The 57,671-nt window shown below is 70.5% G+C and carries 49 protein-coding genes (1 of these 49 cut by a window edge); 18 read left to right on the plus strand and 31 right to left on the minus strand.

What is annotated here, in order from left to right; all coding sequences use genetic code 11:
* The coding region (locus AB0J58_RS17155; RefSeq protein ID WP_364216397.1) for a hypothetical protein at window positions 1-282 on the minus strand (282 nt) is incomplete at its 3' end.
* Window positions 283-363: 81 nt separating this feature from the next.
* Here AB0J58_RS17155 and AB0J58_RS17160 point away from each other — a divergent pair.
* The gene (locus AB0J58_RS17160) at window positions 364-4,770 is read left to right on the plus strand and encodes an HAD-IC family P-type ATPase (protein WP_364216400.1); all 4,407 of its coding nucleotides are present in this window, start codon (window positions 364-366) and stop codon (window positions 4,768-4,770) included.
* A 102-nt stretch (window positions 4,771-4,872) separates the two neighbouring features.
* Window positions 4,873-4,998 (plus strand): hypothetical protein, encoded by a 126-nt coding sequence (locus AB0J58_RS17165; RefSeq protein WP_364216403.1) that lies wholly within the window; start codon window positions 4,873-4,875, stop codon window positions 4,996-4,998.
* Window positions 4,999-5,101: 103 nt separating this feature from the next.
* Here AB0J58_RS17165 and AB0J58_RS17170 read toward each other — a convergent pair whose 3' ends face one another.
* From AB0J58_RS17170 to AB0J58_RS17190, 5 genes are all read right to left on the minus strand, one after another.
* Window positions 5,102-6,445, minus strand: a complete 1,344-nt coding sequence (locus AB0J58_RS17170) for a glycoside hydrolase family 3 protein (protein ID WP_364216406.1) — start codon at window positions 6,443-6,445, stop codon at window positions 5,102-5,104.
* 74 nt (window positions 6,446-6,519) lie between these two features.
* On the minus strand, window positions 6,520-6,777 hold the full coding sequence (locus tag AB0J58_RS17175; RefSeq protein WP_343978993.1) for an HPr family phosphocarrier protein: 258 nt from the start codon (window positions 6,775-6,777) through the stop codon (window positions 6,520-6,522).
* 120 nt (window positions 6,778-6,897) lie between these two features.
* Window positions 6,898-7,353, minus strand: coding sequence for a PTS glucose transporter subunit IIA (locus tag AB0J58_RS17180; RefSeq protein WP_364216409.1), 456 nt, complete (start codon window positions 7,351-7,353; stop codon window positions 6,898-6,900).
* Between the two features lie 42 nt (window positions 7,354-7,395).
* Entirely contained in the window at window positions 7,396-7,632 is a 237-nt protein-coding gene (locus AB0J58_RS17185) for a glucose PTS transporter subunit EIIB (RefSeq protein WP_343978987.1), read from the minus strand.
* 64 nt (window positions 7,633-7,696) lie between these two features.
* A complete protein-coding gene (locus AB0J58_RS17190) occupies window positions 7,697-8,731 on the minus strand; it encodes an SIS domain-containing protein (protein ID WP_364216412.1) in 1,035 nt (344 codons plus the stop codon).
* A gap of 159 nt (window positions 8,732-8,890) precedes the next feature.
* Here AB0J58_RS17190 and AB0J58_RS17195 point away from each other — a divergent pair, with 159 nt between their 5' ends.
* The 3 genes from AB0J58_RS17195 to AB0J58_RS17205 all read left to right on the plus strand — a co-directional run bounded on the left by AB0J58_RS17195 (window position 8,891) and on the right by AB0J58_RS17205 (window position 11,774).
* Window positions 8,891-9,631 carry a GntR family transcriptional regulator gene (locus tag AB0J58_RS17195; RefSeq protein WP_350920864.1) on the plus strand — a complete coding sequence of 247 codons (741 nt, stop codon included), beginning with the start codon at window positions 8,891-8,893 and terminating at the stop codon, window positions 9,629-9,631.
* Between the two features lie 49 nt (window positions 9,632-9,680).
* A complete protein-coding gene (locus AB0J58_RS17200; protein WP_364216415.1) occupies window positions 9,681-11,048 on the plus strand; it encodes a PTS transporter subunit EIIC in 1,368 nt (455 codons plus the stop codon).
* Between the two features lie 216 nt (window positions 11,049-11,264).
* Window positions 11,265-11,774 carry an Rv3235 family protein gene (locus AB0J58_RS17205; protein WP_364216418.1) on the plus strand — a complete coding sequence of 170 codons (510 nt, stop codon included), beginning with the start codon at window positions 11,265-11,267 and terminating at the stop codon, window positions 11,772-11,774.
* Between the two features lie 47 nt (window positions 11,775-11,821).
* On the opposite strand, the gene secA is transcribed toward AB0J58_RS17205, so the two are convergent.
* Window positions 11,822-14,635 (minus strand): preprotein translocase subunit SecA, encoded by a 2,814-nt coding sequence (gene secA, locus AB0J58_RS17210; protein WP_364216421.1) that lies wholly within the window; start codon window positions 14,633-14,635, stop codon window positions 11,822-11,824.
* Between the two features lie 253 nt (window positions 14,636-14,888).
* On the opposite strand from secA, the gene AB0J58_RS17215 reads away from it, so the two are divergent.
* Together AB0J58_RS17215 and AB0J58_RS17220 are read left to right on the plus strand one after the other, a co-directional pair.
* Window positions 14,889-15,134, plus strand: coding sequence for an HGxxPAAW family protein (locus AB0J58_RS17215; RefSeq protein WP_364216424.1), 246 nt, complete (start codon window positions 14,889-14,891; stop codon window positions 15,132-15,134).
* Window positions 15,135-15,264: 130 nt separating this feature from the next.
* Window positions 15,265-16,452 carry a crosslink repair DNA glycosylase YcaQ family protein gene (locus AB0J58_RS17220; RefSeq protein WP_364216427.1) on the plus strand — a complete coding sequence of 396 codons (1,188 nt, stop codon included), beginning with the start codon at window positions 15,265-15,267 and terminating at the stop codon, window positions 16,450-16,452.
* Window positions 16,453-16,605: 153 nt separating this feature from the next.
* On the opposite strand, the gene AB0J58_RS17225 is transcribed toward AB0J58_RS17220, so the two are convergent.
* From AB0J58_RS17225 to mtrA, 6 genes are all read right to left on the minus strand, one after another.
* Window positions 16,606-17,310 carry a response regulator transcription factor gene (locus tag AB0J58_RS17225; RefSeq protein ID WP_343978966.1) on the minus strand — a complete coding sequence of 235 codons (705 nt, stop codon included), beginning with the start codon at window positions 17,308-17,310 and terminating at the stop codon, window positions 16,606-16,608.
* Between the two features lie 94 nt (window positions 17,311-17,404).
* Window positions 17,405-18,046 carry a ribosome-associated translation inhibitor RaiA gene (gene raiA / locus AB0J58_RS17230; RefSeq protein ID WP_364216431.1) on the minus strand — a complete coding sequence of 214 codons (642 nt, stop codon included), beginning with the start codon at window positions 18,044-18,046 and terminating at the stop codon, window positions 17,405-17,407.
* Between the two features lie 615 nt (window positions 18,047-18,661).
* A complete protein-coding gene (locus tag AB0J58_RS17235) occupies window positions 18,662-19,366 on the minus strand; it encodes a phosphoribosyltransferase family protein (RefSeq protein ID WP_364216434.1) in 705 nt (234 codons plus the stop codon).
* A gap of 127 nt (window positions 19,367-19,493) precedes the next feature.
* A complete protein-coding gene (locus tag AB0J58_RS17240; RefSeq protein WP_364216437.1) occupies window positions 19,494-21,281 on the minus strand; it encodes an LpqB family beta-propeller domain-containing protein in 1,788 nt (595 codons plus the stop codon).
* The gene (gene mtrB, locus AB0J58_RS17245; RefSeq protein ID WP_343974448.1) at window positions 21,271-23,010 is read right to left on the minus strand and encodes an MtrAB system histidine kinase MtrB; all 1,740 of its coding nucleotides are present in this window, start codon (window positions 23,008-23,010) and stop codon (window positions 21,271-21,273) included. The genes AB0J58_RS17240 and mtrB overlap by 11 nt, the downstream gene beginning before the upstream one ends.
* A gap of 24 nt (window positions 23,011-23,034) precedes the next feature.
* A complete protein-coding gene (mtrA, locus tag AB0J58_RS17250; protein ID WP_030907316.1) occupies window positions 23,035-23,712 on the minus strand; it encodes an MtrAB system response regulator MtrA in 678 nt (225 codons plus the stop codon).
* A 580-nt stretch (window positions 23,713-24,292) separates the two neighbouring features.
* Here mtrA and AB0J58_RS17255 point away from each other — a divergent pair.
* The 5 genes from AB0J58_RS17255 (at window position 24,293) to AB0J58_RS17275 (ending at window position 29,554) form a co-directional block, all read left to right on the plus strand.
* The gene (locus tag AB0J58_RS17255; RefSeq protein WP_364216440.1) at window positions 24,293-25,345 is read left to right on the plus strand and encodes a hypothetical protein; all 1,053 of its coding nucleotides are present in this window, start codon (window positions 24,293-24,295) and stop codon (window positions 25,343-25,345) included.
* A complete protein-coding gene (locus AB0J58_RS17260; RefSeq protein WP_364216443.1) occupies window positions 25,330-25,989 on the plus strand; it encodes a DUF4129 domain-containing protein in 660 nt (219 codons plus the stop codon). Before AB0J58_RS17255 ends, AB0J58_RS17260 begins: the two co-directional genes overlap by 16 nt.
* Entirely contained in the window at window positions 25,986-27,161 is a 1,176-nt protein-coding gene (locus tag AB0J58_RS17265) for a DUF4350 domain-containing protein (protein WP_364216446.1), read from the plus strand. The genes AB0J58_RS17260 and AB0J58_RS17265 overlap by 4 nt, the downstream gene beginning before the upstream one ends.
* 101 nt (window positions 27,162-27,262) lie before the next feature.
* The gene (locus tag AB0J58_RS17270) at window positions 27,263-28,186 is read left to right on the plus strand and encodes a MoxR family ATPase (RefSeq protein ID WP_364216555.1); all 924 of its coding nucleotides are present in this window, start codon (window positions 27,263-27,265) and stop codon (window positions 28,184-28,186) included.
* A gap of 3 nt (window positions 28,187-28,189) precedes the next feature.
* Entirely contained in the window at window positions 28,190-29,554 is a 1,365-nt protein-coding gene (locus AB0J58_RS17275; protein WP_364216449.1) for a DUF58 domain-containing protein, read from the plus strand.
* 96 nt (window positions 29,555-29,650) lie between these two features.
* Here AB0J58_RS17275 and AB0J58_RS17280 read toward each other — a convergent pair whose 3' ends face one another.
* On the minus strand, window positions 29,651-30,646 hold the full coding sequence (locus AB0J58_RS17280; protein WP_364216452.1) for a stage II sporulation protein M: 996 nt from the start codon (window positions 30,644-30,646) through the stop codon (window positions 29,651-29,653).
* A 37-nt stretch (window positions 30,647-30,683) separates the two neighbouring features.
* Here AB0J58_RS17280 and AB0J58_RS17285 point away from each other — a divergent pair, with 37 nt between their 5' ends.
* Entirely contained in the window at window positions 30,684-31,691 is a 1,008-nt protein-coding gene (locus AB0J58_RS17285) for an RDD family protein (RefSeq protein ID WP_364216455.1), read from the plus strand.
* A 190-nt stretch (window positions 31,692-31,881) separates the two neighbouring features.
* On the opposite strand, the gene AB0J58_RS17290 is transcribed toward AB0J58_RS17285, so the two are convergent.
* Both AB0J58_RS17290 and AB0J58_RS17295 read right to left on the minus strand, forming a co-directional pair.
* Window positions 31,882-33,264, minus strand: coding sequence for a hypothetical protein (locus AB0J58_RS17290; RefSeq protein WP_364216458.1), 1,383 nt, complete (start codon window positions 33,262-33,264; stop codon window positions 31,882-31,884).
* Between the two features lie 236 nt (window positions 33,265-33,500).
* On the minus strand, window positions 33,501-34,916 hold the full coding sequence (locus tag AB0J58_RS17295) for a hypothetical protein (protein ID WP_364216461.1): 1,416 nt from the start codon (window positions 34,914-34,916) through the stop codon (window positions 33,501-33,503).
* A 385-nt stretch (window positions 34,917-35,301) separates the two neighbouring features.
* Here AB0J58_RS17295 and AB0J58_RS17300 point away from each other — a divergent pair, with 385 nt between their 5' ends.
* Window positions 35,302-35,955 carry a DUF305 domain-containing protein gene (locus AB0J58_RS17300; RefSeq protein ID WP_364216464.1) on the plus strand — a complete coding sequence of 218 codons (654 nt, stop codon included), beginning with the start codon at window positions 35,302-35,304 and terminating at the stop codon, window positions 35,953-35,955.
* A 105-nt stretch (window positions 35,956-36,060) separates the two neighbouring features.
* Here AB0J58_RS17300 and AB0J58_RS17305 read toward each other — a convergent pair whose 3' ends face one another.
* Both AB0J58_RS17305 and ahcY read right to left on the minus strand, forming a co-directional pair.
* Entirely contained in the window at window positions 36,061-37,302 is a 1,242-nt protein-coding gene (locus AB0J58_RS17305; RefSeq protein WP_343980285.1) for an adenosylhomocysteinase, read from the minus strand.
* Between the two features lie 80 nt (window positions 37,303-37,382).
* Window positions 37,383-38,810 (minus strand): adenosylhomocysteinase, encoded by a 1,428-nt coding sequence (ahcY, locus tag AB0J58_RS17310; protein ID WP_364216467.1) that lies wholly within the window; start codon window positions 38,808-38,810, stop codon window positions 37,383-37,385.
* 221 nt (window positions 38,811-39,031) lie between these two features.
* On the opposite strand from ahcY, the gene AB0J58_RS17315 reads away from it, so the two are divergent.
* Entirely contained in the window at window positions 39,032-39,388 is a 357-nt protein-coding gene (locus tag AB0J58_RS17315; protein ID WP_037969490.1) for a MerR family DNA-binding transcriptional regulator, read from the plus strand.
* On the opposite strand, the gene AB0J58_RS17320 is transcribed toward AB0J58_RS17315, so the two are convergent.
* From AB0J58_RS17320 to AB0J58_RS17340, 5 genes are all read right to left on the minus strand, one after another.
* Window positions 39,380-40,309 carry a cation diffusion facilitator family transporter gene (locus AB0J58_RS17320; RefSeq protein WP_364216469.1) on the minus strand — a complete coding sequence of 310 codons (930 nt, stop codon included), beginning with the start codon at window positions 40,307-40,309 and terminating at the stop codon, window positions 39,380-39,382. The genes AB0J58_RS17315 and AB0J58_RS17320 overlap by 9 nt on opposite strands.
* Window positions 40,310-40,357: 48 nt before the next feature.
* Window positions 40,358-41,464 carry an SIS domain-containing protein gene (locus tag AB0J58_RS17325; protein ID WP_364216471.1) on the minus strand — a complete coding sequence of 369 codons (1,107 nt, stop codon included), beginning with the start codon at window positions 41,462-41,464 and terminating at the stop codon, window positions 40,358-40,360.
* On the minus strand, window positions 41,461-41,634 hold the full coding sequence (locus AB0J58_RS17330; protein WP_012888128.1) for a Trm112 family protein: 174 nt from the start codon (window positions 41,632-41,634) through the stop codon (window positions 41,461-41,463). Before AB0J58_RS17330 ends, AB0J58_RS17325 begins: the two co-directional genes overlap by 4 nt.
* Before the next feature lie 4 nt (window positions 41,635-41,638).
* Window positions 41,639-42,994, minus strand: coding sequence for a phosphomannomutase/phosphoglucomutase (locus AB0J58_RS17335; protein WP_364216474.1), 1,356 nt, complete (start codon window positions 42,992-42,994; stop codon window positions 41,639-41,641).
* Between the two features lie 356 nt (window positions 42,995-43,350).
* Window positions 43,351-43,719: a DUF3499 domain-containing protein gene (locus AB0J58_RS17340; RefSeq protein WP_364216477.1), complete on the minus strand. Its 369-nt coding sequence runs from the start codon at window positions 43,717-43,719 to the stop codon at window positions 43,351-43,353.
* Window positions 43,720-43,935: 216 nt separating this feature from the next.
* On the opposite strand from AB0J58_RS17340, the gene AB0J58_RS17345 reads away from it, so the two are divergent.
* Window positions 43,936-44,391: a metallopeptidase family protein gene (locus AB0J58_RS17345; RefSeq protein ID WP_343980311.1), complete on the plus strand. Its 456-nt coding sequence runs from the start codon at window positions 43,936-43,938 to the stop codon at window positions 44,389-44,391.
* 17 nt (window positions 44,392-44,408) lie between these two features.
* Here the strand turns inward: AB0J58_RS17345 and AB0J58_RS17350 are convergent, their stop codons facing one another.
* The 4 genes from AB0J58_RS17350 to AB0J58_RS17365 form a co-directional block, all read right to left on the minus strand.
* Complete coding sequence (locus tag AB0J58_RS17350) at window positions 44,409-45,824, minus strand: DUF5719 family protein (protein ID WP_364216480.1); 1,416 nt, start codon at window positions 45,822-45,824, stop codon at window positions 44,409-44,411.
* Window positions 45,821-48,706 carry a glycosyltransferase family 2 protein gene (locus AB0J58_RS17355; protein ID WP_364216483.1) on the minus strand — a complete coding sequence of 962 codons (2,886 nt, stop codon included), beginning with the start codon at window positions 48,704-48,706 and terminating at the stop codon, window positions 45,821-45,823. Before AB0J58_RS17355 ends, AB0J58_RS17350 begins: the two co-directional genes overlap by 4 nt.
* A 254-nt stretch (window positions 48,707-48,960) precedes the next feature.
* On the minus strand, window positions 48,961-49,221 hold the full coding sequence (locus AB0J58_RS17360; RefSeq protein ID WP_037969494.1) for a WhiB family transcriptional regulator: 261 nt from the start codon (window positions 49,219-49,221) through the stop codon (window positions 48,961-48,963).
* Window positions 49,222-49,528: 307 nt separating this feature from the next.
* On the minus strand, window positions 49,529-51,637 hold the full coding sequence (locus AB0J58_RS17365) for a hypothetical protein (RefSeq protein ID WP_364216486.1): 2,109 nt from the start codon (window positions 51,635-51,637) through the stop codon (window positions 49,529-49,531).
* A gap of 238 nt (window positions 51,638-51,875) precedes the next feature.
* On the opposite strand from AB0J58_RS17365, the gene cofD reads away from it, so the two are divergent.
* Both cofD and AB0J58_RS17375 read left to right on the plus strand, forming a co-directional pair.
* Window positions 51,876-52,841, plus strand: coding sequence for a 2-phospho-L-lactate transferase (gene cofD, locus AB0J58_RS17370; protein WP_364216489.1), 966 nt, complete (start codon window positions 51,876-51,878; stop codon window positions 52,839-52,841).
* Window positions 52,838-54,157 carry a coenzyme F420-0:L-glutamate ligase gene (locus AB0J58_RS17375; RefSeq protein WP_364216492.1) on the plus strand — a complete coding sequence of 440 codons (1,320 nt, stop codon included), beginning with the start codon at window positions 52,838-52,840 and terminating at the stop codon, window positions 54,155-54,157. The genes cofD and AB0J58_RS17375 overlap by 4 nt, the downstream gene beginning before the upstream one ends.
* Before the next feature lie 114 nt (window positions 54,158-54,271).
* Here AB0J58_RS17375 and AB0J58_RS17380 read toward each other — a convergent pair whose 3' ends face one another.
* The 4 genes from AB0J58_RS17380 to AB0J58_RS17395 form a co-directional block, all read right to left on the minus strand.
* Window positions 54,272-55,195: a tetratricopeptide repeat protein gene (locus tag AB0J58_RS17380; RefSeq protein ID WP_364216495.1), complete on the minus strand. Its 924-nt coding sequence runs from the start codon at window positions 55,193-55,195 to the stop codon at window positions 54,272-54,274.
* A 24-nt stretch (window positions 55,196-55,219) separates the two neighbouring features.
* Window positions 55,220-56,032, minus strand: coding sequence for a hypothetical protein (locus tag AB0J58_RS17385; protein ID WP_364216498.1), 813 nt, complete (start codon window positions 56,030-56,032; stop codon window positions 55,220-55,222).
* 274 nt (window positions 56,033-56,306) lie between these two features.
* Window positions 56,307-56,561 carry a hypothetical protein gene (locus AB0J58_RS17390; protein WP_364216501.1) on the minus strand — a complete coding sequence of 85 codons (255 nt, stop codon included), beginning with the start codon at window positions 56,559-56,561 and terminating at the stop codon, window positions 56,307-56,309.
* Window positions 56,562-56,841: 280 nt separating this feature from the next.
* Window positions 56,842-57,671, minus strand: partial view of a substrate-binding and VWA domain-containing protein gene (locus AB0J58_RS17395; RefSeq protein ID WP_364216504.1) — the 3' portion only. It continues 901 nt past the right edge of the window; the window shows 830 of its 1,731 coding nt (coding positions 902-1,731); its start codon lies beyond the right edge, outside the window — the gene reads right to left on this strand; its stop codon occupies window positions 56,842-56,844.

Consider the following 57,671-nt stretch of genomic DNA (forward strand, 5'->3'; position numbering starts at 1 on the left):
ACGCGCCACCAGGCCCACGTCACGCGCCGCAGGCACCACCTCGCGGGCGACGACATCCCGGACCACGAAACCCACCTCGCGGACCACCAAGACCACATCGCGCGCCACCAGATCCACGTCACGCGCCGCAGGCACCACCTCGCGGACCGCCAGGTCCGCGGCGCGCGCCACCGGATCCGCGTCGCGGACCTCGGCGCCCGTTTCCCGTGCCGCGAGCTCCACCTCCAGGTCCACCAGGTCGGCCACCCGCCAGAAGACCTCGACCCGTGGGAGCGGCTCCAAGTGATCACAGTGATGGGGCCGATCGGGCCACGTGTAACCACGGCCTGATCGGCCTCGTCATCTCGTCTACTGGAGACCCGGATGTTCGTACCCCGTCTGCTCTCGCTTCCCGCGGAAACTCTCTGGGGTGCCATGCCCGAGGTGATCCGCAACGCCCTGAGGCATTCCCGAGGGAGGCGAATCTGTCCCGGCGGGCTCCGTATCGACCTGTACGCGATCGGCGGTCCTGGCAGCGGGCGGGCGGCGCGACGGCTGGAGAGCTCGCTGCTGAAGGTGGAGGGGATCGAGCGGGCGGAGGTCAACGGCGCCCTCGGGACCGTGTTCGTGGGGTGCGACCCCGGCTCGGTCGACCTGGAGGAACTGGTGGCGGTCGTCGATTCGTTCGACAACGCTGACGACGGCGACGGCGACGAGCCGGAGGTGGACGAGGACGCCGAGTTCGACGACTCGCTGCCGGGCCCGGTGTCCCTCGCCTCCGAATACGCGGAGCACCGCATCGCCAACCCGGTGCGGAGCCACACGCGCATGAGCATCCGGCTCGGCGGGAGCCTGGTCGGAACGGGAATGGCGCTCGCCGGGCGTGTGATGCACGTGCTGCCGCTCACTCCGATCGTTCCCGCCCTGCTGAGCCTGGCCGAGTCCACCCCGAAGGTCCGCACCGAACTGGACCGACACCTCGGCGTCCCGACCGCCGCCGCCCTGCTCGAAACGGCGGACATCGTCGCCTACACGCTGGCGCTGCGTCCGCTGGGAATGCTCGTCCAGTCGGCCACCGCCGTCGGCCGCTACCTCGAGACGCGCGACACGCGACGGGCCTGGGAGAGGCACGAGCACGAACTGGGTTCGTGGGAGGGCTCCTACCACCACATCCGGGTGGCCAGGAAACCACGCCCGGCCCCCATGACCACCAGCCCCGTACGACGGTTCGAGCACGTCGCGAGCCAGGTGACGGTGGGCGCCACCGGGCTGACGTACCTCCTCGGCAAGAACCGGGAACGGACCATCGCCATGCTCACCGCGGCGACCCCCAACGCCGCGAAGCTGGGCCGCGAATCCTTCGCCTCCGCGATCGGGCGCGCCCTGGCGCGGCGCGGGGCGGTCGTCCTCAACAGCCGCGCCCTACGCCACATGGACGGCATCGACACGGTCATCCTCGACGCCGACGTGCTCGACACGGGTTCCTGGGAGATCGACCGCATCGTGTCCCTCGGCGACGCCGACACCGACGGGCTGCACGCGCGGCTCTACGCCCTGCTCGACCTCACCGACCCCGGCGCGCGGCGGGAGCACGAGGAGTGGACCGCCGAGCCGGTGCCGGGCCCGGCCGGGCTCACCGCGGCGGACACCGAGGAATGGGCGGCTCGGGGACTCCGGGCCGTCCGCGTGGCGAGGCGGGGCGAGCCCGTCGCCCTGGTCGGCATGGCACCGCAGGTGGACCCGCTGGCCGACGCGATCGTCACCGCGGCCAAGGCCGCGGGCACCGTGCTGCTGACGGGAGGCGATCCGGGGCTCGGTCGGCGGCTCGGCGTCGACGAGTTCGTACCGGACGCCTCCCGGCTGACCCGGTCGGTCCGCGCGCTCCAGGCGGACGGCCGCGGGGTCGCCGTGGTGTCGGGACGCCACATGACCGCGCTGGCCCACGCCGACCTGGGCATCGGCGTGCTGTCCCGCTCGGCCCGGGTGCCCTGGGACGCGGACGTGATCGGCGAACTCGAGGAGATCCACCTACTGCTGAGCTGCCTGGCACCGGCGAGGAGGACAAGCGAACGGTGCGCCTGGCTCGACGCCACGGGAGCGACCGCCGGAGGCGTGCTGACCGCCCTCGGGCCGCCGTCGCGGTCACTGGGCAGGGCGCAGCTCTCGAGTGACTGCACGGCGATGGCCGCCATCGTCACGGGTGTGTGGGCAGGCTGGCACGCCGGTCAGGAGACGCCGCCGGTCCGGGTGGACCAGACCCCCTGGCACGCGATGTCGACCAAGGACGTCCTGTCCCTGCTGGGCTCCTCGCCCAGCGGGATCACCGAGGCCGAGGCCGTCCGGCGCAGGACCTCGGCGGGAGCCGCGGAGTCCGAGCGTCCCGCCTCGCTGCTCCGCGCGTCCGCCGAGGAACTGGCCAACCCGCTGACCCCGGTCCTGGCCGCCGGAGCGGGCCTGTCGGCCCTGGTCGGCTCGGTCTCCGACTCGGTGATGATAGCCACCGTGGTGTTCGCCAACGCGCTCATCGGAGGGGGCCAGCGGTTCAGCGCCGAACGGGCGTTGCATCGCCTGACCGAGTCGGTCGCGATCCGGGTCCGGCTGCGCCGCCCCAACGAGGGCGTGAGCGTGACAGCCGAGGACCTGGTACCGGGCGATGTGCTCGAATTGCGCGCGGGCGACACCGTGCCGGCCGACTGCCGGGTGCTCAGGGCGACGGGCCTGGAGATCGACGAGGCCGCGCTGACCGGCGAGTCCCAGCTCGTCACCAAGTCACCGGCGCCCGTCGACGCGCCCGCCGTCGCCGACCGGAGCTCGATGGTCTACGAGGGTACGACCGTCGCGGCCGGTAGCGGGCTGGCCGTGGTGGTCGCTGCGGGCGAGGCGACCGAGGCCGCCAGGACCGCCAGGCTCGCCAAGGAGCGGCCACCCGTCTCGGGCGTGCAGCTGCGACTGCGGAAGCTGAGCCGCCGGATCCTTCCGGTCGCGATCGGCTCCGGCTTCGTCCTGCTCGCCGCCGACCTGCTGCGCGGCAGGTCGATGATCGAGGCGCTCGCGCCCGCGGTGAGCCTCGCCGTCGCGGCCGTGCCCGAGGGGCTGCCTTTCGTCGCCTCGGTCGCGGAACTCGCCGCCGCCCGGCGGCTGTCGACCCGCGACACCCTGGTGCCCAACCCCTCCACGATCGAGGCCCTCGGCCGGGTGAACGTGCTCTGTTTCGACAAGACCGGGACGCTCACCGAGGGGCGCATCAGCCTGCGGTGCGTCTCGGACGGGCAGGACGAACGTCTCGTCGAGGCGTTGACACCCGAGATGAGGCACATCGTGGCCGCGGGGCTGCGCGCGTGCCCGCGGCACGATGAGGGGCGTCCCATCGCGCACCCCACCGATCGCGCCGTGGTGAAAGGGGCCGAGCGGCTGGGCGTGGTGCCCAGGGAGGGCACGGGAAGCTGGGAAAGGGTCGACGAGCTTCCCTTCGAGCCCGGACGCGGCTACCACGCGGTACTCGGCACGAACGACTCGGGGCCGCTGCTGAGCGTCAAGGGCGCTCCGGAGGTCGTGGTCACCCGCTGCACGTCCGTACTCCGCGACGGCGAGGTGGTCCCTATCACGGATTCCCTCGAGGCGGAGCTGGAGAAGGAGCTCGACCAGCTCGCCCGGCAGGGCTACCGGGTGCTCGCGGTCGCGGAGCGCGCCGCCTCCGACCGTCGCGACCTCGACGAGTCCCGTATCCAGAGCCTGTGCTTCCTGGGCTTCCTCGGCCTGGCCGACCCGGTGAGGCCCACGGCGGCCGAAAGCGTCGGCCGGCTGACCCGGGCGGGCGTACGCATCGTCATGATCACGGGCGACCATCCGAGCACGGCGGAGGCGATCGGCGTCGAGCTGAACGTGCTGAACGGCGGGCAGATCATGACGGGGCCCGAGCTGGACGGGATGGACGACGACACCCTGCTGGAGGCGCTGCCGGACGTGACGGTCTTCGCCAGGACCACCCCGGCCCACAAGGCCAGGATCGTCGGCTGTCTGCGCCGGGCCGGCAAGGTCGTGGCGGTCACCGGGGACGGCGCCAACGACGCCCCCGCGATCCGGCTCGCGGACGTGGGGATCGCCCTCGGCTCCCGCGCGACCCCGGCGGCCAGGGCCGCGGCCGACATCGTGGTGACCGACGACCGCATCGAGACGATCGTCGACGCGATCATCGAGGGCAGGGCCATGTGGGGGTCGGTCCGCGACGCCCTGAGCATCCTGCTGGGCGGCAACATCGGTGAGATCGTCTTCGCGGTCGGATCCAGTCTGATCAGCGGCCGGAACGTGCTGAACGCCCGGCAGCTGCTGCTGGTCAACCTGCTCACCGACATGCTGCCCGCGATGGCGGTGGCCTCCCGGCCGCCGACCGCGGCCAGTCCGGAGAAACTGCTGGAGGAGGGCCCGGAGGCCTCGCTGGGGGCCTCCCTGACCCGGGACATCTACCTGCGGGCCGCCACCACGGCGAGTGCGGCGGGCGCGGCCTGGGCGATCGGCCGGATGACCGGCACGCGTGGGCGGGCGGACACGATGGGACTGGTCGCGCTGGTGTCGGCGCAGTTGCTGCAGACCCTGGCCCTGGGCAGCCGGGACCGCACCGTGGTGCTGGCCTCGCTCCTGTCCCTCGGCGTTCTGGGCATGAGCGTCTCGGTTCCCGGGTTCTGCCACTTCTTCGGCTGCCGTCCCCTCGGGCCGGTGGGGTGGTTCATCGCCCTGAGCAGTGCCGCCGCCACCACGGCCGCCGGAGTCGTCTTCCAGACACCCAACCGATAGGTGTCACCCAACGTTCACCAAACGGTAATCTGCTAGTGGGTGACTTAGTCCTGTTTGGTATGGATTATCGCATTAAGCGATCCTTCTCCCTATGAGGTTGTTATGTACGGATTCTTCTCCACGGTGCTCGCCAAGGCGGCGGTCATGCTGATCGAGGCCCTTCTCACGCGCGTCATCCAGTCGCTCGTCGTCTCGCTGGCCAGGACCGGCAGCCTCCAGGCCGCCTGATCCGGTCCTGCGGCACGGACCCGGCCGTGCCGTGAGCGGATCATGACCGGGAGCACGACCACGGTGACCGGGGCTCAGGCCGCGGTCACGACCGGAGGCCCGCTCAGCGGGCCCGCGAGTTGATGAGCCGGGCGACCTTGAGGTGCCCGGCCGAACGCAGTACCCGCTCGGCCTTGGCCGGGTCGGCGACCGGCGCCCTCTCCAGCAGGCCACGGGCGGCCTTCAGCTTCAGCAGGCGCCGGACGGACTGGTCGATCCGCGCCTCCGAGATCTTCCCGGACTTCACGGCGGCCAGCAGCGCCCCACGGGCCTCTCGGTAGTCCGGCGGCATGAGCAGCAGGTCGACCCCGGCCTGGATCGCCCGTACCGCCACCTCACCGTCGTCATACCTCTTGCGCACCCCCGCCATGTCCAGCGCGTCCGTCGAGACGACCCCGTCGAAGCCGAGCCTCTCCCTGAGCAGCCCGGTCAGGATCGGCCTGGAGAGGGTGGCCGGGTCGCCGGAGGGGTCGAGCTTCGGCATGACGACGTGCGCACTCATGATCGCGTCGACGTCCCTGCCGATGGCGGCGGCGAAAGGCGGGGCGTCCAGCCTTTTCCACTGGGACAGGGAGTGCCTGATCACCGGCAGACCGGTGTGGCTGTCGACGTTGGTGTCGCCGTGGCCGGGAAAGTGCTTGGCGGTGGCCGCGATCCCCGCGTCATGGAAGCCGCGGACCGCGGCGGCGACCATCGGCGCGACCTTGTTCGGATCGGAGCCGTAGGCACGCGGGCCGATCACCGGGTTGCGCGGGTTGATGTTGACGTCGGCGACGGGGGCGAAGTCGAGGTTGATGCCCAGGACGCGCAGCTCGCTACCGGTCACCTCCGCGGCCCGGCGGGCCAGCGAGGGATCGCCGGTCGAGCCGATGACCGAGGCTCCCGGCAGGTTGGTGACCAGCGGGGCGAGCCGGGAGACCTGGCCGTTCTCCTGGTCCGCGCCGATCAGCAGCGGGATCTCCGGCGACGCCTTCTGCAGCCCGTTGGTCAGCGCCACGACCTGCCTGACGTTCTTGACGTTGCCCGCCCAGGGGAACAGGATCACCCCACCGGGGCGGTAGCGGGCGACCACCTTCGCCGGGGTGTCCACGCCGAACCGCGCCTGGTTCTCCCCCGACACCGTGTCGGCCGCCTGGCCGTAGAGCACCGGCATGAAGAGCTGGCCGACCTTCTCCTCCAGGCTCATCGAGGCGAGCACGGCCTCCACACCGGCCGGCTTCGCCGTTCCGGGTCTCGCCGTCCCGGGCGTGGCCGTCTCGGCGCGCGTGGCCGCCGGGCTCGCGCTCGCGGAGGACTCCCCGCCCCCGACCGCGCCGGACGCCGGCGGAGCGGCCCTTCCGGTGCCGGCACACCCGGCCGCCATCGTCGCGATCACTGCGATCCCCGTCACACACATCCACCGAGCCATGCCCCTTACGCTATCCGGGCGGACGCCCCGGTGCCCGCGCGGTGAACCGGCCGGTGAATCAGAGGCACCTCGGCTCACGGCGCCGACGCGATGCCCGCCAGCTGGTCGAGAAGCTCCTCGGCGCCCTCACCCTCGGCCCTGATCACCACCACGTCCCCTCTCCTGACGTCGAGTGCGAGGACCGACAGGATGCTCTTGGCGTTCACCGGCGAGCCGGCCCCCTTGGCGATGGTGACATCCAGGGACGCCTTGGTCGCCGCCTGCACGAACGTCGCGGCGGGCCGGGCGTGCAGGCCGACCTCCGCCGTGACGGTGACATGGCGCTCGGCCACGTGCTCCTCCTTGAGAATCGACGCCGTGGTCTAGACCACACGGCGTGTTTGCCGGCCTTTGGCCATCCGATGGCTCAACACCATTTCACATTCTTCGCCATCTCCCGGCTCCGCGGGCCGTCAGACCGGATCGCTCCACTCGAAAAGCCGGTCACCGGCGTCCACGGCCCCCTCGGCGAGGCCGGTCACGGCGCCCGCGGTGGCGTCCAGCGCCACGACCGGGCAGATCGGGCGGCGTCCGCCCGCTTCGATCCCGGCCGGGTCCCACGCCACCACCGGCTGCCCGGCGCTCACCCGATCGCCCTCCGCGACCAGCAGCTCGAAACCCTCGCCCCTGAGCTGAACCGTGTCGATGCCCAGGTGGACGAGGACTCCCCTGCCGTCGTCGCCGACGACCACGAACGCGTGCGGGTGCAGCTTGACGATGGTGCCCGCGATGGGAGAGAAGGCCCGGCCGGGTGCCCGGTCCGGCTCGATCGCCATGCCGGGCCCGACCAGGCCCTCGGAGAAGACCGGGTCGGGTACCGAGTCGAGTCTCACCGCCACCCCCGCGACCGGTGCCAGAACCGTGGTCACCGCACTCCCCTCGGCATGCCCCCGTCCGCGAGAGCACCTCCCTCAGCCGATGATGTCCTCGATGTCGCCGGCGATCATGTCGGCCTCGGGGCCCACCACCACCTGCACGACACCGCCGGCCACCATCACGCCGTGCGCGCCGGCCGCGCGCAGGGCCACCTGGTCGACCTTGGAGGCGTCACGCACCTCGGTGCGGAGCCGGGTGATGCACGGTTCGATCTCGATGATGTTGTCCGCACCACCGAGTCCAGCGATGATCGCGTCGGCGTCGGCCGCCATGTCGCCCTCCAGTTGTGATCACCCTGTCCCCAGGGCTATGGGCAGGCTAGAGGAGGTGTCGCGATCATTCGGTCTGGGTCACCTTGTTGAGACCACGCGGAGCGTCCGGGTCGATCCCCAGCCTGCGCGCGAGCGCCTCGGTGAGCAGCTGACCGGGGACGATCAGGCCCAGCGGCGCGACCCACTCGGGCAGGTCGGGGCCGTTCAGCTCGGCGGTGGAGACCGAGGAGAGCGCGGTACCGCCGCCGACCGTGTAGGCCGAGGCTCCCGCACCGGTCACCCGCTCGGCGAGCGCCACGGTGCCCGCCAGGGTCGGGCCCTCGCCCGCCGCGACCAGGATCGCCGGGGTGTCCGCGTCGACCACGGCGATCGGGCCGTGCAGCAGGTCCGCGTACGACAGGCCCATGGCGTGCAGGTAGCACGCCTCCTTGAGCTTGAGCGCCAGCTCCAGCGCGGTGGAGAAGGCCAGCCCCCGGCCGGAGACCACGACACCGGGCTTGTCCGCCAGCCCCTCGACGATCGCCTCCAGGTCGCCCGGGTCACCCACCAGCTTTTCCACCGCATCCGGAACCCGCCGCAGGTCGCCGGGGTCGACGTCCGCGCCGAGACCGAGGGCGAGCACGGCGAGGGCGGCGAGCTGGGTGGTGTAGGTCTTGGTGGCGGGGACGGCCTTCTCCTCGCCCGCCACCGTGCACAGGGCGAGGTCCGCTGCCTGCGCCAGCGGGCTCCGCTCTCCGCCGTTGGTGATGGCCACGGTCCGGGCGCCACAGTCCTTCGCCCAGGCGAGGGTCTCGACGATCTCCTCGGTCCTGCCCGACTGGGAGAGGGCGACGGCCAGCACGCCGTCGAGGTCCAGCCTGCGCCGGTAGGTGGTGGCGATCGAGGGGGCGGCGAGCGTGGAGAGCCTGCCCGTGTGCGCCTCGGCCAGGTAACGGCCGTAGACTGCGGCGTTGTCGGAGGTGCCACGGGCGATGAACAGCAGCTGGCGGGTCTGCCCCGCGAGCCGCTCCACCTCCCCGGTTCTGGGGAGAAGGGCGTCGAGCGTGGCTCGCAACGCGGCGGGCTGCTCGGCTATCTCGCTGCGCATCTTGGTCGTCATCTCGCGCTCATCCTTCAGCTCGGACGGACGAGATCGGGCCGTTATCGATCCGTCTCCGGTCCGTACGTTGACACCCTTTTCCGGCCTGTGGTCTAGTCCGGACTAGACCAGTACGAACCATAACTCATCAGACACCTCAGATCGAGGGGGGAGGATCCCGTGGCCCAGATCGACCCGGACAGCCCGGTGCCCAAGTACTTCCAGCTGCGGGAGATCCTGCTCGACCTCATCGAGAACAACGAGCTGGCGATCGGCACCGCGATCCCGTCCGAGCGCGAACTCTGCCAGCGCTTCGGCCTGTCCCGCATGACCGTCCGGCAGGCCGTCGACCACCTGGTCTCCGAGGGCAGGCTCCAGCGGGTCGCCGGCAAGGGCACCTTCGTGGCCCGCCCCAAGATCGAGATGGCCCTGCGGCTGACCTCCTTCAGCGAGGAGATGCGCACCAGGGGCATGGAGCCCGGCTCCCGCGACCTGGACCGCCGGGTGGTCAGGGCCAGCGCGCACCTGGCCAGGGAACTCGGCATCCAGCCGGGCGACGAGGTCCACTTCATCGAACGGCTGCGGACCGCGGCGGGCGAGCCCATGTGCATCGAGCGGGCGCACATTCCCGTCTCCATCGCACCCGACCTCGACACCCACGACCTGACAGGCCGCTCCCTCTACGCCCTGCTGGAGACCCGCTACGGCCTGGTGCTCGACGCCGGTGAGCTCACCATCGACGGCGGCATCGCCGATCCCGGCGACGCCGATCTGCTGAAGCTGCCCCGCGGCGGGGCCGTGCTGCTGCTGCAGCGGCGCTCCTACGCGGGAGGCGTCTGCGCCGAACTCGGGGTCTCCACCTATCGCGCCGACCGCTACCAGCTCCGTACGATCCTGGAGCTACCGACCCGCCGCGCCTGACCCCGCCCTTCGCCGCACTCCTCCCCCTCACCCCCTGGAGGAAAGCCCGATGAGTCCCCCCTCGGCGGACGCGGGCCTGTCCGCCGTCCACCGGCCCGGATCCACCGCGATGAGCGTGCTCCAGCGCCTGGGACGTTCTCTGATGCTGCCGATCGCGGTCCTGCCCGCCGCGGGCCTGCTGTTCAGGCTCGGACGGGACGACCTTCTCGGCCGGACCGACAGCGCCCTGCTCGACGATGTGGCCCGCGTCGTCGGCACCGCGGGCGGCGCGCTCTTCGACAACCTGCCCATCCTGTTCGCGATCGGTGTCGCCATCGGGTTCGCCCGCAAGGCCGACGGCTCCACCGCCCTGGCGGCGCTCGTCGGCTATCTGGTCTTCCACGCCGTCAGCATGAACATGTTCTTCATCCTGTTCGACGCCGACCTGAGGGAGTCCATCACCACCGAGGTGTTCGAGCGGGCCACCCCCGGCGTTCCCAGCGTGGTACTCGACCTCGGCGCGCAGAACCCGACCAGGGTGCTCGGCGGCATCATCATGGGCCTGGTCTCGGCGCTGCTCTGGCAGCGCTACCACCGCACCAGGCTGCCGACCTGGCTGGCCTTCTTCGGCGGGCGCCGTCTGGTGCCGATCCTCACCGCCTTCGCCGGGCTCGTGATCGGGGTGTTCCTCGGCTTCGTCTGGCCGGTGCTCGGCGGCTGGGTCCGTGCCTCCGGAACCTGGCTCGCCTCCAACAGCGAACTCGGCGCCGGGATCTACGGCATGGTCAACCGCGCCCTGCTCCCCCTCGGCATGCACCACATCGTCAACAACGTGATCTGGACCCAGGTCCCCGAGTGCGTGGTCGACGGCAAGAAACTCGCCGGGGACATGATCTGCTTCAACAGCGGCGCCGCCGGCTACGGCGGCTTCGAGGCCGGCTTCTACCCGGTCCTCATGTTCGGCCTGCCGGCCGCCGCGATCGCCATCTGGCGGGCCGCACCGCCGCACCGGCGCACCGCGGTCGGCTCGATCATGATCTCCGCGGCGCTCACCGCCTTCCTCACCGGGATCACCGAGCCGATCGAGTTCGCCTTCATCTTCGTGGCTCCGGTGCTGTTCGTGATCCACATCGTGCTGACCGGCATCTCCATGGCCCTCGCCTCCGCCCTGGGTGCCAAGCTCGCCTTCAGCTTCTCCTCAGGGCTGATCGACCTGGGCCTGTACGGGACCGCGCCCAACGCCCGGGGGATACCGATCGTCATCGTGATGGGGCTGGTCTACGCGGTGATCTACTACTCCGTGTTCAGCTTCCTGATCAGGAAGCTGAACATCATGACCCCCGGCCGCGAGCCCGAACCCGACATCGACTCCGGCGAGCCGGCCGCGCCCCCCGGTGCGGCACCTGGCGGCCCTGACGCCGGACCACCCGGCTCCTGAAGTGGTTTCGGCCGTCCAGCGAAGATCACAGCTCGGGCCGGAACCCGCTCCCCTCGGGGATGGACCACTCCAGCTCAAGGTCACCTTCTCCGCCCGAAGGGACGAACCGACCGGGATTTTCAGAAAGTTGGCGGACCGCGTATCTGGGCAGTGGGCCGGAAACTCCTTCATGTGTCAGTCTCTCCGCCCGCAAGCCGAGCCCCATCGGAGTCACCCATGTCGCCCCCACGACGTCCGGCGCCGCTCCCCCGGATCGCGCCGTCCCCCGCCGCCGAGCCCCCCTACGACGAGGACCGCCCCGCGGCGGACATCCCGGCCATGCCTCCGTACGTGCAGGGAACCCTCGCCCTCTCCCTCGAACCCGAGACTCCGGCACCTCCGACCGGGAGGCCACTGATCTGGGGCCCGCCGGGGGCGATCCCCGACGAGCGGCGGCTGCGCGCCCTCGCGCAGGCCGTCGCCGAGATCCTGTCCGGCAGGCGGCCGCCGGCGAGCGTCTCCTGTCACCTGACCGGCAGGGCCCAGGCCGAGCTGACCAGGAGCGGGAAGATCATCAACAGCGCGCGCCCGCCCCGGGCGGGCAGGGCCCACATATCCCAGCCCGAGGACGGGGTGGTGGAGATGTGCGCCGTGGTCGACTGCGGCGACCGTTCGCGCGTCCTGGCACTCAGGCTGGAGCGCAGGGGCGTGCGGTGGCTCTGCACCGAGTTCGAGACGACCCCCTGACACGCCGGAGGGCCCGCACCCATGGGTGCGGGCCCTCCGATCAGCGATCAGACCTCGACGTTCTTGGGGTCGCCGTGGCAGCGCTTGTACTTCTTGCCGGAACCGCAGGGGCACGGCGCGTTGCGCTCGACGTTGCCGTACGCGTCACGCTCGGCCTTGGTCCTGATCCGGGTGTGCTCCACCTCACCGCTCTCCCCCGGAGCCGTGTACTCCAGCTCGGCGGGGCGCTGCGGGCCACGCAGGCCACGGGCGATGATCGAGCGGGTCTCCGCGATCGCCACGTCCTCGGAAGGCTCGGCCTCCTCGACGATCGGGTTGCTCTGCACCTCGACCTCGAGGTTGAACAGGTAGCCGACCGACTCCTCCTTGATGCCCTCGAGCATCTGGGAGAACATCTCGAAGCCCTCGCGCTGGTATTCGATCAGCGGGTCGCGCTGGGCCATCGCGCGCAGGCCGATGCCCTCCTGGAGGTAGTCCATCTCATACAGGTGCTCGCGCCACTTGCGGTCGAGAACCGACAGGATGACGCGGCGCTCCAGAACCCGCATGCCCTCCGGGTTCATGGCCTGCGCGTTGATCTCCTCCTCGCGACGGTCGTAGGCGGCCATCGCGTCGGCCTTCACCCGCTCGTTGAGGAACTGGGCGGTGAGCTCCTCGCGGCCCCCGGCCTCCTCGATGAGCTCGTCGGCGGTGATGCTGATCGGGTAGAGCTGGCCGAGCGCCTTCCACAGCTTGTCGAGGTCCCACTCCTCGGCGAAGCCCTCGGCGGTGGCACCCGCGATGTACTCGTCGATCACGTCGTTGACGAAGCCGCGGATCTGCTCGTGCAGGTCCGCGCCCTCCAGCACCCGGTGACGCTCGGCGTAGATCACCTTGCGCTGCCGGTTCATGACCTCGTCGTACTTCAGAACGTTCTTGCGGATCTCGAAGTTCTGCTGCTCGACCTGGTGCTGCGCGGAGGCGATGGCCTTGGAGACGATGCCCGACTCGATCGGCACGTCGTCCGGGATGTTGAGGCGCGTCATGATCATCTCGACCCTGGCCGAGTTGAACAGGCGCATGAGGTCGTCCTCGAGCGAGAGGTAGAAGCGCGACTCGCCCGGGTCTCCCTGACGGCCGGAACGGCCGCGGAGCTGGTTGTCGATGCGCCGCGACTCGTGCCGCTCGGTGCCCAGGACGTAGAGGCCGCCGAGTTCGGTGACCTCGTCGTGCTCGGCCTTCACGGCCTCCTTGGCCTTCTCCAGCGCCTCGCCCCAGGCCTTCTCGTACTCCTCCGGGGTCTCGACCGGGTCGAGGCCGCGGCTGCGCAGCTCCAGGTCGGCACGGAAGTCGGGGTTGCCGCCGAGCATGATGTCGGTGCCTCGACCGGCCATGTTGGTGGCCACGGTGACGGCGTGCTTGCGGCCCGCCTCGGCGATGATCGCGGCCTCACGGGCGTGGTTCTTCGCGTTGAGGACCTCGTGCTTGATGCCCTTGCGCTTGAGCTCCTTGGCCAGGCGCTCGGACTTGGCGACGCTCGTGGTGCCGACCAGGACCGGCTGGCCCTTCTCGTAGCGCTCCTTGATGTCCTCGACGCTGGCCAGGAACTTGGCGTCCTCGGTCTTGTAGACCACGTCGGCCTGGTCCTTGCGGATCATCGGCCGGTTCGTCGGGATCGGGACGACGCCGAGCTTGTAGGTCTGGTGGAACTCGTTGGCCTCGGTCGCCGCGGTGCCGGTCATGCCGGAGAGCGTCTCGTAGAGGCGGAAGTAGTTCTGCAGCGTGATCGTGGCGAGAGTCTGGTTCTCGTCCTTGATCTTGACGCCTTCCTTCGCCTCGATGGCCTGGTGCATGCCCTCGTTGTAGCGGCGGCCGTGCAGGACGCGACCGGTGAACTCGTCGACGATCAGGACCTCACCGTCGACGACGATGTAGTCCTTGTCCTTCTTGTAGAGCTCCTTGGCCTTCAGCGCGTTGTTGAGGAAGCCGACCAGGTGGGTGTGCTCGGGCTTGTAGAGGTTCTCGATGCCGAGCCAGTCCTCGACCTTCTCCACGCCGGACTCGAAGATGCCGACCGTGCGCTTCTTCTCGTCGACGGCGTAGTCGCCGGTGTTCTCCTCGCCGTCCTTGCCCTCGGTGCCCCTGCGGAGCCGAGGAACGATCTTGGCGAACTCGGAGTACCACTTGCCGGACTGCTCACCGGGCCCTGAGATGATCAGCGGCGTCCTGGCCTCGTCGATGAGGATCGAGTCGACCTCGTCAACGACGGCGAAGTGGTGACCGCGCTGGACGCACTCCTCCAGCGACCATGCCATGTTGTCGCGCAGGTAGTCGAAGCCGAACTCGTTGTTCGTGCCGTACGTGATGTCGGCGTTGTACTGCTTGCGGCGCTCGTCGGAGGGCATGTTGGCCAGGATCACGCCGACCTCGAGACCGAGGAAGCGGTGGATGCGGCCCATCTCGTCGCCGTCGCGCTTGGCCAGGTAGTCGTTGACCGTGATGACGTGGACGCCCTTGCCCGAGAGGGCGTTGAGGTAGGTGGGCAGCGTACAGGTGAGGGTCTTGCCCTCACCGGTGCGCATCTCCGAGATGTTGCCCATGTGCAGGTTGGCCCCGCCCATGATCTGCACGTCGAAGTGGCGCTTGCCCAGCACCCGCCGGGACGCCTCGCGAACGGTGGCGAAGGCCTCGGGAAGCAGGTCGTCGAGAGACTCACCGTCGATGTAGCGCTGCTTGTACTCGGCGGTCAGTGCGCGAAGCTCGGCATCGGTCAGGCTCGTGAAGTCGTCTTCAATGGAATTGACCTGGTCGGCGATCCGCTTGAGCTTACGCAGAAGCTTGCCTTCGCCGGCGCGAAGAATCTTATCGAGAAAGGCTGGCACTTTAGGTAAAGCTCCTCGCAGGTCTTCCGCGGCCGGACCGGCCCGGCTGAGGACGAGACATGGTTCTCCGCTGCCATCGTAGGCGGTTCCGCCACCAGACACAGCCACCCTGAAAGACGCTCTTGTGGCCTGTGGAGTTCCTTGCCCGCTTCTTTGAGAGAGTACGGCCAACTTCAAAGGGTATGTCGTCTTTTGTCATGTTCGCATCAGGTGATCATGTGGACTCGACACAGCCCCCTCGGAGGGAGAGGCCGTGACGGCGAGGGATGACCACTGGGGCAGGGCGTCGTCCTGGCTGGCGGTGACCGTGATCATGTTGGGTTCCGCCGTCGCCGGAACCGGCCTCTGCACGGGTCCCAACTGGTTCCTGCTGTGGGCGGGCGCGACGGTCTGCGTCATCGGGGCCATCCTGGTGCTGGTCTTCCGGGTCTTCCAGGACGTCGTCGTGGACAGACCCCGCACGACGCGCGACCGGACCGCCCGGGGCGTCCTCGGCTGACGCCGGCCGGGGTCGCCGTCACCGGATCCGGGTTCCCCGCCCGGCGACGCCCTGACACCGGCATAGCATTTTCGTCGGTGTCAGGCGCTAGCCTCGGCCGCACACCGTGTTGTCTCCTCCCGGGGCGGTCATGAAGCTCTCCCTCTCCTCAGACGAGGCCCGTCGTCTCATCCTCCGCGCTCAGGGGTTCCTCGGCGCGGAGTCCCGGCGCGGCGGCGCCCCCGCTGCCTTGCGCCGCCTGGGTGCCGTCCAGCTCGACACGATCTCCGTGCTGGCCCGCTCCCACGAACTGGTCGCGTACGCCCGCCTCGGCGCCGTCGGCAGGCGGGAGGTCGAGCGGGCCTACTGGGACGAGCCCGCCAGGGCCTTCGAGTACTGGTGTCATGCCGCCTGCGTCCTGCCGATCGACGACTGGCCGCTGTACGCCTTCAGGCGGAGGTACTTCCGGGCCAGGAAGTTCCGCTGGCACGAGGTGCCCGACAGCGTCGAGGCGGTGCTGCGGCGGGTCCGCGAGAGCGGCCCGATCACCACCGCCGACATCGGCGGAGCCAAGAAGGGCGGCCCGTGGTGGGACTGGTCCGACTCCAAGATCGCCATTGAGTGGCTGCTCGACACCGGCGAGGTCGTCTGCACGCGCAGGGTGGGCTGGCGCCGGGTCTACGACCTGGCCGAGCGCGCGGTCCCCGGGCACCTGCTGGCCGAGGAGCCGTCCGACGCCGAGTGCGTCACCCGGCTCGCCGGCATCGCCGGGCGCGCGCTCGGGGTGGCCACCCGCGCCGACCTCGTCGACTTCCTGCGGCTGAAGGCACCCGAGGCGCTGCTGCTCGACGGCTGCCTGCGCGACGGGTCCGCCGGGCTGGTCCCCGTCCGCGTCCCCGAATGGCCCGAGCGTGCCGCGGACGCCTGGGCCGATCCCGCCGCGCTGGAGACCGAGCCCAGAGGCCGGCACCGCACGACCCCGCTCTCCCCTTTCGACTCCCTCGTCTGGGATCGCGCGCGCACCGCCCGCGTGTTCGGTTTCAACCACCGCCTTGAGGCGTACGTTCCCAGGGAGAAGCGCGTCCACGGCTACTTCACAATGCCGGTCCTGGCCGGAGGCCGGCTGATCGGGCGCGTCGACCCCGCCCGCGAGGGCGCCACCCTGGTGGCCCGCCAGGTGAGCCTTGAACCCGGCGTCACGCCCGGCAGGGGCGCGGCCTCGCTGGCCGGGGCGCTCTGGGAGGCGGCGAGCTGGGTCGGCTGCGACGCCGTCCGGGTCGAGCGGGTGGATCCCCTGCTGGCCGGCCCCCTTCAGGACGCCCTGAGCCGGGTGCCCTGAGCACGGACGCACCGGGCCGGTCGCAGAGCCGTGACGCCGGACCATGACGCTGAGCCCCGCTGGGCCGCCCGGGCACCGCAGGGCCCCGGCCGCCGCACCCGTACGGCGGCACGGGTGCGGTGACCGTCCCGCGGTCACCGCACCGGGGGCGGGTCAGGTGATCTCAAGCATCCGCTCGCGGACCGCGTAGACCACCGCCTCCATCCGGGAGTGGAGCTGGAGCTTGTCCAGGATGTTCCGGACGTGGTTCTTCACCGTGTTCTCGGAGATGAACAGCTGCTTGGCTATCTCGCGGTTGTTCATCCCCTTCGCGACCAGGCGGAGCACCTCCATCTCCCGGTCGGTCAGGCGCGGGACGGGGAGCTGCGGGGGCCGCTCGGCCTCCTTGCGGCTCATGCTGGCGAACTCGCTGATGAGTTTGGCGGCCATCGCCGGATTGATCAGCGACTGTCCTTCGTGGACACCGCGTACGGCCTCCGGCACCTCGTCGAGCTGGACGTTCTTCAGCAGGTAGCCGGTGGCGCCCGCCTTGATCGCCTCGAAGAGGTCCTCTTCCTCGTCACTCACGGTCAACATGATGATCCGCGTGCTCGGCACCGAGGCCTTGATCTCACGAGTGGCCTCGATACCGCTTCTCCGTGGCATCCGGACGTCCATGAGCATGACATCCGGAGTGAGGCGGTCGGCGAGCTCGACCGCCTCTTGTCCGTCGCTCGCCTCGCCGACAACCTCGATGTCCGTCTCCGCGGCCAGCGCCATCTCCAGGCTGCGGCGGATCAGCGCGTGATCGTCAACGATCAGCACGCGGATCGGTTCGCCGCGTCCGGTCGGGCTGGTTGCGTCGTCGGGTTCCGTCACGCCTCCTCCTCGGGGGGCCAGAGCCGGTGGACCGCCATGATTACACGGGTTTCATGGTCCTCGGTTGGTCGGAGAGGATCTTCGAGCGCGTTCGTCAGGGCTCGACGAGCCGCAGCACGCCGTAGTTGTACCCCTGACGCAGGTATACGACGCTCGGCTGCCCGCTCTCCTTGTCACGGAACAGGTAGAAGTCGTGCCCCACCAGTTCCATCTCCAGAAGTGCCTGGTCGATCGTGATCGGATCGGCCTTGTGGAACTTCTCCCTGACCATCAGCGGCCCATCCCCGTCCATCTGGATCGGGATGATGGTCTTGTCCTCGGAAAGGTCGGTCTCGGCCTGCTCGGTGAGCGACCGGTCCGGGGCGCTCTCGAACGTTTCCGCGAGCGCGGTGGCCGTCAGTTCGGCGACCGAGGGGGGGCAGTGGTTGCCGTGGTGGACCTTTCTCCGGTCGGCGAGACGCCGCAGCCGTCCTTCGAGCTTGCCGAGTGCGATGTCAAGGGCGGCGAAACGGTCGTCGGCCGAGGCCTCCGCCCGGACCGCTGGACCACGTGAATGAATGGTGAGCTCGACACGCTCTCGCTGATCGACGATACGGGGATTACGTTCTTTGGACACCTCCACGTCAACGCGAATGAGCTTGTGGTCCAAACGCTCGATCCTGGCCAGCTTGGTGTTCACGTGGTCACGGAATCGGTCACTCACTCCGGTGTGCCGACCCTTGACGATGATCTCCATGCACGGCCCCCCTTCGAATCTCGACGGTGGTACTGCGGCACCCGCTCGGCCGACCTGGTCTTCGTCCCCACATCCGCCTGCTGAGGGTTTCGCAGCTCTTTGCCACTACATGCCCTTCTCTTCTGGCGAGGAACATCTGGCTCCCCGGGAAGGCAGGACTTACCTCTAAGCCGCACCGTGATCGATCGACGAAAAGTCGTCTTACGTGGACCGTTTGGCCTGCGGCTGGCATCGGCTAGCCGTGCCGGCCCCCTGTCGGGGGTCGGTCCGGCGCAACCACGGACCCGAGCGGGTGCCATGGCTCAGACGCTATCCGCATCCCGGCCGAATGTCAGCTTGGCGATCGTGTCAAGGATCACTTTGTGTGCTTCACCGCCTGGCGGTCGATCACCGAAGACCCTGTCCCACGGGTGGGCGGCGCCGGGGGCGAGGGCCGTTCGCCACCGTTGAGCAGCCCGGAAGACACGATGGGGACAGTGAGGTGTGGCCTCGGAGTGAGGTGGGGCGCCGAGACCGTTCTTTACCCTCCGTCACGTTCACCGGTTCGGACTCTCCGGCGTGTCGCGGCGAGGGCCGGCCTGGCGGAGGCGACCGGCCACCGGCTCCGCGAGCCTCTCATCCTCCGTCAGGTTCACCGGTTCGGACTCTCCGGCGTGTCGCGGCGACCGTGGCGGCGAAGGACGGCGTCACGCCGACCTCGCGCATCGCCCTCGCGGCCTCCGCGAGCGTCGCTCCGGTGGTGACGATGTCGTCGACCAGCACAATCGCCTCTGCGCCACCCCAGGAACGCGGCACAGGCGCGTTGCGGCCGATCGTGACAGAGAAGGCCGTGGACAGATTCGCAGCCCGCTGGAGCGAACTCAGCCCCGCCTGGTCGGCGACCCGCCGCCGCTGGGCGAGGACCCTCGCCACGGTCGCGGGCCAGCCGGCCTGGCGGAGGCAACCGGCCGCCAGCTCCGCGAGCCTGGCCACCGGATCGTGCCCGCGGCGCCGGTGGGCCGGCCGGGCGCTGGGCACCGGCACGAGCAGCACCGGCCGCTCGCCGGCCGCCGTGGCGACGGCCAGGGCCAGGGCCCCGGCCAGGGGAGGTGCGAGGACCGTGCGGCCGCGCTCCTTGTAGGCGATGACCGCCCGCCGTACGGCCGGGGTGTATTCGGCCGCCGACCAGCACTCCGGCAGGCCCGGCGGGGCGGGGTCGGGCATCCGGCGCGCGGGCGTTCCGTGCAGCTCCACCGCGCAGCGGGGACAGACGAGGGAGCCCGGCGCGTCGCATCCGGCGCAGCGGGGCGGCAGGATCAGGTCGAGCATGGCGGTCGTCACCACCCCAATGTGTCATCTCGCACCGACAAAAAGCCCAGCCCAGAGCATCGGCCGGGAGCCCGCCCCCCGCCGCGGGAGGCCCGGGGCGGCCCGGGGCGGCCCGGGACCGGCCCGCGGTCAAGGCGGCTCAGCCCAGGGGGAAGGCCGGCGCGGACGGGCCGTTCTCGGTGAAGTCCGTCGAACCGGTCTCGTTCTTGACCAGTGGCTCCCACTTGGTGGAGGTCCAGTAGAGGACCTGCCGGTTGCCCTGGTCGTCCTTGGCCCCGGCCAGCAGGATGCTGTCCAGCGCGGTGATGCTCTCTATCCCTATCCGCGAGTCGAAGGCCAGAGGTTTCGGCTCCGCGGTGACCGACGCCTCCAGCAGTTCCGACTTGCCGGTGAGCGCGTAGAGGGTCTTGCCGTCCTTCCAGGCTATGTCCTTGATCGTCCGCTTGCCCTCACTGTCCACCACGGTCTGGAGGTTGGCGATGCGCGTGTTCTCCCGCTCACCGATGACGGTGCCGATGTGGACCTGCTCGCCCAGCCCGTCCTTGACGACCACCGCGACGTGCACGCCGTCCCGCGCGACCTTCAGCGACTTGACGTAGGCCGTCTCCAGGTCGGGGGCCGACACCCGGTAGCGGTGCTTGTTGTCACCGTCGTGCCTGGTCACGATCGAGGTGTGGTCGTTGGGCCGATCGACGGTCCAGAGCGTGTCGTAGCGGTCCCACGACGGCTGGATGAGGGATTCTCCGGTGGCCCACACCCGCCACTCGCCGCCCGCGGCGAGCGGCGCGACGGAGACGCTCTTGCCGTCCTGGGCGAGCGCCGCCACCTGCTGCACCGGCTGGCCGCTGATCGCCGGGCGGGTGAGCGCGTTCTTCTTCTGGCCGGCCCTGCCCGGCACCGGCCGCCCGACGTTCTCCTTGTCCAGCAGCCACAGTGCGCCGTCGGCGAGATAGAACGAGGTGACGGTGTCGGGGGTCGTCCACGGGTCGAAGTTCGACTGCTCCTGGGCGTCGATCTGCAGCGGCGTGTCGGCGTAGTACGACTCGCCGTTGACCTTGACCTCGAAACCCCAGCCGCCCTTGGTGAGCGCGGTGAGCGTCGCGGCGAGCTGGGCCGACATCGGGTCGATCAGGTCGGGGTCCACCCGCCTGGTGAGGTCGACGACGACCCGGTTGTTCTCGGTGGTGACGTCGATGAGCTCGGTGTCGGCGAGGGCGGAGCGCACCGAGCCCTTGAGGGAGCTGCTCGGTCCCTGAAGCAGCCGCTCCACGGTCGTCTTGGCGAAGTTGGCGGCCGGGTCGATCGGTACCCGCACCTGATCGACCACCAACCCCTTCCAGTGGGAGTCGAGGAAATAGAGATCCACGGGGAGGTAGCCGCGGGCGACGTCGGCCTCGGAGAGCAGGAGCCCGTCGGGGGCCGCGCTGATGCGCCACTCCCCGCCCGCTTCCTTGGCGAGCGTGAAGGGCTGGTTCAGCGGGCCGCCGCTCGGACGGTAACGGCCGTCCTGATCGATGATGGCGGTCTTGGTGCCCTTGAGTGTGACCTGGGCGTGCTTGTCCCCCTCCCGGAGCGGCGCGAACTTCTCGTAGTCACCCTGCCGGTAGACCGTGACACCGCTGTGCGGGTTCCAGTTGTTCGCGAAGTCACCGGTGAGGTATTGCCGGGCGATCTGGAAGTCGGGGTCGTCGGGGCTCGCCATCGCGGCGCGGAAGCCGGTGACGACCTCCTCCGGCGACCAGGCGGCCTTCGGCGGCATGGCGATGACCCGCGCGTACGGGTCGCCCAGCGGGTTGCCCTTGCGCTCGTTGTCGACGGCGACGACGGACTTGCCGCCGGTCGGGATGACCGAGCAGGCCGACGCCCCACAGACCAGGGTGACGGCCAGGATCGCCGTCCCCGCCTTCCGCGCGCGCTCAGTCGGCATCGCGTCCCCCGTCGGCCACCGCCGGCGACAGCACCGGCGTCATGTGCCCGCGCCACGTGCGGCGCATCTCCACCTCCGGCGGTACCAGCGGCAGCGGCGAGCCCCGCAGGACCGCCCCCGCCACCCTGGGCAGCGAGAGCCGGAACTGCGACCCCTCCCCGTGCGAGCCCCAGGCCTGCAGCCAGCCGCCGTGCAGGATGGCGTCCTCCCTGGAGATCGCCAGGCCCAGCCCCGTACCGCCGATCGTGCGCGCCCTGGACGGGTCGGCCCGCCAGAACCGGTCGAAGACCAGGTTCTCCTCGCCGGGTTTCAACCCCACCCCGTGGTCGCGTACGGCCACCGCCACCGCGTCCCTGTCGGCGGCGACCGAGACGACGATGTCCCGGCCCTCGCCATGCTCTATCGCGTTGAACAGCAGGTTGCGCAGGATGCGCTCGACCCTGCGGCTGTCCATCTCCGCCATGCAGGGCTCGCCGGGCAGGCGCAGGTCGAAACGGGTGGAGTGGCGCTCGGCCAGCGCCTCGGAGTCGGCGACGGCGCGGAGCACCACATCCCTGACGTCCACGGAGTCGACGTCGAGGTCGGCCGCGCCGGCGTCGTAGCGGCTGATCTCCAGGAGGTCGGCGAGCATCGCCTCGAACCGGTTGAGCTGGTTCTGCATCAGCTCGGCCGACCTGGCCGCCATCGGGTCGAAGTCCTCGCGGGCGTCGTAGAGCAGGTCGGCGGCCATCCGCACGGTGGTCAGCGGGGTGCGCAGCTCGTGTGAGACGTCCGAGACGAACTGCCGCTGGACCTGGGAGAGCTCCTCCAACTGGTGGATCTTCAGTGCCAGGTTGGCGGCCATCTCGTTGAAGGAGGTGGCCAGGCGGGCCAGGTCGTCCTCGCCGCGGACCTTCAGGCGCTCGTCCAGGCGCCCTGCGGCCAGCCGCTCGGCGGCCTGCCTGGCCAGCCGCACCGGCGTGACGACCTGGCGGGTGACCAGGGAGGAGATCGCGGCCAGCAGCAGCACGAGGCCGGCGCCGACAAGGATGATCATCTGCTGGACGGAGGCGAGCGTCTTCTCCTCCTTGTCCAGCGGGACGAGGTGGTAGATCTCATACGACGAGTCGAGCCTGGTCCCCCAGGTGTCGAGGCGGGTTCCGATGATCATCCCGGGCACCGGCTGGTCGGGCTGCCCCTTGTAGTACAGCGGGGTGTACCAGGTGCTGTCCTCGCCCGCCTCCTTCTTGAACAGCTCGTCGCGCTGCCTGGCCGGGATGCTGACGGGGTCGATGTTCGTGGTGCCGTAGAACTCCCCCGACAGCCCCTCGTTACGGATGATCACCGAGTAGCGGCTGGCCGACCCGGCCCGGCGCGCGAGCGCCTCGGTGGCCTGGCTGAGCGGGCTGCTTCCCCCCGGCTGGAGCGCCTGGCCCGACTCGACGGGCTGCTTGGCGGCCTCGGCCGGCTGGTTGAGATAGCCGAGCACCGCGTTCCGGTCGGCCTGGGCCTCGCTCTTCGCCGCGCTCTCCCTGGTCTCCAGGGTGGTCCTGACGATCTGCTGCATGAGGAAGACGCCGAGCACGGCGACGACCACGATGGAGATGACCATCGTGCTGGTGACCACGCGCAGCTGGAGCGAGCGCCAGAAGACGCGGCGCACCCTTCCGGCCGCCCGCCGGGTACGACGCCGGACACCCCGCAGCAACTGGCGCGGGGTGCGGCGGCGTTTCTTCGGTGCGGGAGGCATCTCGGGCTCCGGGGGGAGTCTCGGCTAGGCCGGGCCGGCCTTGTAACCGACCCCCCGGACCGTCACCACGATCTCGGGATGCTCCGGGTCCTTCTCGATCTTCGCTCGCAGTCGCTGGACGTGCACGTTGACCAGGCGGGTGTCGGCCGCGTGGCGGTAGCCCCAGACCTGTTCGAGCAGGACCTCGCGGGTGAAGACCTGGCGCGGCTTGCGGGCGAGGGCGACCAGCAGGTCGAACTCCAGCGGGGTGAGGTTTATGGTCTCCTCCTCCCGCTTGACCGAGTGTCCGGCGACGTCGATGGTGATGTCGCCGATCTGCAGGATCTCCGGCGTCGGCTCGTCGGTGCGGCGCAGCCTGGCCCGCACCCTGGCGACGAGTTCCTTGGGCTTGAAGGGCTTGACGATGTAGTCGTCGGCCCCGGACTCCAGGCCGAGCACCACGTCGATGGTGTCGCTCTTGGCCGTCAGCATGACGATCGGCACCCCGGACTCGGCCCGGATCCGGCGGCAGACGTCGATCCCGTCGGCGCCGGGCAGCATCAGGTCGAGCAGTACAAGATCCGGCCGAGTGTCGCGGAACGCGTCGAGCGCCTTGTCACCATCGGAGACGAAGGAAGGTTCGAAACCCTCCCCGCGCAGCACGATACCGAGCATCTCGGCGAGAGCGGCGTCGTCGTCGACGACCAGCACGCGTCCTTTCATGGCCCCTCATTCGTTTTACGCAGTTCGGGAGTTATTGGGATAAACCGCTCGGTCGTCGAAGATTACCCTTGTCCGTCAAGTAGATGACACCGGCCAACGACCAGCCTTCCAAATGACGAACTTTAGGCGTACACAACGCGAAGCGCGCAATGGTGCCCCCGCACGATCACCACCGGTCCCGGCGACTGCGAACGCCGGGCGGCGATGACCACGCTCCCAGTCTGCGGTAAACGACGGCGTCTCGGCCATCCCTCTGGCATCTCCGCCGCTCTTCGGGGAGATGAAACGTCCGCGTGATCGCCCGATCACCACGAACGGTGTGACCACATGCCAGGATTGGGATATGTCAGACGGTCACGGCTCCGCTCCCGGTACGCCCCCGGGCTGGGCGTCCAACCAACCTCCGCCGTACGGCGATGCCCCGGGATCGCCGTGGACCGCACCCGGCTCGGCCCCCGGCTCCCCCGCGGGCCCGCCGCCTCCCGGGCCACCCCGCGGCCAGGCACCGCACCGGCAGGGCCCCTACGGCCCGCCGCCCCATGGCTCGCCGCCCTACGGCGTACGCCAGGAGCCCCCCGCGATGCGCCCCGGGATCATCCCGCTGCGCCCGCTCGGCCTGGGCGACATCCTGGACGGCGCGATCAAGCTGATCCGCTCCAACCCCAAGAGCGTCCTGGGCCTGTCCGCGATCGCCGCGGCGCTGAGCGCGATCCCCGTGGCGATCGGGCAGGCGCTCCTGCTGGGCGACGCCGCGGCGACCCTGGAGAACCTGAGCGACCCGGAGGCGCCGGCGAACCTTCCGGAGATGAGCTTCCTCTCCCAGTACGGCGGCACCCTGCTCTCTTACGCGGTGCAGCTCGTGGCGGTGACGCTGCTGACCGGCGTGCTGACGCGCATCCTGGGCCGCGCCGTCTTCGGCGGCAAGATGACGACGGGCGAGGCCTGGGCGCTGACCCGGAGCCGGGTGCCCACGCTGTTCGGGCTGGTGATCGTCAGCACGGTGGCCGTGCTCGCCCCGATGCTCCTGTTCGTCGGACTGTTCGCCGCGCTCGACGCGGCCGGTGCCGGACTCCCCGCGGTGGTCATCGTGGGCCTGCTGGCGCTGCTGTCCTACGTGGCGTACGCCTTGTTCATCACCACCCGGCTGGCGCTCGCCCCCGCGGCCGCGGTGCTGGAACGACGCGGCGTCGTCGACTCCCTGCGCAGGTCCTGGAACCTGGTCTCCGGCGGCTTCTGGCGGACCCTCGGCATCCTGCTGCTCACCCAGATCCTCGCCGGTCTGGTCGGCACGTTGCTCTCCTTCCCGTTCACCCTGGGCGGGAGCCTCCTGGGCCTCCTGGGCGGAGACTCCCTCGGGGCGCAGATCGCCACGGCGGTCCTCATCGCCGTGGGCGCGACCGTCGGCGCGATGATCACCTATCCCTTCCAGGCCGCGGTCAACGGCCTGCTCTACGCCGACCGGCGGATGCGCACCGAGGCGTTCGACCTGGTGCTCCAGACCGCGGCGATCGAGCAGCGACGGCAGGGCTGGGTGCACGCCTCGGCCGACGATCTGTGGGATCCCTCCGTCACGCCCCCCGGCCCCGCGCGGCACGGGTCCCCCGACCAGGGAGCTCCGTGGTCCCACTCCTGACGTCCCCGTTCCCGGCGTCCCCGATCGACATCGGGCGCGAGGAGGCTCGACGCCGGGCGATCCAGGAGCTGCTCGGAGCCGAGTACGCCAAGGAGCCCCTGGTCGACCGCCTGTGGCGAGGGGTGAACCAGTTCCTCGGCGACCTGCTCGACCAGGAGTCCGCGGGCGTCGTCGGCAGCCTGGCGGCGCGAGCCGTCCTCATCGTGATCGTGATCGGGATCGCCGTCGCGGTGTTCCTGGTCGCCCGCAGGACCGCCAGGAGTACCTCCGCGCGCGCGGGGGGTCTCTTCGGTGGTGACCGCCGCCTCACCGCCGCCGAACACCGCGAGGCCGCCGAGCGGCTGGCCGCGGAGGCGCGGTGGGCCGAGGCGGTCCGCGAGCGGCTCCGGGCCGTCGCCCGCGACCTGGAGGACCGCGTGATCGTCGACTCCACGCCCGGCCGCACCGCCGGGGAGCTGGCGGCCGAGGCCGGGCTCGCGCTACCCGCGCTCGCCGCCGAACTGGCCGCGGCGGCCCGGGTGTTCGACGACGTCACCTACGGCGAGGTGCCCGGCACGCCCGAGGCGTACCGGGTCATGTGCGCTCTCGACGAGCACCTGCGCGCCGCCCGCCCGGCGTCGCCCGTACGGATGGGGGCACCATGAGCCTGGCCGCGCCCGAGCGAGCCGGGTCGACCTCCACCTCGCCGACCGCCCGCGACCTCTGGCGCGGCGGCAGGGGTGCCCTCCTGGTGGCGATCCTGGTGGTCGCCGTCGCCGTCGTCGGCGTGCTGCTCGGCGGCTCCGGCCCAGCGGGAAGGCCCCTCGACCCCGCCGACACCTCGCTGTCCGGCGGCAAGGGCCTGGCCCGGCTGCTACAGGCGCGGGGCGTGCGGGTCGCGCGGGTCACCTCGGTCGCCGAGGCCGAGTCCCAGGCCGGGCAGGCCGGTTCCACCGGCAGCACCCTGCTGGTGAGCGACGCCTTCCCGCTCGACGAGGCGAAGGCGGATCGGCTCGCCGCGACACCGTCGGACCTGCTGCTGGTGGGCGTACGGTCACATCTGGAGCGGCTCGCGCCGGGGGTGGGCCCGGCGCGGGAGGTGCGGGCGCGCTCCCGCGAGCCCCGGTGCGCGCTGCCGGCCGCGGCGAGGGCGGGCAGCGCCTACCTCGGCGGCACGGCGTTCACCCTGCCCGCCGGGGCGACCGGCTGCTACCCCGCCGACGGGCGGCCCACCCTGGTCTTCCACCCCACCGGGGACCGGAAGGTCACCGTCGCGGGCGACGGGCAGTTCATGACCAACCTGCGGCTCGCCGAGGACGGCAACGCCGCGCTGGCGATGAACCTCGCCGGCGGGCGCCCCACCCTGATCTGGCTGACGCCCCCCGAGACCACCTCGGCGGCACGTGGCGAAGCGGATTTCTACGACCTGATCCCCGGTGGGGTCAAATGGGCCGTGGTGCAGGTGCTCGTCGCGGTGCTGCTGCTGGCGCTCTGGCGGGGCCGCAGGCTCGGGCCCGTGGTGGCCGAGCGGCTGCCCGTCGTCGTCAGGGCGGCCGAGACCGTCGAGGGACGTGCCAGGCTCTACCGTGCGAGGCGTGCCCGCGATCGGGCCGCCGCGGCCCTGCGCGCCGGCTTCATCGACCGGGTGACCCCCCGTCTCGGGCTGCCCTCAAGGGCGGGAGCCGACGCGCTGGTGAACGCGATCGCCGAGCGGACCGGCCAGCCGGCGCCACATGTGGGCGCCGCCCTGTACGGACCTCCGCCACTCGACGAGGCGGGGCTGGTAGCCCTGGCCGAATACATGGACATCGTGGAAAGGCAGGTCGGAAAGTCGTGACCACACCACCGGGGAACGGCGATCTCGCCGAGGCGACCTCCGTCGTCAGGACCGCGCCCGGCGCACCCGCCGCGCAGAGCGCGGACGGCGCCAGGGAGGCGCTGGGAGCCCTGCGCGCCGAGGTCGCCAAGGCGGTCGTCGGCCAGGACGCCGTGGTCACCGGGCTGGTGATCGCGCTGCTCTGCCGGGGCCACGTGCTGCTCGAAGGCGTGCCGGGCGTCGCCAAGACCCTGCTGGTGCGCACCCTGGCGGCGGCGCTCTCGCTCGACTTCAAGCGCGTGCAGTTCACCCCCGACCTCATGCCGGGCGACATCACCGGTTCGCTGATCTACGACGCGAAGACCTCGGAGTTCGAGTTCCGCGAGGGGCCGGTCTTCACCAACCTGCTGCTCGCCGACGAGATCAACAGAACCCCTCCGAAGACGCAGGCCGCGCTGCTGGAGGCGATGGAGGAGCGCCAGATCAGCGTGGAGGGGACGGCGCGCGGGCTGCCGGACCCGTTCATCGTGGCCGCCACCCAGAACCCCGTCGAGTACGAGGGCACCTACCAGCTGCCCGAGGCGCAGCTCGACCGGTTCCTGCTCAAGCTGACCGTCCCGCTGCCGCCCCGCGACCAGGAGATCGCGGTGCTGGAGCGGCACGCGCTCGGCTTCGACCCGCGCGACCTGTCGCACATCAGGGCCGTGGCCACCGCCGCCGACCTCGCCGCGGGACGCACGGCGGTCAGCCAGGTGCACGTGGGCCCCGAGGTGCTCGGCTACATCGTGGACATCGCCAGGGCCACCCGCCAGTCGCCCTCGCTCCAGCTCGGCGTCTCACCACGTGGCGCGACCGCGCTGCTGGCCGGGGCGCGGGCCTGGGCGTGGCTGTCGGGCCGCGCCTACGTGACGCCCGACGACGTCAAGGCACTGGCCAGGCCCGCGCTGCGGCACCGGATCCAGCTGCGCCCCGAGGCCGAACTGGAGGGCGCGACCGCCGACGGCCTCATCGACGCCGTCCTCGCCTCCGTCCCCGTACCCCGCTGACCGATGGCGCTGACAGGACGGGCCGCGCTGCTGGCCCTGCTGGGCACCCTGGTCGTGCTGTTCGCCCCCCGTGGGGGGCCCGCCGTGGCCGGGGTGGCGCTGCTGATCGCGGTGCTGGTCGTGATCGACCTGCTGCTGGCCGGAAGCGTGCGCCCGCTGCGCTTCACCCGCTCGGGCGAGCGGCTGGTACGGCTCGGTGAGTCGGTCGCGGTCGAGCTGATCGTGGAGAACCCCGGTCCCCGCAGGGTGCGCGGCGTGCTCAGGGACGCCTGGCCCCCGTCCGCCGGGGCCGCCCCCCGGCACCTGCCGCTGGACGTGCCGGCCGGCGAGCGCCGCCGGCTGGTCACGACGCTCACCCCCACCCGCAGGGGTGACCGCGAGGCGGTCACGGTGACGGTGCGGGCGCTGGGACCGCTGGGCATCGCGGGCCGCCAGGGCTCGCACCGGGTGCCCTGGTCGGTCCGGGTGCTGCCGCCCTTCCTCAGCCGCAAGCACCTGCCCGCCAAGCTGTCCAGGCTCAGGGAGCTGGAGGGCCAGCATCCGTCGATGGTCAGGGGGCAGGGCACCGAGTTCGACTCGCTGCGGGAGTACGTGGTCGGCGACGACGTACGCTCGATCGACTGGCGGGCCACCGCGCGCCGCAACGACGTCGTGGTCCGCACCTGGCGGCCGGAGCGCGACCGGCGGGTGCTGATCGTGCTCGACACCGGCCGTACCTCGGCCGGGCGGGTGGGCACCGCCCCGATCCCGCTGGCCGGCGAGGTACCGAGGAGCGGTCAGCAGGGCGGGGCGCGGGTGGTGCCCGGCTGGCCCCGCCTCGACTGGTCGATGGACGCGGCGCTGCTCCTGGCCGCGCTGGCCTCCCGCGCGGGCGACCGGGTCGACTTCCTGGCCCACGACCGCGCGGTGCGCGCCTGGGTGTCCGGCACCGGCCGTACGGAGCTGCTGTCCTCGCTGGTCAACACCATGGCTCCGATCGAGGCCGAGCTGGTCGAGGCCGACTCGGCCGGGATGGTCGCCGCGGTCATGTCACGGGCCAGGCGGCGCTGCCTGGTCGTCGTGCTGACCGACCTCAACCCGGCGGCGCTGGAGGAGGGCCTGCTGCCGGTGCTCCCCCAGCTCTCCGCCCGGCATCTGGTGCTCCTGGCCGCCGTCTCCGACCCGCAGGTGGCCGAGATGGCCGCCGGGCGCGGCACCTCCGAGCTGGTCTACGGCGCGGCGGCGGCCGAGCGGCTGAGCTCGGGGCGGCGGCGGATCACCGCCCTGCTGCGCCGCCAGGGCGTGGAGGTGGTGGACGCCGCCCCCGAGCAGCTCGCCCCCGCCCTGGCCGACGCCTACCTGGCGCTGAAGGCGTCCGGGCGGCTCTGATCGTCGTCCCGGTGCCCTGGAGGCGCGTCCGGGGGTCCGAGCCCGGGGCCGTCACGTTCGGCGAGGCCGGCGGGCCCGGGAGGTCCGGCGGGGCACTCAGCCGGCGCTCGGGGCGAGGTCGGGGGCGCGCTCCACGTCGCCGGTCTCGCCGGCGGCCACGGCCCGGCGGCCAAAGAAGATCACATAGGCCAGGAAGGCGGCCTCCGCGACCACCCCGATACCGATCCGCGCCCAGGTGGGCAGCCCCGAGGGGGTGACCAGCCCCTCGATCAGCCCGGAGACCAGCAGCACCACGACCAGGCCGAGCGCCACGCTCATCACGGCCCTGCCCTGCTCGGCCAGGGCCTCGACGCGCCTGCGCGGGCCGGGGTCCACGACCGTCCAGCCGAGGCGCATGCCGACGGCGGCGGCGAGGAACACCGCGGTCAGCTCCAGCAGGCCGTGCGGAGTGATCAGGCCGAAGAAGATGTCGAGCTTGCCGCGCGAGGCCATCAACCCGGCGGAGACGGCCACGTTGGCCGCGTTCTCCCACAGGACGTACGGGATCGGCAGGCCGAGCAGGATGGACATGATGATGACCTGCATCGAGACCCAGGCGTTGTTCACCCAGACCTGGCCGGCGAAGGAGGTCGCCGGGTTCTCCGAGTAGTAGTCGGCGAAGTCGTGCTCGACGAGCTGGGTGATCTGTTCCGGGGTGGCGATCGCCGCCTGGACGCCGGGGTTTCGCGCCACCCAGACGGCGACGACCGTGGAGACCAGCAGGAAGGCGGCGGCGGTGGCCAGCCACCACCAGCGGGCCCGGTAGGCGACCACCGGGAAGGAGACGGTGAAGAAGCGGACGAACTCCCGCCAGGCCGGGGTGTGCGCCCCGGTCACCGCCGAACGGGCGCGGGCGACGAGCGCCGACAGGCGGCCCACCAGGATCGGGTCCGCCGAGGCCGAGCGGACCAGGGACAGGTGCGTGGCCACCCGCTGGTAGAGGTCGACGAGCTCGTCGACCTCCGCGCCGTCCAGCGAGCCACGCCGCCGGACCAGATCCTCAAGGCGGTCCCAGGCGGGCCGGTGCGCGGTGACGAAGGCGTCGATGTCCACGCGGGCAGCCTATCCAGTCACGGGTAGGGTGCTGATTGTGTCCGATGTCGTAACCGGCGAGGCCGTGGTCGTCGAGGTCCGCGTCGCCCAGCTCCCGAGCAGGGCCGCGGCGCTGCTGATCGACATGACGGTCCAGGTCCTGATGCTGCTGGGGATCTCCCTGCTGGTCGGCAGCCTGGGCCTGCTGAGCGACCCTGCTCTGACCACGATGGTCTACCTCGTGCTCACCGTGCTCGTGATCGTGGGATACCCGGTGGTGTTCGAGACGCTCACGCGCGGGCGCAGCCTGGGCAAGCTCGCCCTCGGGCTTCGGGTCGTCAGCGATGACGGCGGTCCCGAGCGGTTCCGGCAGGCCCTGTTCCGCGGGCTGGCCGGGGTCCTGGAGTTCTGGATGCTCAGTGGCGCCCCCGCGCTGATCAGCTCGCTGATCTCGGAAAGGGGCAAGCGGCTCGGCGACGTCTTCTCCGGCACCATCGTGATCTCCGAGCGTGCCCCGCGGCAGTACGGGCCTCCGCTGGACATGCCGCCTCAGCTCGCCTCCTGGGCGGCGACGCTGGAGCTGTCGCGGCTGCCCGAGCAGGTCGCGGCCACCGCGCGGCAGTACCTCATGCGCTGGCACGATCTGGCCCCCGCGGTGCAGCACGGGATGGGGGTGCGCATCGCCACCGAGATGTCGGCCTTCGTGTCCCCGCCCGCCCCGCCCGGAGTGCCGCCGTTCGCCTACCTCACCGCCGTCCTGGCCGAACGCCGGCGCCGCGAGCAGGCGCGCCTGGCGCAGCGGACCGGCACGCCCCGGCCCGTCCAGCAGTGGTCCGGCCACGCCTCGCCCCGGCCCTATGCGCCTCCCGGAAGCGGAGAGCGGCCGTACGCCCCTCCCGGGGCCGCCCCCGAGCCCTACGACCGGCCGGCCTACCGGCCGTCACAGCCGCGGATCCCGCTCCCGCCCCCGGCCGGGCCGCCGCATCCGGCGCCACCGCCCCCCGCGACCCGGCCCGTCGAGCAGGCCCCCGGCCCCACGCCGGGCGGTTTCGTCCCTCCGGCCTGACCGTCCCGGACAGGCACCTCGCACGGGCGGCGAGACATCGCCTTCGCCGTTCCCCGACGACGACCGCTCGTACGCCGTCCGCGGGCGAGTCACGGGAACACGGCGCCACCGGCGCCCGGCAGGCGAAGAGGGATGGCGGGAGACCCGCCATCCCTCTTCTCAGCAGACCTGCGAACTCACCTCAGGACGTTCAGTGACCGCCCTGGTAGGAGGCCTGGGTCTGCACGTTCAGCCGGTCCAGGCGCACGTTCCTGGCCGGGTCGGTGCGGCGGTCGTCGATCTTGATGACCTCCAGGCCCCGGTAGAAGTCGCTGGCGTAGACATAGCCGTTGTAGTAGTACGCCGACCAGATGCCGCCGCCCCCGCCGCTCGGCTCGGGACCGCGCTCGAAGAAGCCGAACTCCTGCGGGCGGGCCGAGTCGGTGAAGTCCACGAAGGAGACGCCGCCCTGGTACCAGGCCTGGACCAGGATGTCCTTGCCCTTGACCGGGATCAGCGAGCCGTTGTGCGCGACACAGTTCTCGGTGTCGGCCTGGTAGCGGCCGATCTTGAAGTAGCTCCTGAAGACCAGCTTGCCGCGGACGATGTCGTAGATGGCGTCGGCACCGCGGTTCGGGCCGATCGCCTCGTTGCAGGTGGCCGCGCCACCGCCGCCGAGCTCGTCGGTGAAGACGACCTTGGTGCCCCGGTTGTTGAACGTCGCCGAGTGCCAGAACGCGAAGTTCGGGTCGGTGGTCCGCGCGGTGACCACCGGCTTCTCCCGGTCGGAGATGTCGAACAGGACGCCGTCCCCCATGCAGGCTCCGGCCGCGATGTCCTTCTCCGCGTAGACGGTGATGTCGTGGCAGCCGCTGGTCGGGCGCAGCAGGCCGGGCTGCGTCTCGTTGCCTCCGTCGGGGAAGACGACCGGCGTGCTGACCACGGCCGCGTCGGTCGGCTTGCGCAGCGGCACCTTGATGATCGAGATCTTGTCGTGCGGCGGCAGGCAGTCGGGGAACGAGTCGCTCGGGGCGTAGGAGGAGACGTACAGGTAGACGTTCTTCTTGTCCCTGCCCTTGCCGGGAACCAGCGTCAGGGTGTGCGAGCCACAGGCGGTTTCCACCGCCTTGATGTACTTGGGGTTCTTCTTGTCGCTGATGTCGAAGATCCGGACGCCCTCCCATGACTCCTTGATGTCGGCACCCTGGCCGACGCTGTTACAGGAGTCGTCACTGCGGGAGGCGTCGACCGCGCCGAACAACAGGTCGCCGTAGACGGAGACGTCCATCTGGGAGCCGGGGCACAGAACACCGCTGACGAGCTTGGCCCGCTTCGGGTTCCTGATGTCGTAGATCGAGAAACCGCCGTAGTTGCCGACGTAGGCGTAGTCGCCCTGGAAGGCGATGTCGCTGTTGACGGTGGTCTCAAGGCCGGGAAGCTTGGGCAGGGTGGCCACGTGCGTCACGTTGGGGCTGGTGACGACCTCGCCGGGTGGGGGGATGTCGGCGGCCTGCGCGGAGACCGTGGTCATCAGCAGCGCGGCGGCCGTCGCCGCCACGACCAACGCCCTGACGGTCCTTCGTGGAGCGAGCACTCGGGTGCCTCCTTGGAACAGACATAAGGCATGCATAAATTAGCAAACCGTCTGCTCTGACACCCAGATCAACAAGACATGACTTTGTCACAATAAAATATGATTCAGTCCCTTTACAGGGGCCCTGGAAAAGTTTACGGTCTACCTCCTTTTTCGATTCTCCCCGGCACTCCACCCCGTAACGGGTGATGGCCACCGGGCACCCGTCGGGTGCCCGGTGGCCATCGGTTCAAAGGTCAGTGACCCTTGTTGTCGGGATGGTAGGAGCCCTGGGTCTGCGGGTTCAGGTCCTTGAACTTGACCTTGCCGGCCTTGTCGGTGAGCTTGTCATTGATCTTCAGAACGTCAAGACCAAGGTTGAAGTCACTGCCGTAGATGTGGCCGTTGTAGTAGTACGCGGACCAGAAGCCACCGCTGAGCCTGTGGGCGCTGTCGGGGCCGCGCTCGAAGAAGGCGATCTCCTTGGCGTTGGCCGAGTCGGTGAAGTCCACGACCGAGATGCCGCCTTGGTACCAGGCCTGGACCATGATGTCCTTGCCCTTGACCGGGATCAGCGAGCCGTTGTGCGCGACACAGTTCTCGGTGTCGTCCTGGTGGCGGGGAATCTTGAAGTAGCCCTTGAAGGCGAACTGGCCGCCCTCGATGTCGTAGTAGGCGTTGGCGCCGCGGTTCGGGCCGATCGCCTCGTTGCAGGTGGCCGCGCTGCCGCCGCCGAGCTCGTCGGTGAAGACGACCTTGGTGCCCTCGTTGTTGAAGGTCGCCGAGTGCCAGAACGCGAAGTTCTCGTCGTCACGGACCGTGGCGGTGACCTTCGGGTCGACCGGGTTGGAGATGTCCATCAGGACGCCCTCGCCCATGCAGGCGCCGGCCGCGATGTTCTTCTCCGGATAGGCGGTGATGTCGTGGCAGCCGCTCGTCGCCGAGGTGCGGTAGGGGTACGGCAGGCTCTCGCCGGGGTTACCGCCGTCCGGGAACAGGACCGGCGTGGCCACGACCGAGGCGGACGCCGGGTCCTTCACCGGCACCTTGATGATCGAGATCTTGTCGTGCGGCGGCTGGCAGTCGGGGAACGACGCGCTCGGGCTGTAGGAGGAGACGTAGACGTAGACGTTCTTCTTGTCCCTGCCCTTGCCGGGAACCACCGTCAGGGTGTGCGAACCACAGTTGGTCTCGACCGCCTTGACGTACTGGGGGTTCTTCTTGTCGCTGACGTCGAAGATCCGGACGCCCTCCCACGAGTCCTTGTTCGCGGCGCTCTGGCCGACGCTGCTGCAGGAGTCGTTGTTGCGCGAGGAGTCGACCGCGGCGAAGAGCAGGTCGCCGTAGACCGACAGGTCCATCTGGCCGCCGGGGCAGACCACCGAGCTGACCACCGAGGTCTTCTTCGGGTTCTTGATGTCGTAGATCGAGAAGCCGCTGTAGTTACCGACGAAGGCGTAGTCGCCCTGGAACGCCATGTCGGTGTTGATGTCCGTCAGGTTGGCAGGCTTGGGCACGTTGGTGACGTGCTCGATGTTCGCGCTCTTGGCGATCTCGCCGGGCGCCGGGATGTCGGCGGCCTGTGCGGGCACCGCGGCCAGCACCGTGGCGACGGCGACTCCGGCCACGAACAGGAAACGGCCGGTCAGGCCCTTCCCAGAGGGGGTGGACACTCGTGAACCTCCTAGCTACATGCACTGATAAAGCGTGCATAAATACCTAAATCGTTCATCCTGCACAGTCGGTCAGGCAAGCCGTCACAGTGTCAGCAACTGTTTTCGACATGCGGCCTTTACGGACCGCCCCAAGAGGGTTTACGGTCTTGCGGCACTGGACAGACAGTCCGAAATGCCGCGTATCTTCGGTGACGAGCCCCCTCTCGTCACATCGGCCCGACCCGTTAGGGTTGGGGTGTTCCGCGGCGGCCACGTTGGACATGGCGTTCCAGATGCCGTGTCCGTGCGGGGCGGCTTCGGGCGCGCCGGCCTGCGGATCGACAGATCCGACCGGCAGATCGGAAGCCGAGATCCCCGGCCTTCCGGCCGTGGAAGGACGTCAATGGACATTCAGCAAGGAGACCGGGTGCGCGTCGCGCTCATCGCCGTGATCGCCGCACTGTCTCTCAGCGCGTGCACTTCGGAACCGAAACCGTCCGCGGCCCCCCAGGCCTCGGCGCCGGTGATCGTCCCAGGCAGGCCGGGTGAGGTCGCCAGGACCGTCGACCCGGGCGAGGCCGCCACGCTCGTGCCCCTGCCCACCCCCAACGCGGCCGACGTGAAGTACGTCCAGGACATGATCGTTCACCACCGTCAGGCCCTCGACATGTCCTCCCTGGCCCCGACCCGGTCCGAGCACACCAAACTGAAGGGCCTGGCCTCTCGCATCAAGGACGCGCAGGGGCCGGAGATCCAGTTCATGACCACCTGGCTCCAGCAGCAGGGTCAGCGGGTTCCCGAACACCACGCCGGGCACGGCGACATGCCCGGCATGGCCACACCCGAGCAGATGGAGGCGCTCAAGGCCGCCTCTGGCAAGGATTTCGACCGGCTCTTCCTCCAGCTCATGACCGCGCACCACCAGGGCGCCATCACGATGTCCGAGCAGGTCCTGACCTCCGGCTCACACGTACGGATCGAGGAGCTGGCCAACGACGTCTCGGTCACCCAGAGCGCCGAGATCCGCAGGATGCAGGAGATGCAGGCCGAGCTTTGAACCGCTCCCCTTCGTGAACGGCTCCGTCGCCAGGGCGGACAGAGTCATGAACCCCCGCGCGGCCTGCCCGATGCGTTCAGGGCGATGCGCGGAGCGCGGGCGTGACTACGAGCCGAGCCGCCACGAGTGGAGGTACTCCCCCTGCTCGGAGGTGAGCTCGTCCATCTCGATCCCGGCCGCGGCCAGCTTGAGCCGCGCCACCTCCACGTCGATCTCCCCCGGCACGTCGTAGACCCCGGGCTCCAGCCGAAGCCGCTCACGGGCCAGCCAGGCCACCGAGAGCGCCTGCGCGGAGAAGGACATGTCCATGACCGCGGCGGGATGCCCCTCGGCGGCCGTCAGGTTCACCAGGCGGCCCTCGGCGAGCAGCAGGATCCTGCGACCGTCCACGAGAACGTACTCATCGGTGTTGGGGCGTACCCCCCGGTGGATCTCCTGCGCCAGGCCGTCCAGGGCGCGGACGTCGATCTCGACATCGAAGTGCCCGGCATTGGCGAGGATCGCGCCGTCCTTCATCTCCGCCAGGTGCTCGCCCCTGATCACGTCGCGGTTGCCGGTGACCGTGACGAACACGTCTCCGGCGCGAGCGGCCGCCGCCATCGACCGTACGTCGTAGCCCTGCAGCAGGGCGTCCAGCGCCTTGACGGGGTCGATCTCGGTCACCACCACCCGCGCGCCCAGGCCCCTGGCCCGCTCGGCGACGCCCCGGCCGCAGTAGCCGAAGCCGGCGACCACCACGGTCTTACCCGCGAGCAGCGTGTTCGTGGCGCGCATGATGCCGTCCATGGTCGACTGGCCGGTGCCGTAGCGGTTGTCGAACATCCGCTTCGTCCGCGTGTCGTTGACCGCCACCACGGGGAACCTCAGTGCCCCCTCAGCGGCCATCTGGCGGAGCCTGATGATGCCGGTGGTGGTCTCCTCGCATCCCCCGGACACCGTCCGCAGCAGCTCGGTCCGCTCGGTGTGCAGGATGTTGACCAGATCGCAGCCGTCGTCCAGGACGATGTCGGGGGCGATGTCGAGCGCCTGGTGGATGTGCTGGTAGTAGACGTCCCTGGTGACCCCCGCCCGCGCGTGCACGACGACGCCGTAGTCACGGAGCGCCTCGGCGACGTCGTCCTGGGTGGACAGGGGGTTCGACGCGGCCAGGGCGATCTCAGCCCCGCCCGCCCTGAGCGTGCCCATGAGCACCGCGGTCTCGGCGGTGACGTGCAGGCACGCGGCGATCCGCAGCCCTTCCAGCGGCCGCTCGGCGGCGAACCGCTCACCGAGGGCGGTGAGCACCGGCATCGCCCGCGCCGCCCACCCGATCCTCCGCTCACCCGCGGCCACCAGAGCGCTGTCCACGTCTCTCCCCAGATCGCCCACCAGATCGCCCGAAGGCCCCCGCGACGCCGCGGGGGCCCGATGAGACCTGACCGCAGGTGTCAGTAACGGTAGTGCTCGGGCTTGTAGGGACCCTCGACGTCCACGCCGATGTACTCGGCCTGCGCCTTGGTGAGCTTGGTGAGCTTCACCCCGAGGGCGTCGAGGTGGAGGCGGGCGACCTTCTCGTCCAGGTGCTTGGGCAGCACGTAGACGCCGATCGGGTACTCACCGGTCTTGGTGAACAGCTCGATCTGCGCGATCACCTGGTTGGTGAAGGAGTTGGACATGACGAACGAGGGGTGACCGGTGGCGCAGCCCAGGTTCATCAGGCGGCCCTCGGCGAGCACGATGATCTGCTTGCCGTCGGGGAAGCGCCAGGTGTGGACCTGCGGCTTGACCTCGGTCTTCTCGATGCCGGGAATCCTGGCCAAACCGGCCATGTCGATCTCGTTGTCGAAGTGACCGATGTTGGACACGATCGCGTTGTGCTTCATCTGGGCCATGTGGTCGGCCGTGATGATGTTGAAGTTGCCGGTCGTGGTGACGAAGATGTCGGCGATGCCGACGACCTCGTCCAGCGTGGTGACCTGGAAGCCATCCATGGCGGCCTGAAGCGCGCAGATCGGGTCGATCTCGGTGATGATCACCCGGGCCCCCTGGCCCTTGAGCGCCTCGGCACAGCCCTTGCCGACATCGCCGTAGCCGGCGACGACCGCCACCTTGCCGCCGATCAGCACGTCGGTGGCGCGGTTGAGGCCGTCGAGCACCGAGTGGCGGCAGCCGTACTTGTTGTCGAACTTGGACTTGGTCACCGAGTCGTTGACGTTGATCGCCGGGAAGAGCAGCGTGCCGGCCTTGAACATCTCGTACAGGCGGTGCACACCGGTGGTGGTCTCCTCGGTGACGCCCTTGATGCGCGAGGCGATCTGGGTCCAGCGGCCCTCGTCGGTGACCGTGCGGCGGAGCAGGTCGAGGATGATGCCCCACTCCTCCGGGTCGTCCTCTCCCGTGCTGGGCACGGCGCCGGCCTTCTCGTACTCGGCCCCCTTGTGGACGAGCAGGGTGGCGTCGCCGCCGTCGTCGAGGATCATGTTGGGGCCGTCACCGCCGGGCCACGCCAGTGCCTGCTCGGTGCACCACCAGTACTCCTCCAGCGTCTCGCCCTTCCAGGCGAAGACCGGGACGCCCTTGGGGTCCTCGGGGGTGCCTTCGGGGCCGACGACCACGGCGGCGGCGGCGTGGTCCTGGGTGGAGAAGATGTTGCAGCTCACCCAGCGGACCTCCGCGCCGAGCGCGACCAGGGTCTCGATGAGCACGGCGGTCTGGATGGTCATGTGCAGCGAGCCCATGATCTTCGCCCCGGCCAGCGGCTGGGCCTTGGCGTACTCCTCGCGGACGGCCATCAGACCCGGCATCTCGTGCTCGGCGAGCTGGATCTCCCTGCGCCCGAAGGCCGCAAGGGAAAGGTCGGCGACCTTGAAGTCCATGTGTGGTTACCCCTCTGGTTGATGGGCGGCGTCCGCCTCACACCCTCGCCGATCGCGCTCGTCTCGCGATCACGCTTCGCTCTCGGGCCGGGCTCGCCACTCCACCGGAAAAGTCGACGGTTGCGAGTTTAGGCGTCCGGGGAGCCTCCGCGCACCCTCTGAGCGGGTAACCTGACACAAGAATGTAAGCTTTCCCGAAAATCCATCAGAGAGGGGCGGCGATGCGGATCACCGAGGCCGCCAGGAGGCTGGGCATGTCCCCCCGGATGCTCCGCTACCGCGAGGCGCTCGGCCTGCTCCCGGAGATCAGAAACCAGGGCGCGCACCGGCGGTTCGGCCCCGAGGAGCTCTCCGCCGTCGCCCAGAGCGTCGAGTTGGAGAAACGGTTCGACATCTCCCCCGCCGAGCTGGCCTTCGCGCTGCGAACGCTGAGCGAGCCCGCGGTCGCCCAGGCGGTAAGGGACCTGGGGCTGCGGATCGGCCGTCTCCAGGCACCCCGCAGGGCCCTGGACTTCGAGAAGGAGAAGGCGCTGCGACTGCTCCAGCGCCCTCAGGCGTCCCGTCCGGGTTCAGACTGAGTCGTTGACCCTGGCTCTGTCCAGGTCGGGCTCCAGGTAGATGACCCGGGCCTCGGGGACGGCGGCGCGGACGCGCTGCTCGGCCTCGTCGATGCCCCTGGCCACCTCGGCGGCCGTGTCGTCGTGATCCACCGCGATCTTGGCGGCGACCAGGATCTCCTCCGGGCCCAGGTGGAGCGTGCGCATGTGGATGACCCGGGTCACCTCGGGCGCGCTCTCCAGGGCCTGCGCGATGCGCACCTCGACCTCGGGACCGGCGCCCTCGCCGATCAGCAGCGACTTGGTCTCGATCGCCAGGATGACCGCGATGACGGCCAGCAGCACACCGATCATCAGGGTGCCGATGCCGTCCCAGACGGGGTCGCCGGTCACCACGGCCATCGTCACGCCGAAGAGCGCGAAGAGCAGGCCGAGCAGCGCCCCCAGATCCTCAAGCACGATGACCGGCAGTTCGGGCGACTTGGCGCGGCGGATGAACTGCACCCACGTCTGGTTCCCCCGGACCGTGTTGGACTCGATGATCGCCGTCCTGAACGAGAACGCCTCGGCGATGATCGCGAAGATCAGCACACCGAAGGCCCATATCGGGGAGGTGAGCTCCTCCGGTTCGGAGATCTTGTGCCAGCCCTCGTAGAGCGAGAACACCGCGCCGATGGTGAACAGCACGACCGCCACCACGAACGCGTAGAAGTAGCGTTCCCGGCCGTACCCGAAGGGATGCTGGGGCGTGCGCGCGCGCTGCGCGCGCTTCCCGCCCACCAGCAGCAGGGCCTGGTTGCCCGAGTCGGCCACCGAGTGGACCGACTCGGCGAGCATCGATGACGAACCCGTGAAGAGAAACGCCACGAATTTGGCCACCGCGATCGACAGGTTGGCGGCCAACGCCGCGATGATTGCCTTGGTACCGCCGCCCGCGCTCACGGCAGCCTCCGCTCAGCTCATTTGCTCTGGTAAAGATGAGACAGGATCCTATTGCGAAATCCTCGACCTGACCTCTGTGATCGCCGACACAGTGGTCGGGTCGATCCCGTACCCGAGAGCGAGGTAGGTACTCGCGAAGTCTCCGAGTGCGGTCAGCGTGGCGAGCCGCTCCAGCGGGTGCTCCCCCTCGGCGGCGATCTGGGTGACCGGAACGCCACGATCCTCCGCCAGCCGCACCGACGCCTCCCGGTGCCGTACGACCCGGGGGTGCTCGTCCACGTCGCGCAGCACGAACAGCCGGAGCGACCTGCCGCTCTCGTCGGCGAAGATGTCGCGGTGGGCGAGCGGGCCGTCGAGGGCGGCCACCTGGTTGTGGTCGACCTCGGGGAGCTCTCCCCACATCGCCGGATACTTACCGTTCATGTTGAGCCCGCAGGCCCACCAGTGGGCCGCGACGGCCGCCACCGGGGAGGATCCCCAGATCATCGGCACGGTCTCGGCGATCTCCATGGCGAGCGACTTGCCGGGATTGATGAACGACTCGCTCGTCGGACGGCAGCGGTGCGCGAGGTCCTCAAGGCGCTTGGCCACCCCCTCGAACACCTGCTCGCCCGCCTCGACCAGGCCGAATCCGGCGGCGGCGACGACCAGCGGGACCGACAGCGCCCACAGCGAGGCACGCGGCCGGCCGCCGTCCGTGACGGGCACGAACGGCGCTCCCGCCTGCCTGGCGATCGCGTGGAGCGGAGATTCGGGGGCGCCGACGGCGAGCAGGCGGCAACCGCGGCGGACCGCCTCGGCGGCAACCGTGAGCGTCTCCTCGGCTCTGCCGGAGTGCGACACCGCGATCACCAGGTCGGTCGCGCCGATCCAGCCGGGCAGCCGGTAGGACCTGACCGTCACGATCGGCAGCGGGGCCCCGTGGCCGCACACCACGTCGAGGACGTCACCGGCGATGCCGGAACCGCCCACGCCGGCGACCACGATCGCCCGGGGCCGGCCGTCCTCGGCGAGTGCGGACAGGCCCGACTCCATGGCGACCCGGTGGGAGGTGCGGACCTGCGCGGCCGAGTCGGCCACCGCCCGCAGCATGCCCGACGGGTCACCGTCGGCCGGCTGTTTTCCGTCGTCGAGCCGATCGGGCTCCCAGTTCACGACTTCCGGGCCTCGTCGACCAGCAGGACCGGGATGTCGTCCCGGACCGGGTAGACCAGGCCGCAGGAGGCGGAGGTGCAGGACAGCTCGTCCACCTCGGGCTCGGCTCGCAGCGGGGACTTGCAGTTGGGGCAGGCCAGGATCTCCAGCAACCAGTCGTCGATCTTCACTCGTTCAGCTCCTCACGACAGCAAGGACCTCGTCCCTGACCGCTGCCATCTGAATCTCGTCTGCCGCCTCGGCGTTCAGCCTGAGCAGCGGCTCTGTGTTGGACGGACGGAGGTTGAACCACCATCCCGGGCCGGAGACGGTCAGGCCGTCCAGCTCGTCGAAGGTGACGCCGTCACGGGTGGCGAACGCCTCGCGAACCCGCTCCGTCGCCGCGACCTGGTCGGCGACCGTACTGTTGATCTCTTCGGAGGCCGCGTAGCGGGTGTATCCGGCCAGTATCTCCGAGAGCGGCTTCTCCTGCTCGCCCAGCGCGGCCAGCACGTGCAGCGCGGCCAGCATGCCGGAGTCGGCGAACCAGAAGTCCCTGAAGTAGTAGTGGGCGGAGTGCTCGCCGCCGAACACCGCGCCGGTCTCGGCCATCTCGGCCTTGATGAACGAGTGACCCACGCGGGTGCGGACCGGCCGGCCGCCGAGTTCGGTGACGATCTCCGGAACGCCCCTGGAGGTGATCAGATTGTGAATGATCACGGCGCCGGGGTGCTTCACCAGCTCCCGGGCGGCGACCAGCGCGGTGATCGTGGACGGCGAGACCGATTCGCCGCGCTCGTCGACCACCCAGCAACGGTCCGCGTCGCCGTCGAAGGCCAGTCCGATGTCGGCGCCCACATCGAGCACCGTCTTCTGCAGGTCGCGCAGGTTGTCCGGCTCGATGGGGTTGGCCTCGTGGTTGGGGAAGGTGCCGTCGAGCTCGAAGTATAGGGCGGTCAGCTCGATGGGCAGCCCCTCGAAGACCGTCGGGACCGTGTGCCCGCCCATCCCGTTCCCCGCGTCGACCACGACCCGCAGCGGCCGGATGCCGGAAAGGTCGACCAGGCCGCGCAGGTGATCGGCGTAACCGCGCAGCAGGTCGCGCCCGGAGACCGTCCCACCCCCCTGCCCGCCGAGGCCGCCCGACGCCAGGATCGCGGCGGCCCGGTCACGGATCTCGATGAGCCCGGTCTCCCCGCCGATCGGCACGGCGCCTGCCCTGCACATCTTCATGCCGTTGTAGCGGGCCGGATTGTGGCTGGCCGTGAACATCACCCCGGGCAGGCCGAGACTGCCACTCGCGTAGTAGAGCAGGTCCGTGGAGCCCAGCCCGGCATGGACCACGTCGGCTCCCCGCGAGACGGCCCCCCTGGTGAAGGCCGCCGCCAGCGGCGCCGACGACTCACGCATGTCGTGCGCCACCACGGCGGTCTCGGCCCCGGTCACTTCCACAAAGGCCGCGCCGATCGCTTCGGCGGTCTCCTCGTCGAGCTCGTCCGGCACGACGCCACGAACGTCGTACGCTTTGAAGATCTTGACAAGGTCGCCCACTCCAGCTCCACCCTTTGCGTCGTGTCCGCTGCCGTTGCCTTCCAGTTAACGCTGGTCAGCGCATTGTCGGGCAGTCCGCGCCTTACGACGCGGACGTTCTCCCTCGTGGGAGTTCTCGCTTCACCGCCGACCGCCCGGCCTTGCGGCCCGGTCTCACACCGACTCCACGAGCGTTTAAGGTCTCCCCGCAACTCTGGGCGACCTGACCGTGAGCACGATCAACGCTTCAGGAGACCAAAACCCTCGCCGGCCACGGCGAAGCCACGGTCAACAGGCCGTACCACTCTCCCAAGCATGTCAAAGCATAACGGCGCGCGCTCATATCCGAGCAGCTCCTACTCCCCACCCTAGTAGGGTCAGCGGTCGCGCTGGGGCTGAGCCGAGCGGAGCACCCGCAGATGACCCCGGCGCCCGACCTCGACGCCCTGGCCGACCGGCTCGATGCCGCCGCTGGGGGCGGGTCTCGCGGCCTCGCGGACCGCGTTGGCGAGGGCCTCCAGATCGTCCGTACTCGGTGTGGCGCTGTCAGTCGGCAGGCGGACCACCTCCCAGCCGCGGGGGGCGGTGAGCCGCTCGGCGTGCTCGGCACACAGGTCGTAACAGTGCGGCTCGGCGTACGTCGCCAAGGGCCCGAGAACAGCGGTCGAATCGGCGTAGACGTACGTGAGCGTGAAAACGGCAGGCTGACTGCACGCGGTGCGGGAACAGCGGCGGACGGGGCTCACGGTGGGACCGTATCCGGTAAGCGTCCGGGGCGCCACTATCTGAGCGCTCTTAACGAGCGTGTCGCCACAATTCGGACACGTGTCCCGGCTTCCACCCGCCTGTATGGCTTACGCCCCTCCTCCGCGCTCCCGCCACACGGCCGCTCGCGCACTCGATACGCCACCTTCCGTCACCGGCACTCCCACCCCCGCTCGGGTCACGTCTAAGCTGGGGCCGTGAGCCCGGCACCCGGCAGACCTCGTTCTCCCCGCAGGCGCGACAGGCACGGCCGCGGCCTGCGCGGTCCGCTCGCGCCCTCGCACGTGCCGATCGCCAAGTCCCGCAGCGAGCGGTTCGACGATCTCGTCCTGGACGCCGTCGACCGGCTCAAGCCCCGGTGGGCCAAGCAACTGGCGGCCGTGGAGTTCGCGGTCGAGGAGGTCCCGCCGATCAGCGAGCTGGGCGACGGCCCCGGGCTGCCGGCCGGCGAGCCGATCCCGTTCGGACGGGCCAAGCCCGCCGACGGGAACCGCCCGGCCATTGTGATCATTTACCGCCGCCCCCTGGAGAGCCGGTCCCGCGACCGTGACCACCTCGGCGCGATGGTGCACGAGGCGGTGGTCGAGCAGGTCGCGGGCCTGCTCGGACTCTCTCCGGAATCGATCGACCCCGGCTTCGACGACCACGACTGACCTGTCCGAACCGCCTGTCAGGGCAGGACCGTCGCGGCGGACTCCGCGACCGGCGGGATCAGCGCCCACATCCGGGCCGCGGCCAGTGGCTGCACGGTCAGCGCCGGCCCGCCCTTCCGCCGCTCGTCCATGACGCGCCCGCCGTAGACCGGTCCCGAGCCGGGCATCGGCTGCACGACCACCGCGAAGACCCCGTCCACCTTGGGCAGTTTGACCTGCTTGGTACGCGAGGCGGAGATGTCCACCTGGAACGGCTCGCCCGGCTCGCCCTTGCGCGGAACCACCTGCACGCTCACCTTTCCCGCCGTGTCCGGCGCGGTCAGCAGCAGCCGGGAGGTCACCTTGCCCTCCGTGCGGTTGTCGGCGACGACGCTTCCCAGGTCGACGGGGTCCGCCCCGGCGGTGAAGGCCACGTCGACCTTCGCCCCGGTGCCGGTGGCGACGAGCCCCGCGACGATCGGGGTCTCCGAGGTGAGCACCAGCGCGGACGGCTGGCCGCCGATCCCGGTGGACAGGTCGAGGGTGGCGACGGAACCGGCGGGCACCTCGACGAGCTCGCGGCCCTTGAGCGCGTACGTCCCGTCGGGGGTGAGCGCCCTGACCTCGACCAGCGTGTCGACCTCGGCGTCGGAGGCGACGAGCAGCTCGCGTTTCCCGCCACCGCCGGGGATGCCCGGCACCACGACGCGGGTGGCGGGGGCCGCGGAGGCGGGCAACCAGTCGACGCCGCGCCCACCGTTCATGATCGCCCTGGCCGCGGCGGTGACCCGCCCGGAGCTGGTGCGCACCTGGATCGCCAGGGCGAGCGCCGAGGGCGCGAGATCCCCGACCTTGATCGAACGGTTCTCACCGGGTTTCAGGGTGAACACACCACCGCTGTCGGCCACCACGGGACCCTCGCCCGAATAGACCATGATCTCCACGACGGCCGGGGCGAGGTCGGCGTTGGTCAGGTAGAGGGTGACCTCGGCCGCGGCCGGCCCCGGGCCGACCAGCCAGGTGCTCGCCACCGGCTCGGTGCAGCGCACCCCGGCCAGTCCCCGCTGCCTGCCCGACTTCTCCTTGCGGGTCTGCGCCACCTCCAGGCCCGCCGCCATGCTCCCGGTGGCCGTGATGACAAGGGGCGGTGACGAGGCGGGGATCTTCTCATGCCAGAGACGGCCTGGGGTGTCGAGGGTGGCGAGGGTCCTGTCACCGGTGACGAGTGCCGCGGTCCCCTGCGCCCGGCTGCCCGGCGGGGCCACCACGCCGACGGAGGCGTCCCCGGGCGATGGGCAGACCGTCGTCACCGAGGCGACGGGAACCTTCTGAGCCTGTGGCGCGGGGGTGGCGGCCGTCTGTGGCTGGGTGGCGGAGGCCACCCCGTACAGGGCGAGCAGGGCCACCAGCACCAGCACCAGCAGGCTGAACCGGTTCTCGATCAGGGATTTCACCGGGGGGCCAGCTCTCTACGGGACTCGGGCAGGTCCTGCGGGGCGGCGGGCTGGTCGGACTCGGTACGCGAGCCGGGCGCGGCCAGCACCAGGACGACCAGCACCAGCGCGGCCTGTACCCACAGCCAGCGGCTGTGCCAGGGGTCGCCGGGCGGGGTGACCGGAACGGCGATCGGCTGGGTCAGCCGCCACACGCCGACCGAGCGGGACAGGCTCATCCTCGCCAGCGAGGGCTGCGAGTCGAGGGCGGCGCTGATCGCCGCGTCGACGGGCGCGGTCATCACGACGAACCGGACACCGTGCGCCGCCAGCACCCGGGCGTCGTCGCCGCCCCTGCCGGACACCAGCCCGGCCGTGGCGACGCGGACCCGCTCCCTGGGCCCCTCGGGCACGGGGATGTCGGCCTCGCCGATCACCGGGGTACGTCCGCGAAGCACCGTGAAGAGCAGACCGTTCGGCGAGGTGCGCAGCAGCAGGGTCCGCTCGCCACCGGCGGAGTTGACCGCCGCGAGGGCGGGCATGACGTCGCGTACGGTTCCGCGGATCGGGCCGTTCACCCCCTCGGCGATCCACATGCCCGCGGCGAGCAGCGGCGTGGAGAACGCGACCAGTACGACCCCGAGCGCGGCGAGCCTGCGCAGCCCGCCGGCCGCCCGGAACTCCACGACCCGGTCGGCGGTGAGCGCGGCCACCACGAGCATGCCGGTGGCCGCGAAGGCCAGTGGCACACCGGGCCAGGCGGGAGCCTCGACATCGCCGTTGATCGAGGTGACGGGGGTCCTGCTGACCAGGATGGCCACCAGCACGCCGAAGAGGGCGACGCCCCAGCCGACCGCGATGACCATCCGGTTGCGGCGCATCAGCAGCGCGAGCAGGCAGGCGGCGATGAGACCGCCGGTCACCCAGAGTGGCGGCATGCCGGGCCCGCCCGGGCTGAGCAGCAGCAACGACTGCGCGGGCAGCCCGGGGTCGACCAGCGCGGGCTGGTGCAGCCCGGCCTCCAGTAGTAGCCGCTTGGGATCCGCGACCAGCTGGGCCAGCCAGGGGAACAGCAGGACCACGGGCACGGCGAACGCCACGAGCATCGAGACGGCGACGCCCCGGCGCGGGAAGGCCAGCGCCGCCAGCGCGCCGAGGATCGCGGTCAGCGGGTAGACCAGCGGGGCGAAGGCGGTGCCGACGGCCAGCAGGAGCCCCAGGCCCCAGGCGGCGCGGCGGGCACGGCGCCGCTCCCCGGCGAGCACCGTGGTGGCGAGCGCCGCGTAGACGGGAAGCAGCACGAAGACCACCGCGGTGCCGAGCCGGCCCGCGGCGACCGCGCCGGTGGCCACCGGCAGGAGGGCGTAGGAGGAGGCCAGCCAGACCCGGGTCCAGCGCCCCGGGATCATCGACCGGGTGGCCGCGTACGCGGAGATCCCCGCCAGCGGCACACAGCCGAGCAGCAGCAGCGAGACCGCGAGCCACGTCTTGCCGAACAGCGCCGTGGAGAGCACGGCCAGCACCGCCACGTACGGCGGAGCCCACGCGTCGGTGCCCAGCCCCGTCTGGTGGTGGCTCTCACGGTAGAGATCCCACAGGTCGGAGGCCCCGCCGATCACCGGGACGAGCGCGCCGCCGCCCAGCCTGGCGCCGCCGGTCAGGGCGCGCTCGGCGATCAGCGTGACCAGGGCGAGCGCCAGGAAGAGCAGGACGCCCGGGTTTCCGAAGACGCGCTGCATCACACCGGCGTCGGTGAGCAGTTCCTCGCCGTCCTCCTGCTGCGGGTGCGGCGAGGTCGCCACCGCGTGGTGGCGCCCCTCGGACTCCACGAACCCGCCCCCGGCCAGATAGTTCTGGGCCCGGTCGACGAGCCGCCGGTAGCCGGCACCGGGCGGGGTGAGCAACCGACTGATCGCCGGGTACGCCTGCCTGCGCCCCTTGGCGCGCACCCGCCGAGCCTTGATCATCCGAATGGGATGGCCGAACACCGAGCCGAACGCGAGGAACTCGTCCAGCGCGTTGGCGGGCTGCTTGGCCACCAGGAACAGCGCCGTGCGGAGGACGGAGCCGAACGCGTTGCGTACCAGCGCCCACAGCAGCGGCCTCAGCGGCAGATTCGCCATGACGACGAAGAGGGCGTTACGCCGGTCCAGGCGGCGGGGGTGGTCACCGCTGGCGGTGATCCGGCGGCGTCGCCTGGTGGCGGCCTCGGCGTGCCAGGCGACCGCCCGGGTGACGTTCTGCACTCGGTATCCGGCGGCCCTGACCCGCCAGCACAGGTCGAGGTCGTCACGGAAGAGCGGCAGGGCCGGATCGAGACCGCCGACCTCCTCCCAGACATCCCTGCGGATCAGCATGCCCGCGGTCGAGACCGAGAGCACGTCCCTGATCCCGTCGTACTGCCCCTGGTCGAACTCACGGGCCTCCAGCCCGGTGTTCCTGCGGCCGGTGCGGTCGACGGTGACGCCGACCTCCAGCAGGATCCGCCGGTCCAGCCAGTCCCGGAGCTTGGGGCCGAGCACCGCCGCCCGGGGATCCGCCTCGGCGGCCTCCAGCAGGATCCGCAGGGCATCGACGTCCGGCGCGCAGTCGTCGTGCAGCAGCCAGATCCACTCCTGCCCCCCGCCGGGGCCGAGCTTGTCGAGCACCTCGGCGACGGCCTCGCCGAAGCCGGTCGAGCGCGGCAGGGTGAGCACGGCTCTGGAGCCGAGGGCTCCGGTCAGCAGCGCGGCGCTGCCGTCCCTGCTGCCGTTGTCGACCCCGACGACCCGGTCCACGGGACGGGTCTGCCGGAGCAGGGCTTCCAGGGTCTCCCCCAGCCAGCGGGAGCCGTCGTGGGAGACGACGATCGCGGTGACCGTGTGCTGGGGGCGATGGGGGCGCTGGGAGTCGGTGATGGACATACGTCCCGTGTTCAGGAGGCGTTGATGATCGGCGCGACAACGATACGACACCCTATGTCTGACTATGCCTTACATCTGGTCGCGCGCAGGAAAAAGGGCCACGTGACCGACGGTCACGTGGCCCCATGGAGATATTCGTCAAGCGCCCCCGAAGGGGCGTCACATACTTCTTCGGTGTTCTTCAGTGGTTGGATTTCCAGACCGTCCGGACCTCGGCGTGCCCAAGTCTTACAGCCGTCCGCTTCCCGGACGGCTCAGACCGCCTCACGCTTGATCCGCCGTCGCTCCCGCTCCGACAGCCCACCCCAGATTCCAAACCGCTCGTCGTGTTCCAGCGCGTACTCAAGACACTCGGCACGCACCTCGCAGGAGCGGCAAACCTTCTTGGCCTCGCGGGTGGAGCCTCCCTTCTCCGGGAAGAACGCCTCCGGGTCGGTCTGCGCGCACAAGGCGCGCTCCTGCCAGCCAAGCTGCTCTTCAGCGATGCTCTCCTGTGCGATGACCAGGTCGGCCACTGCACACCTCCCTGCCGCACGCCCGCAAATGGAGCCCCCCTATGAACGCCTCCCCCTTACCCACCCAGAGAAAGGCGTAACAACACGTGTGTAATTACACGCGCGTGCCCGGTGTGGCGTCAAGCGGCATGCTGGTATCCGGGGAAAGACCTGCTCTCCCCGGTTGTGGGTCGTGTGCCTGCCACGACGGCAATTGCACCAGGTGATCGCCGCGATCGCCAGGGGCTCAGTGCTCTCGGCGGTCGGAACCGTACCAGGACATGTTCTGATCCTGACCGGGGCCCACCCTCTCTCTATCCGGGCTTTGCTAATCCATGCCCTGACCTGGGCGTTGTTCGGGCTTGTAGATCGCGGTGGGGTCTATCGGCTGCGAGTCCCACGTCCTGACGGCGAGCGCGGGGTCGCTCAGCGGGTCTCCGGAGTAGGTGCTCGGGTCGAACCTGAGCGTCGCCTCCGAGCGCGGGTCCCACTGGTGACCGCCGCCCTGCGTCTGGTACGGGGCCTGCGGGGCCGGGGGGTTCTGCGGAACCTGGGGGGCCTGGGGGGCCTGCTGCGGATGCCCGAACGGGCCGTCGTAGCCGGAGGAGCCGTACTCGGGGACGCGAAGCTGCGGCTCGGTGCCCTGGGCCTGCTGCTGGTAGCTCTCCGCCTGCTGGTACGCCTGGGCCATCTGCTGTGACCTGAGGTCCACCGGATCGGGTGCGGGGTACTGCGGGCCCGGCTCGGCCGGGCGGGCGAACTCCGCGCTCGGGTAACCGCCGAACGGCTGGCCGTAGTTCTCCGGAGGCTGCGGGAAGGACTGCGCCTGGCCGTCGAACGCCGGGCCCTGGCGGCCGTCGACCGGCGGGTAGGGCGCGGGGGCCTGCTGCTCGGACTGGTGACCGTAGCCGGACGGCTGCGAGTCCTGCTGCCCGAAGCCCTGCGGCTCGGGCCGCTGGTAGGCCGGCGGCTCGGAGTGCGGCTCGGCCTGCGGGTAGCCCTGCGACTCCGAGCGCCGGCCGGAGCCCGCGGGCTGCGACTCCTGGCCGTACGCCGGCGAGTCGGCCTGCCGGCCGAAGCCCTGCGGCTCGGGCTGCCCGTACCCGGGGAGATCGGCCTGCCCGTAGTCCGGCTGCCGCTGCTCCGGGCGGAGGCCGTACGCCGAGGAGTCGGTCTGCCGGCCGAAGCCCTGCGGTTCCGGCTGCCCGTACGCCGGGGAGTCGGGGAACTGCGGATAGCTCGGCAGGCTCGGGCTGGAGTGCCGCCCGGAACTCACCGGCTGCGACTCCTGACCGTACGCCGGCGGGTCGGCCTGCCGGCCGAAGCCCTGCGGCTCGGGCTGCCCGTACGCCGAGTCGGGGAACTGCGAATAGCTCGGCAGCCGGGGTTCCGTCTGGGGCTGCTGATCCACCGGAGCGGCGTAGACCGGCGGGTCATAGGCGGCTGCCGGCGGCTCGTACGGCTTGGCCGGAGCCGGGGGCTGCACGTCGGCCGCGATGTACGGGCTCGGGGTATAGCCCCCGGTCTGCGCGACGGGCTGGGAGACGGGCTGCGGCGGCTGCGGCGGCATGGACTGCGGGTACCCCTGCCCCTGCGGCTCCGGCTGCTGGGGGGACTGCGCGTAGGAACCGGGCGGGGGAGCGTACGGCTGGTTCTCGGCGGGCGGCTGGTAGGGAGGCTGGGACTGCCCGTCGCCTGCCTGCGGCGCGGACGGCGCGTAGGAGGCCGCCTGCTGCCCGTACCCTTCGGAGACGTGCGCGGGCGGAAGCGCGGGGAGGTTCTGCGGAGGCTGCGGAGCCTGGGCGGGCGGCGCCTCCTGCGGGTGGTGGACACCCTGCTGCGCCATCTGGCCCTGGGGGTACCCGCCCGGCGCCTGCGGATGGTCCTGGAAGGGAACCTGTCCCTGCGCGGGAACGGGCTGCTGGGGGTGGTACCCCTGCTCCCGGGGGTGCTCGGCGGGGCGGCCGAAACCGTCCTCGGCGCGGAGGGCACCGGCGCGTGAACCGGCGGGGATCGCCTTCGGCAGCACGTAGAGCAGTGCGACCGTGATCAGCGCGAGGGCGGGCAGGTGGATGAGGAGAATTTCGATCTTCTCCTGGAGATCCGTCACCCCCCCGAACAGCGCGGTGAGCAGGCTGATCGCGCCGAAGAGCACGGAGAGCACGAGCGTACCGGCCGCCACGAGGGCCATCGGCTTCAGCCGCTCGATCACCGGACCGAGGTGGGTGGCCAGCAGCACGGCGCCGACGAGCAGCGCGGCGGTTGTCGGCGAGGTGAGTTGACCCAGGTAGCCCGCCGCGCGCACGGCGAAGGACGATCCACCGAACAGCAGGCGTTCGATGCCGACGAGAACACTCGCGGACGCGACGGCTACCATGAGCCACGCCGCCGGTTCCCGGAGCCGGCCCGCCTCGACATTGATCACAACTACCCCCATAGGGTCTTTAGGTAAACCCGGGCCAGTTTTGCACATGGCTGACTTTGCTGTTGGTAGTCCCAGGAAGCCCACCAACCCCATAAGTGCTCCATTGCACCTTATATGTCCATAATTCGGGCACCAGGACAGGCGATTCTGCCAGCACGGACAGCCCTCATAACGATCATGAAAAGACTGCCCCACCCCTCTCCCGGCACCCCGCCGACATCCGTGACGACCTAGTGGAACACTGGACGGCATGCGCATCGTGTCCCTCGCCGGCGGAATCGGTGGTGCCCGCTTCCTGCGGGGTCTTCTCACCGCCGCCCCCGACTCCGAGATCACCGTCATCGGCAACACCGGTGACGACATCAGTCTCTACGGCCTGCGGGTCTGCCCCGACCTCGACACCGTTATGTACACCCTGGGCGGTGGCATCGACGAGGAACAGGGCTGGGGACGACGGCAGGAGTCGCACGTCGTCAAGGAGGAACTGGCCGCCTACGGCGTCGAGCCGCAGTGGTTCGGCCTCGGCGACCGCGACTTCGCCACCCACATCGTGCGCACCCAGATGCTCGACGCCGGATACCCGCTGTCGGCGGTCACCGAGGCACTGTGCCGGCGCTGGCAGCCGGGCGTGCGCCTGATCCCGATGAGCGACGACCGGACCGAGACCCACGTGGTCATCACCGACGAGCGGGGCCGCCGCGCCATCCACTTCCAGGAGTGGTGGGTGCGGTTGCGCGCCTCGGTTCCCGCCGAGCAGATCATCCTGGTCGGCGCCGACCAGGCGTCCCCCGCCCCCGGCGTGCTGGAGGCCATCGCCGCCGCCGACGCGGTCGTCCTCCCGCCGTCCAACCCGGTCGTCAGCATCGGCACGATCCTGCAGATCAAGGGCATCCGCGAGGCCCTGGAGAGCAAGACGGTCGTCGGGGTCTCCCCCATCATCGGCGGCGCCCCCGTGCGCGGCATGGCCGACGCCTGCCTGACCGCGATCGGCGTGCGGACCACCGCGCAGGCGGTCCTGGAGCTGTACGGGTCACCGCTGGTGAACGGCTGGCTGGTCGCGGAGGAGGACGCCGGGGTGGCCCTCGCCGGCGTCGACGTCGAGGCCCGCCCGCTGATCATGCACGACGCCGAGGCCGCCGCCGCCATCGCCCGCGCGGCCCTGGACATGGCTACGCGGCTCGCGTCCTCCCCCGCCGGCGGGGAGGGCTCGCGATGAGCCGGAGCAGGCGCGGGCGGCGGAGTCCCGCCGACGTCAGAGTGGAGATCTTCGCCGTTCCCGGCATACCCGAGGTCCACGAGGGCGACGACGTCGGAGAGCTGATCGTCACGGCCCTGCCCGATCTGCGTGACGGCGACATCCTCGTGGTCACCTCCAAGATCTCAAGCAAGGCCGAGGGCCGGGTCCTGCACGGTGTGAACCGCGCCGAGGCCGTCGGCGCGGAGACGAGGCGGGTGGTCGCCCGCAGGGGCGAGACCGTGATCGCCGAGACGAGGCACGGGTTCGTCATGGCCGCCGCCGGGGTCGACGCCTCCAACACCCGGCCGGACACGGTGGTCCTGCTGCCCGTCGACCCGGACGCCTCCGCCTCGGCCATCAGGGCGCGCATCGCGGAACTGCTCGGCGTGTCGGTCGGCGTGATCATCTCCGACACCTTCGGCCGCCCGTGGCGCAACGGCCAGACCGACATGGCCGTCGGCGTCGCCGGGGTGACTCCCTCTCTCGACTACCGAGGCGTGTCCGACGACTACGGCAACGCGCTGGAGGTCACCCTGACCGCCGTCGCCGACGAGTTCGCCGCGGCCGGAGACCTGGTCAAGGGGAAGGTCGCGCAGACCCCGGTGGCGGTGATCAGGGGCCTCGCCGAGTACACCACCGAGGACGACGGGCCGGGCATCCGCGAGCTGGTCCGTCCGTCCGCCGACGACATGTTCCGGTACGGCTCCCGCGACGTGGTCTTCGCCCGCAGAACCGTCCGGGAGTTCTCCGCGGAGCCCGTGGACGGCGCCAAGGTCCGCAGGGCCGTCGACGCCGCGATCGCCGCACCCGCCCCGCACCACACGACCCCGTGGCGGTTCGTCCTGCTGGAGTCCGCGGGGACTCGGGAGAAGCTGCTGGACGCCATGCGCGAGGCCTGGATCGCCGACCTGCGCGGCGACGGCCTCTCCGAGGAGTCGATCGCCAGGCGGGTCAGGCGGGGCGACGTGCTGCGCGCGGCCCCGTACCTGGCGGTGCCCTGCCTGGTCATGGACGGCTCGCACGGCTACCGCGACGACCGGCGCAACGCCGCCGAGCGGGAGATGTTCGTGGTCGCGGCCGGCGCGGGAGTGCAGAACTTCCTCGTCCAGCTCGCGGTGGAGGGTCTGGGCTCCGCGTGGGTCTCCTCCACGATGTTCTGCCGCGACGTCGTCCGCGAGGTTCTCGACCTGCCCGCCGGCTGGGACCCGATGGGGGCCGTCGCCATCGGCCACCCCGCGGCCCCTCCGAGGGACCGCGCCCCCAGGCAGGCGGCCGACTTCATCGTCGTCCGCTAGGCCCGGCCCCCGCACGCGCGGCTCCGGCTCGTGTCGCGGCACCTGAGCCGCGGCACCGCCACGCGTGCGGGAGACAGGATCGGCTCGTCCGGGCGGGGGCCTCGGCCGATCCGCTCAGCCGTCCGCGCCTCCGTCGAGCTCCATCGCCCGATTTATATCGACGAGCGATTCCTCGTAACGGCCCAGGGACCGCAGCACCTCGCCCCTGCGGACGTAGGCCCAGGTGTATTCGGGATCGATCTCGATCGCCCTGGTGAGATCGACCACCGCCTCCTCATCCCGGTGCAGCTCGTGCAGGATCGCCCCGCGGCTCCCCAGAGCGCGATCGTTGTCGGGCTCCAGCTGAAGGGCGTGGTTCAGGTCGCCGAGTCCTTCATCGACCTTGTCCATCATGCGATACGTCTCGCCGCGCGAGACGAGTGCCCAGACGTTGTTCGGCTCCATGCTCAGCGCGTGGGAGAAATCCGTGATCGCGTCGTCATAGCGGTTCACCTGGTAGTAGAGGTCGCCGCGGGCGTTGTACAGGTCGGTGTCCTCCGGGGCGAGCATCACGGCCCGGCTCAGATCGGTCTCCGCGTCCTCGTACCGCTCGACCTTGCGCAGCAGGTCCGCCCGCTCGCTGAGGAGCCAGACCTCGTCCGGGGTCAGCTCAACCGCACGGTCGAAGTCGGCCAGCGCCTCCCCGAACCGGCCGAGCGCCTCGTACGCCTGCCCCCGGCTGCCGATCGCGTACGCGTACTCCGGGTCGATCTCGATCGCGCGGTCGAAGTCGGCGACGGCCTCCTGGAACCGGCCCGTCCTTCGGTACAACTCACCCCGCCTGCTCCACACGATGTCGTTGCCGGGATCAAGCCGGAGTACCTCGGTCAGATCTGCGATCGCCTCATCGAAGCGCTTCATCATCGAATACGTCTTGGCACGTTCGATGAGCAGTCCACACCGCTGCGGGCCGCCTTCCCGCGTACCGGCCGCCAAACTTTCCTCGCCTGCCACACACACCTCTTCTTCAGCCATCTGAACGATCGCAGGCATGGCCATCCGACCTCACCATGCGGCCCGGTCTCACTTCCCCTTCGGAGGAGTCTCGATCGTCACCGGCGGCTCCCAGAACAGGCCCTCCTCCTCGGGAAGGTCCTCGGCGTCGATGACCAGGTCCTCGGGCGGCGGCTCGATCGTCACCTTGGTGCCCCAGCCTGTGAAGCGCAGGTCGGAACGGATACCCAGCTCGTAGTTGTCGTTCGTCTGCTGAGAGGTCGTGGTGGTCAGGCGGGTGACCCTGCCCTTGGCGTCGAACCAGAGCGCCCAGGCGACCTCCTCGTCGCGTCCCAACCCTCCACCGAGGGGCTGACCGGGGATCTTGGAGGCATGGATGGTGCCCTTGGCCGTGCGCGGGCCGACGGAGGAGGCGGTGGCGAGCAGCGCCCGCAGCGTACCGGGTTCGAAGAGATCGACCGTGAGGTCCATGGGACTGGACTCGGGCCATCGACTGCGCACCCACTTCTTGTCCAGTGGCAGCTTGCCGATCAGCTCACCACCCGAGGTGTAGTACGCGCCTTCGACTTTGATGAGAAGCGTCGGGAAGAGAGTTTCCGCCTCCAGGATCTCGGAGATCTCGGAGCGGATCGGCGAGTAGAACGTGCTGATGTCGTCTGTTTCCACCAGCCCTCCCTTACGAAATCCGGCGACCCGCGTGGTCCGGCTGGTGAATATGTGCTTGCCGTCGGCCGACACGCGGGTGGCCACAGAGATGGTGACGCCTCTGCCCGGTACGATCTGGGCGCGGAGCGTCTTGATCGGATCGAGCGCGTCGGCACGGGCGGGCAGCGGCGTGAGCAGGAGGAGGCTCACGACAAGACCGGCGATGATCCGTCTCATTCGGTTTCCTTTGGCGCCTGGAGGGAAAGAAGATCCTTCCAGGCAAAGATCACGCCGCCGTCTCAAAACTTCCCGATACGCTCGGGCGTTATGGAAAGGCGGAACCTTCTCAACCGGCCGCCAGGCGGGCAGATCCCGGCTCGGGTCGCCCGGCCAGACGTACTGACGATCTCCCCCATGCCGCGCAGAGTGAAGAGGGCGCCCGGCCATCACAGCAGCCGACACCGTTTCCGGTCACCGCAGGGCTCCGGGACCCGATCCGGGATTCGGAGGCTCAGCCGTAGCGGATCACGTTCGCGACCACCGCGAACAGGATGAGCGCACCCAGGCCGACCACGATCATGCGGCGGACCGCCTTCCAGGCCGCCGCCTTGGCGCCGGGGATCTTCGACGCGGCCTCGGCGGCCGTTTCGATCGCCTTACCCCATCCCGCCCAGGCGTCCATCGTCCGCTGGAAACGCCGTCCGACGGCGAACACGATCGTGGCCACTACGACCAGGGCCAGGATCCGGCCGTTCGAACTGTCCACGTCGCACTCCTACCGGGGGAAGCAGGATTCTCGTCACTGCCGGCATACGGGGGACTGTCAGAGCCGTGAGACGGCGAACACGATCATTGCGATCACGATGAGCGCCATGATCCGGCCGTCGGCACTTTCCATCGATGTACCTCCCACCTGGAGAGAAGCAGGATTTCGTCACTAAGAGTAGGCCAATGACTACTGAAATTCCAGACACCATCCCCGATCTCCCGCTGGAACGGTCCAGGCCTGCGGCCCGAGCCGCCGTTCGCCGCCCGGCGACGGCCGGTTACGGGGCCTTGGCGCAGGTGGGGTGACAGAGGCGGCGGGCCAGAGCGGACAGGAAGACGTCGATGATCTCTTCCGGGCGCTGGGCGACGTGCAGGGAGCCGTTGGTGACCGAGGTGATCTGGGTGAGGGCCGCGCGGTCGAGGTCGGTGCCGAAGGCGAGGACGACGATCTGGACGGGGCGCTCGGGGTCCCAGTCACCGCGGAGCCTCTCCACCAGCTTGGTGCCGGAGATGCCCTTGCCGTCGTCCTTGCCCGCCGTGATGACGAGCAGGGTGTTGTTCATGGTCTCGTCATAGGACTCGGTCAGCGCGCGGAACCCGGCGATGACCGAGTCGTACAGGGCGCTGGGCTCCTTGGGGTCGGCGCGCAGGGTCCGGGTCAGCTCCTCCAGGCGGCTGCGCCGGATGACCTGGCCGCCGTCGGGTTCGGTGATCGGGCCGAGGCGCACCCGCTCACGCTGGTCCTCCCCCTTGGCCGAGGAGAACTCCCACATGCCCATGTGCGTGGAGTCGGGGAAGAGCTGCAGGCCGAGCCTGGCGGCGTCGAGGGCGACGGTCAGCCGGGTCTTCCCCCGCTGCCCGTTGATCGGCCCGGCCATGTGCTTGCCGCTGTCCGCCAGGACCAGGATGTTGGTCGGCGGGGCGAGCCTGCTCCACGCCGCCAGCGCCTCGTCGATCATGCCGGGCAGGATGGTCGGGCGGGTGCGGGGCGCCTCGGTGGGGATGTCGGGACCGGGTGAGTACGGCCCCAGGGAGCCGTCGGGTGAGCGGAAGCCCGCCCTGCGGGCCGCCTCCTGCGTCTCGGGGGAGCGCAACCAGGCCGCGAAGG

This window comes from Streptosporangium sp. NPDC049644 (assembly GCF_040675205.1).
Classification (GTDB): Bacteria; Actinomycetota; Actinomycetes; order Streptosporangiales; family Streptosporangiaceae; genus Streptosporangium; species Streptosporangium fukuiense.

Bases quoted from the DNA above. Each gene is read 5' to 3' on its own strand.
- AB0J58_RS17160 (WP_364216400.1), top strand. From the start codon at position 364: ATGTTCGTACCCCGTCTGCTCTCGCTTCCCGCGGAAACTCTCTGGGGT.
- AB0J58_RS17165 (WP_364216403.1), top strand. From the start codon at position 4,873: ATGTACGGATTCTTCTCCACGGTGCTCGCCAAGGCGGCGGTCATGCTG.
- AB0J58_RS17170 (WP_364216406.1), bottom strand. From the start codon at position 6,445: ATGGCTCGGTGGATGTGTGTGACGGGGATCGCAGTGATCGCGACGATG.
- AB0J58_RS17185 (WP_343978987.1), bottom strand. From the start codon at position 7,632: ATGGCGGCCGACGCCGACGCGATCATCGCTGGACTCGGTGGTGCGGAC.
- AB0J58_RS17190 (WP_364216412.1), bottom strand. From the start codon at position 8,731: ATGACGACCAAGATGCGCAGCGAGATAGCCGAGCAGCCCGCCGCGTTG.
- AB0J58_RS17200 (WP_364216415.1), top strand. From the start codon at position 9,681: ATGAGTCCCCCCTCGGCGGACGCGGGCCTGTCCGCCGTCCACCGGCCC.
- AB0J58_RS17205 (WP_364216418.1), top strand. From the start codon at position 11,265: ATGTCGCCCCCACGACGTCCGGCGCCGCTCCCCCGGATCGCGCCGTCC.
- AB0J58_RS17220 (WP_364216427.1), top strand. From the start codon at position 15,265: ATGAAGCTCTCCCTCTCCTCAGACGAGGCCCGTCGTCTCATCCTCCGC.
- raiA (WP_364216431.1), bottom strand. From the start codon at position 18,046: ATGGAGATCATCGTCAAGGGTCGGCACACCGGAGTGAGTGACCGATTC.
- AB0J58_RS17240 (WP_364216437.1), bottom strand. From the start codon at position 21,281: ATGCCGACTGAGCGCGCGCGGAAGGCGGGGACGGCGATCCTGGCCGTC.
- mtrB (WP_343974448.1), bottom strand. From the start codon at position 23,010: ATGCCTCCCGCACCGAAGAAACGCCGCCGCACCCCGCGCCAGTTGCTG.
- mtrA (WP_030907316.1), bottom strand. From the start codon at position 23,712: ATGAAAGGACGCGTGCTGGTCGTCGACGACGACGCCGCTCTCGCCGAG.
- AB0J58_RS17255 (WP_364216440.1), top strand. From the start codon at position 24,293: ATGCGCCCCGGGATCATCCCGCTGCGCCCGCTCGGCCTGGGCGACATC.
- AB0J58_RS17265 (WP_364216446.1), top strand. From the start codon at position 25,986: ATGAGCCTGGCCGCGCCCGAGCGAGCCGGGTCGACCTCCACCTCGCCG.
- AB0J58_RS17275 (WP_364216449.1), top strand. From the start codon at position 28,190: ATGGCGCTGACAGGACGGGCCGCGCTGCTGGCCCTGCTGGGCACCCTG.
- AB0J58_RS17300 (WP_364216464.1), top strand. From the start codon at position 35,302: ATGGACATTCAGCAAGGAGACCGGGTGCGCGTCGCGCTCATCGCCGTG.
- ahcY (WP_364216467.1), bottom strand. From the start codon at position 38,810: ATGGACTTCAAGGTCGCCGACCTTTCCCTTGCGGCCTTCGGGCGCAGG.
- AB0J58_RS17315 (WP_037969490.1), top strand. From the start codon at position 39,032: ATGCGGATCACCGAGGCCGCCAGGAGGCTGGGCATGTCCCCCCGGATG.
- AB0J58_RS17355 (WP_364216483.1), bottom strand. From the start codon at position 48,706: ATGTCCATCACCGACTCCCAGCGCCCCCATCGCCCCCAGCACACGGTC.
- AB0J58_RS17365 (WP_364216486.1), bottom strand. From the start codon at position 51,637: ATGGGGGTAGTTGTGATCAATGTCGAGGCGGGCCGGCTCCGGGAACCG.
- cofD (WP_364216489.1), top strand. From the start codon at position 51,876: ATGCGCATCGTGTCCCTCGCCGGCGGAATCGGTGGTGCCCGCTTCCTG.
- AB0J58_RS17375 (WP_364216492.1), top strand. From the start codon at position 52,838: ATGAGCCGGAGCAGGCGCGGGCGGCGGAGTCCCGCCGACGTCAGAGTG.
- AB0J58_RS17380 (WP_364216495.1), bottom strand. From the start codon at position 55,195: ATGGCCATGCCTGCGATCGTTCAGATGGCTGAAGAAGAGGTGTGTGTG.
- AB0J58_RS17385 (WP_364216498.1), bottom strand. From the start codon at position 56,032: ATGAGACGGATCATCGCCGGTCTTGTCGTGAGCCTCCTCCTGCTCACG.